The sequence below is a fragment of the Ensifer sp. 22521 genome, from assembly GCF_052044795.1.
GTDB lineage: Bacteria > Pseudomonadota > Alphaproteobacteria > Rhizobiales > Rhizobiaceae > Ensifer.
This window is the reverse complement of sequence record NZ_JBQENM010000010.1, coordinates 283,806-328,561: the sequence shown is the minus strand read 5'-3', so window position 1 is coordinate 328,561 and position 44,756 is coordinate 283,806. Positions and strand designations below refer to the sequence as shown.

The 44,756-nt window shown below is 63.7% G+C and carries 40 protein-coding genes and 1 pseudogene; 19 read left to right on the top strand and 22 right to left on the bottom strand.

Features of this window, described 5'->3' with window-relative positions:
• The 5 genes and pseudogenes from ACTJKE_RS18130 to ACTJKE_RS18110 all read left to right on the top strand — a co-directional run.
• Positions 1-810, top strand: a pseudogene (locus ACTJKE_RS18130) (nitrite reductase large subunit); the annotation flags it as partial.
• A gap of 4 nt (positions 811-814) precedes the next feature.
• Positions 815-1,150 (top strand): nitrite reductase small subunit NirD, encoded by a 336-nt coding sequence (gene nirD / locus ACTJKE_RS18125; RefSeq protein ID WP_110877868.1) that lies wholly within the window; start codon positions 815-817, stop codon positions 1,148-1,150.
• Positions 1,151-1,380: 230 nt separating this feature from the next.
• Positions 1,381-4,038, top strand: a complete 2,658-nt coding sequence (locus ACTJKE_RS18120) for a nitrate reductase (RefSeq protein WP_058329126.1) — start codon at positions 1,381-1,383, stop codon at positions 4,036-4,038.
• A complete protein-coding gene (gene cysG, locus ACTJKE_RS18115; RefSeq protein ID WP_058329125.1) occupies positions 4,010-5,512 on the top strand; it encodes a siroheme synthase CysG in 1,503 nt (500 codons plus the stop codon). Before ACTJKE_RS18120 ends, cysG begins: the two co-directional genes overlap by 29 nt.
• An 88-nt stretch (positions 5,513-5,600) precedes the next feature.
• Positions 5,601-6,296: a DUF2268 domain-containing putative Zn-dependent protease gene (locus ACTJKE_RS18110; RefSeq protein ID WP_058329124.1), complete on the top strand. Its 696-nt coding sequence runs from the start codon at positions 5,601-5,603 to the stop codon at positions 6,294-6,296.
• A 69-nt stretch (positions 6,297-6,365) separates the two neighbouring features.
• On the opposite strand, the gene ACTJKE_RS18105 is transcribed toward ACTJKE_RS18110, so the two are convergent.
• From ACTJKE_RS18105 to ACTJKE_RS18075, 7 genes are all read right to left on the bottom strand, one after another.
• Positions 6,366-6,785, bottom strand: coding sequence for a GFA family protein (locus tag ACTJKE_RS18105; RefSeq protein WP_057247955.1), 420 nt, complete (start codon positions 6,783-6,785; stop codon positions 6,366-6,368).
• Positions 6,786-6,943: 158 nt separating this feature from the next.
• Complete coding sequence (gene iolB, locus ACTJKE_RS18100; RefSeq protein ID WP_058323695.1) at positions 6,944-7,744, bottom strand: 5-deoxy-glucuronate isomerase; 801 nt, start codon at positions 7,742-7,744, stop codon at positions 6,944-6,946.
• 236 nt (positions 7,745-7,980) lie between these two features.
• Positions 7,981-8,880 (bottom strand): myo-inosose-2 dehydratase, encoded by a 900-nt coding sequence (iolE, locus tag ACTJKE_RS18095; RefSeq protein ID WP_058329123.1) that lies wholly within the window; start codon positions 8,878-8,880, stop codon positions 7,981-7,983.
• A 254-nt stretch (positions 8,881-9,134) separates the two neighbouring features.
• The gene (gene iolD / locus ACTJKE_RS18090; protein ID WP_058329122.1) at positions 9,135-10,988 is read right to left on the bottom strand and encodes a 3D-(3,5/4)-trihydroxycyclohexane-1,2-dione acylhydrolase (decyclizing); all 1,854 of its coding nucleotides are present in this window, start codon (positions 10,986-10,988) and stop codon (positions 9,135-9,137) included.
• A 75-nt stretch (positions 10,989-11,063) separates the two neighbouring features.
• Positions 11,064-13,001 (bottom strand): bifunctional 5-dehydro-2-deoxygluconokinase/5-dehydro-2-deoxyphosphogluconate aldolase, encoded by a 1,938-nt coding sequence (locus ACTJKE_RS18085; protein WP_058329121.1) that lies wholly within the window; start codon positions 12,999-13,001, stop codon positions 11,064-11,066.
• Positions 13,002-13,125: 124 nt separating this feature from the next.
• A complete protein-coding gene (locus tag ACTJKE_RS18080; RefSeq protein ID WP_058329120.1) occupies positions 13,126-13,980 on the bottom strand; it encodes a MurR/RpiR family transcriptional regulator in 855 nt (284 codons plus the stop codon).
• 185 nt (positions 13,981-14,165) lie between these two features.
• The gene (locus ACTJKE_RS18075) at positions 14,166-15,293 is read right to left on the bottom strand and encodes a Gfo/Idh/MocA family protein (RefSeq protein WP_058329119.1); all 1,128 of its coding nucleotides are present in this window, start codon (positions 15,291-15,293) and stop codon (positions 14,166-14,168) included.
• A 272-nt stretch (positions 15,294-15,565) separates the two neighbouring features.
• Between ACTJKE_RS18075 and ACTJKE_RS18070 the strand changes: the two genes are divergently transcribed.
• On the top strand, positions 15,566-16,372 hold the full coding sequence (locus ACTJKE_RS18070) for a class II glutamine amidotransferase (protein WP_057247962.1): 807 nt from the start codon (positions 15,566-15,568) through the stop codon (positions 16,370-16,372).
• Between the two features lie 200 nt (positions 16,373-16,572).
• On the opposite strand, the gene coaBC is transcribed toward ACTJKE_RS18070, so the two are convergent.
• Positions 16,573-17,793: a bifunctional phosphopantothenoylcysteine decarboxylase/phosphopantothenate--cysteine ligase CoaBC gene (gene coaBC, locus ACTJKE_RS18065; protein ID WP_113512225.1), complete on the bottom strand. Its 1,221-nt coding sequence runs from the start codon at positions 17,791-17,793 to the stop codon at positions 16,573-16,575.
• A 344-nt stretch (positions 17,794-18,137) separates the two neighbouring features.
• On the opposite strand from coaBC, the gene ACTJKE_RS18060 reads away from it, so the two are divergent.
• Together ACTJKE_RS18060 and ACTJKE_RS18055 are read left to right on the top strand one after the other, a co-directional pair.
• The gene (locus tag ACTJKE_RS18060) at positions 18,138-19,949 is read left to right on the top strand and encodes a sensor domain-containing diguanylate cyclase (RefSeq protein ID WP_058329117.1); all 1,812 of its coding nucleotides are present in this window, start codon (positions 18,138-18,140) and stop codon (positions 19,947-19,949) included.
• Between the two features lie 162 nt (positions 19,950-20,111).
• Positions 20,112-21,692, top strand: a complete 1,581-nt coding sequence (locus ACTJKE_RS18055; RefSeq protein ID WP_113512223.1) for an ABC-F family ATP-binding cassette domain-containing protein — start codon at positions 20,112-20,114, stop codon at positions 21,690-21,692.
• A gap of 47 nt (positions 21,693-21,739) precedes the next feature.
• Here the strand turns inward: ACTJKE_RS18055 and ACTJKE_RS18050 are convergent, their stop codons facing one another.
• The gene (locus ACTJKE_RS18050; protein WP_440692043.1) at positions 21,740-22,582 is read right to left on the bottom strand and encodes a cation diffusion facilitator family transporter; all 843 of its coding nucleotides are present in this window, start codon (positions 22,580-22,582) and stop codon (positions 21,740-21,742) included.
• Between the two features lie 197 nt (positions 22,583-22,779).
• Between ACTJKE_RS18050 and ACTJKE_RS18045 the strand changes: the two genes are divergently transcribed.
• Positions 22,780-23,562 carry a DUF4239 domain-containing protein gene (locus ACTJKE_RS18045; RefSeq protein WP_057247967.1) on the top strand — a complete coding sequence of 261 codons (783 nt, stop codon included), beginning with the start codon at positions 22,780-22,782 and terminating at the stop codon, positions 23,560-23,562.
• A 5-nt stretch (positions 23,563-23,567) separates the two neighbouring features.
• On the opposite strand, the gene ACTJKE_RS18040 is transcribed toward ACTJKE_RS18045, so the two are convergent.
• The 8 genes from ACTJKE_RS18040 to ubiE form a co-directional block, all read right to left on the bottom strand.
• Positions 23,568-24,836, bottom strand: coding sequence for an MFS transporter (locus ACTJKE_RS18040; protein WP_440635169.1), 1,269 nt, complete (start codon positions 24,834-24,836; stop codon positions 23,568-23,570).
• Between the two features lie 271 nt (positions 24,837-25,107).
• Positions 25,108-25,545: a nucleoside deaminase gene (locus ACTJKE_RS18035; RefSeq protein ID WP_058329113.1), complete on the bottom strand. Its 438-nt coding sequence runs from the start codon at positions 25,543-25,545 to the stop codon at positions 25,108-25,110.
• Between the two features lie 11 nt (positions 25,546-25,556).
• Entirely contained in the window at positions 25,557-26,150 is a 594-nt protein-coding gene (locus ACTJKE_RS18030; RefSeq protein WP_057248245.1) for an ankyrin repeat domain-containing protein, read from the bottom strand.
• A 551-nt stretch (positions 26,151-26,701) separates the two neighbouring features.
• Entirely contained in the window at positions 26,702-27,481 is a 780-nt protein-coding gene (locus ACTJKE_RS18025) for an SDR family oxidoreductase (protein WP_058329112.1), read from the bottom strand.
• Positions 27,482-27,650: 169 nt separating this feature from the next.
• Entirely contained in the window at positions 27,651-27,911 is a 261-nt protein-coding gene (locus ACTJKE_RS18020) for a hypothetical protein (protein WP_058323683.1), read from the bottom strand.
• A gap of 173 nt (positions 27,912-28,084) precedes the next feature.
• Positions 28,085-28,612: a GNAT family N-acetyltransferase gene (locus ACTJKE_RS18015; RefSeq protein WP_058329111.1), complete on the bottom strand. Its 528-nt coding sequence runs from the start codon at positions 28,610-28,612 to the stop codon at positions 28,085-28,087.
• A gap of 224 nt (positions 28,613-28,836) precedes the next feature.
• Positions 28,837-30,411, bottom strand: a complete 1,575-nt coding sequence (gene ubiB, locus ACTJKE_RS18010; protein WP_058323681.1) for a 2-polyprenylphenol 6-hydroxylase — start codon at positions 30,409-30,411, stop codon at positions 28,837-28,839.
• Positions 30,412-30,416: 5 nt separating this feature from the next.
• Positions 30,417-31,193: a bifunctional demethylmenaquinone methyltransferase/2-methoxy-6-polyprenyl-1,4-benzoquinol methylase UbiE gene (ubiE, locus tag ACTJKE_RS18005; RefSeq protein WP_058329110.1), complete on the bottom strand. Its 777-nt coding sequence runs from the start codon at positions 31,191-31,193 to the stop codon at positions 30,417-30,419.
• 173 nt (positions 31,194-31,366) lie between these two features.
• Between ubiE and mutM the strand changes: the two genes are divergently transcribed.
• The 4 genes from mutM (at position 31,367) to dnaA (ending at position 36,138) form a co-directional block, all read left to right on the top strand.
• Positions 31,367-32,257 carry a bifunctional DNA-formamidopyrimidine glycosylase/DNA-(apurinic or apyrimidinic site) lyase gene (gene mutM / locus ACTJKE_RS18000; protein WP_058329109.1) on the top strand — a complete coding sequence of 297 codons (891 nt, stop codon included), beginning with the start codon at positions 31,367-31,369 and terminating at the stop codon, positions 32,255-32,257.
• 52 nt (positions 32,258-32,309) lie between these two features.
• Entirely contained in the window at positions 32,310-33,083 is a 774-nt protein-coding gene (locus ACTJKE_RS17995; RefSeq protein WP_058329108.1) for an enoyl-CoA hydratase, read from the top strand.
• A 301-nt stretch (positions 33,084-33,384) separates the two neighbouring features.
• Complete coding sequence (gene rpsT, locus ACTJKE_RS17990; RefSeq protein WP_034797494.1) at positions 33,385-33,651, top strand: 30S ribosomal protein S20; 267 nt, start codon at positions 33,385-33,387, stop codon at positions 33,649-33,651.
• A 1,041-nt stretch (positions 33,652-34,692) separates the two neighbouring features.
• Complete coding sequence (gene dnaA, locus ACTJKE_RS17985; RefSeq protein WP_057248246.1) at positions 34,693-36,138, top strand: chromosomal replication initiator protein DnaA; 1,446 nt, start codon at positions 34,693-34,695, stop codon at positions 36,136-36,138.
• Between the two features lie 57 nt (positions 36,139-36,195).
• Here the strand turns inward: dnaA and gcvA are convergent, their stop codons facing one another.
• Positions 36,196-37,140 (bottom strand): transcriptional regulator GcvA, encoded by a 945-nt coding sequence (gene gcvA / locus ACTJKE_RS17980; protein WP_058329107.1) that lies wholly within the window; start codon positions 37,138-37,140, stop codon positions 36,196-36,198.
• A 161-nt stretch (positions 37,141-37,301) separates the two neighbouring features.
• Between gcvA and ACTJKE_RS17975 the strand changes: the two genes are divergently transcribed.
• From ACTJKE_RS17975 to ACTJKE_RS17950, 6 genes are all read left to right on the top strand, one after another.
• Positions 37,302-38,234, top strand: a complete 933-nt coding sequence (locus tag ACTJKE_RS17975) for a DMT family transporter (RefSeq protein ID WP_058329136.1) — start codon at positions 37,302-37,304, stop codon at positions 38,232-38,234.
• 122 nt (positions 38,235-38,356) lie between these two features.
• Positions 38,357-38,731: a YciI family protein gene (locus tag ACTJKE_RS17970; RefSeq protein ID WP_057247978.1), complete on the top strand. Its 375-nt coding sequence runs from the start codon at positions 38,357-38,359 to the stop codon at positions 38,729-38,731.
• Positions 38,728-40,002, top strand: coding sequence for an RNA polymerase sigma factor (locus ACTJKE_RS17965; RefSeq protein WP_058329106.1), 1,275 nt, complete (start codon positions 38,728-38,730; stop codon positions 40,000-40,002). Before ACTJKE_RS17970 ends, ACTJKE_RS17965 begins: the two co-directional genes overlap by 4 nt.
• Before the next feature lie 79 nt (positions 40,003-40,081).
• On the top strand, positions 40,082-40,495 hold the full coding sequence (locus ACTJKE_RS17960) for a DoxX family protein (protein ID WP_245296245.1): 414 nt from the start codon (positions 40,082-40,084) through the stop codon (positions 40,493-40,495).
• Positions 40,496-40,530: 35 nt separating this feature from the next.
• Positions 40,531-40,896 (top strand): DUF1801 domain-containing protein, encoded by a 366-nt coding sequence (locus tag ACTJKE_RS17955; RefSeq protein ID WP_058329105.1) that lies wholly within the window; start codon positions 40,531-40,533, stop codon positions 40,894-40,896.
• A gap of 113 nt (positions 40,897-41,009) precedes the next feature.
• Positions 41,010-41,624, top strand: coding sequence for a glutathione S-transferase family protein (locus ACTJKE_RS17950; RefSeq protein ID WP_058329104.1), 615 nt, complete (start codon positions 41,010-41,012; stop codon positions 41,622-41,624).
• A gap of 30 nt (positions 41,625-41,654) precedes the next feature.
• Here ACTJKE_RS17950 and hemW read toward each other — a convergent pair whose 3' ends face one another.
• The 4 genes from hemW to rph form a co-directional block, all read right to left on the bottom strand.
• The gene (hemW, locus tag ACTJKE_RS17945; RefSeq protein ID WP_058329103.1) at positions 41,655-42,839 is read right to left on the bottom strand and encodes a radical SAM family heme chaperone HemW; all 1,185 of its coding nucleotides are present in this window, start codon (positions 42,837-42,839) and stop codon (positions 41,655-41,657) included.
• Between the two features lie 82 nt (positions 42,840-42,921).
• Positions 42,922-43,566, bottom strand: coding sequence for an RdgB/HAM1 family non-canonical purine NTP pyrophosphatase (rdgB, locus tag ACTJKE_RS17940; protein ID WP_057247983.1), 645 nt, complete (start codon positions 43,564-43,566; stop codon positions 42,922-42,924).
• A 17-nt stretch (positions 43,567-43,583) separates the two neighbouring features.
• Entirely contained in the window at positions 43,584-44,003 is a 420-nt protein-coding gene (locus tag ACTJKE_RS17935) for a VOC family protein (protein WP_058329102.1), read from the bottom strand.
• Positions 44,004-44,017: 14 nt separating this feature from the next.
• A complete protein-coding gene (rph, locus tag ACTJKE_RS17930) occupies positions 44,018-44,737 on the bottom strand; it encodes a ribonuclease PH (RefSeq protein WP_057247985.1) in 720 nt (239 codons plus the stop codon).
• Between the last annotated feature and the right edge of the window lie 19 nt (positions 44,738-44,756).

Sequence of the window (44,756 nt, the reverse complement as noted above, 5' to 3'; positions counted from 1 at the left end):
TTCATCAACGAGCGCGTCCACGCCAATATCCAGAAGGACGGCACCTATTCGGTGGTGCCGCGCATGTGGGGCGGCGTCACCAATTCCGGGGAATTGCGGGCGATCGCCGACGTGGTCGACAAGTTCGATATCCCCCTGGTCAAGGTGACGGGAGGCCAGCGCATCGACCTGCTCGGCATCGAGAAGGAAGACCTGCCGGCGGTCTGGGCGGATCTCGGCAAGGCCGGCTTCGTCTCCGGCCAGGCCTATGCCAAGGGGCTGCGCACGGTGAAGACCTGCGTCGGCTCCGACTGGTGCCGCTTCGGTACCCAGGATTCGACGGGGCTCGGCATCCGCATCGAAAAGTTCATGTGGGGCTCGTGGACGCCGGCCAAGCTGAAGATGGCGGTCTCCGGCTGTCCGCGAAATTGTGCCGAAGCCACCTGCAAGGATATCGGCGTCGTCTGCGTCGACAGCGGCTTCGAGATCCATTTTGCCGGTGCCGCCGGGCTCGACATCAAGGGCACGGAAGTGCTCGGTCTGGTGAAGACCGAGGACGAGGCGCTGGAGCATATCGTGGCGCTGACGCAGATGTATCGCGAACAGGCCCGTTACCTCGAGCGCATCTACAAATGGGCGAAACGCATCGGCCTCGACGAAATCCGTCGCCAGATCATGGGTGATGCCGACAAGCGCAAGGCCTATTTCGACCGCTTCGTCTTCAGCCAGAAATTCGCCCAGGTCGATCCCTGGTCGGAGCGCGTCTCCGGCAAGGACAAGCACGAGTTCCGGCCGATGGCGACGGTCGGTTTTTCAGAAGCCGCGGAGTGAGGGCATGGATATGAACTGGATCTCAATCGGCGACATCTCCGACATTCCGCTGAGGGGCGCGCGCTGCGTGAAGACGCCCCAGGGCAAGATCGCCGTGTTCCGCACGGCCGAAAACGAGGTGTTCGCCATCGAGGATCATTGCCCGCACAAGGGCGGACCGCTGTCGCAAGGCATCGTGCACGGCACGGCCGTTACCTGCCCCTTGCACAATTGGGTAATCTCGCTCGAAACGGGCAAGGCGCTCGGCGCCGACGATGGCGCGGTGCGCACGATTGCCGTGCGCAATGACGGCGGCGCGCTGTTTATCGCCCTCGAAAGCCTGCTGATCGCGGCGGAGTAATCGCATGGATGATTGCGTCCCCCGTTCTGTTCTCTTGCGCGCTACCTCACGCTCTTCCTCATCCCTGTGCATGTCACAGGGATCCAGCAGCGCCGCGTCTACGGCGCGAAGGGGACCCATCACGCGAAAGATTTCGCGTGATTGGATTCCTGTCACAAGCACAGGAATGACGGAGGAAGGGCTTCAGGGCGCCGGTTCAACTGCGCCTCAACGCGGGAGGAGGACAGGCAATGCCCTCTGAGACGAGAACCACCTGTCCCTATTGCGGCGTCGGCTGCGGCGTGATCGCGACAGTGGCCGAGGACGGCGCCGTCTCCGTTCGCGGCGACGTCGAGCATCCTGCCAATTTCAGCAGGCTGTGCTCCAAGGGCTCGGCGTTGGCCGAGACCCTCGATCTAGACGGCAGGCTTCTTTACCCCGAGGTCGACGGCAAGCAGGCCGGCTGGGACGAGGCGCTCGATATCGTCGCCACACGTTTCGCTCAGGCGATCGCAGAACATGGGCCGGATTCGGTTGCCTTCTATGTCTCCGGGCAGTTGCTGACCGAAGACTATTACGTCGCCAACAAGCTGATGAAGGGTTTCATCGGCTCGGGCAACATCGACACCAACTCGCGGCTCTGCATGTCCTCCTCGGTCGCCGGCCATCGCCGCGCCTTCGGGTCGGACACGGTGCCGGGCTGCTACGAGGATCTGGAGCTTGCCGATCTCGTGGTGCTGACAGGCTCCAATCTCGCCTGGTGCCACCCGGTGCTCTATCAGCGCCTTGCCGCGGCAAAGGCGGCGCGGCCCGAGATGCGGGTGGTGGTGATCGATCCGCGCCGGACGATGACCGTCGATATCGCCGACATGCATCTTGCCATCCGGCCGGATGGTGACGTGGCGCTGTTCAACGGCCTTTTCGCCCATCTGGCCGCCAGCCCCACTAACGACCGGTCCTTTATCGCTGCCCATACCAGCGGCTTCGCCGAAGCCTTCGCAGCGGCGAGCGCGCTTGACGAGTCCGCCTTGGCACAATCGACCGGGCTCGAACCGTCGGAAATCACCGCCTTCTTCCGCCTGTTCGAAACGACGGAAAACGTCGTCACCTGCTACAGCCAGGGCGTCAACCAGTCCTCCTCGGGCACCGACAAGGTCAACGCCATCATCAACTGTCATCTCGTCACCGGCCGCATTGGCCGGCCGGGCATGGGGCCGTTTTCGCTGACCGGTCAGCCCAATGCCATGGGCGGCCGCGAGGTCGGCGGCCTCGCCAACATGCTTGCCGCCCATATGGACATCGAAAAGGCCGGGCACCGCGATCAGGTGCGCCGCTTCTGGGGCGCGCCATCGATCGCGACCAGGCCGGGGCTGAAGGCGGTCGACATGTTTCGTGCGGTTGCAGACGGCCGGATCAAGGCGATCTGGATCATGGCGACCAATCCCGCGGTCTCCATGCCGGATGCCGACGCCGTCGCGGCCGCACTCAAGTCCTGTCCCTTCGTCGTCGTCTCCGATGTGCTCCAGGAGACCGACACCACCCGTCACGCCCATGTGCTCCTGCCCTCGCTCGGCTGGGGCGAGAAGGACGGGACGGTCACCAATTCCGAGCGCCGTATCTCCCGCCAGCGCGGCTTTCTCGCGGCCCCGGGGGAGGCCCGCGCCGACTGGTGGCAGCTGAACGAAGTGGCGCGCCGTATGGGGTTCCAGGGTGCCTTCGCCTATACCTCACCCTCAGAAATCTTCGCCGAGCATGCCGGTCTTTCGGCGTTCGAGAATGACGGGCGGCGCGATTTCGACATCGGCGCCCATGCGGAGATCGATGCTGCGGCCTACGACGCGCTCGCGCCGTTCCAATGGCCGCAATCGCTGGGGAAGCCAGAGGGCGAGACCCGCTTCTTTGCCGATGGTGGCTTCTTCCACGCGGATGGGCGTGCCCGCTTCGTCGCGGTTGCGAGCGCCGTGCCGGCCCGCGTCAGCGGCGGCTTCCCTTTGACCTTGAACACCGGCCGCGTGCGCGACCACTGGCACACGATGACCCGCACCGGTAAGAGCGCGCGCCTCTCCGCCCACCTCGCCGAACCTTTCGTCGAGATCCACCCGCGTGACGCGATGGATCTTGGCATCGCCCCCGCCGATCTCGTTTCCCTTGAGAGCCCTTACGGCTCGGCGATCGTCCGCGCACTCATCACTGAGCGCCAGGCGCGTGGGAATCTCTTCGTGCCCATGCACTGGAACGACCAGTTTGCCGCCAAGGCGCGCATCGATGCGCTGGTCCCGCCGGTTACCGATCCGGTCTCGGGCCAGCCGGCCTCGAAAAATGCCGCCGTTGCGATCCGCCGTTTTTCCGCTTCGACCTACGGCTTTGCGGTCAGCGCGTCGAAACCCTCGGGTCTCGATCTCGGCTACTGGGCCGTCGCCAAGGCGAGGGGCGGTTGGCGTCTGGAACTTGCTGCAGAGACGACGCCGGAGGATTGGGTCGCCTGGTGCCGGAAGACCTTTGGCCTTACTGGGGACATCGAGCCGATCGGCTATGCGGATGGGCCCTCCGGCCAAAGACGGCTCGCCTTCTTCGACGGCGATCGCTTGCTGCTGGCGCTGTTTCTCGCACCTGAACCCGTCGCCGTAGCCCGCAACTGGGCGGTCGAACAGCTGAGCGCCTCGCATACGGACCTGCGCACGCGCTTTGCGCTCGTTGCCGGCCGGCCGGGCGCCGACCGGCCGGACCCCGGCGCGACCGTCTGCTCCTGTTTCAATGTCGGCGTCAATCAGATCGTCGCGGCTGTCCGCGGCGGCTGCCGTTCGGTTGAAGCTGTCGGGCGGGCGCTGAGCGCCGGAACCAATTGCGGCTCCTGCCGCGCCGAGATCAGGGGGATCGTCGATGGATGCCTTGCTGCCGCTGCGGAATGAAATTCAATCGCGCCGCGAGCCGGTGCGCATGGCCGCGCTTGCCAAGCTGCCGGTCTTCTGGTCGCTCGAAGCCAAGCGTGTCGTGGTGGCGGGCGGCAGCGATGCCGCGGCCTGGAAGGCGGAACTGCTGGCCGCCTGCGGCGCCGAGGTTCATATCTATGCGCCGGAGGAAGAGCTCGGCGAGGTCTGCGCGGCTTTGATCAGCCAGGGCGCCGCTCATCCCACTGGTCGTCTCGTCCATCACCGCGAGAGCTGGCAGGCGAATGTGCTTGCCGGTGCCGCGCTTGCGGTCGCCGATTGCGAGAGCGACGACGAAGCGCAAGCCTTTTTTGCGGCGGCGCAACAGGCCGGCGTACCGGTCAATGTCATCGACAAGCCCGCTTTCTGCCAGTTTCAGTTCGGTTCCATCGTCAACCGCTCGCCGGTCGTGGTGTCGATCTCGACCGATGGTGCGGCACCCATCCTCGCCCAGGCGATCCGCCGGCGCATCGAGACGCTGCTGCCGCCGGTGCTGAAGGATTGGGCAGCGCTGGCGCAGGCTTTGCGAGACAAGGTCAATGCCCGGCTCAAGCCCGGCGCGCCGCGCAGCGCCTTCTGGGAGCGGTTCGTCGATCTCGCTTTTCAAGCGACACCGGAGGAGGGTGTCGAGACGCGGCTGGTGGCGGAGATGGAGCGCTTGTCGGCGAACCATGCCGCCACCGGTCGCGTGACGCTTGTCGGCGCTGGCCCCGGCGACAGCGAGTATCTGACGCTGAAGGCGGTACGGGCCCTACAAGCCGCCGACGTCATCCTGTTCGACGATCTCGTTTCGAACGAGGTTCTGGAGCTCGCCCGGCGCGAGGCCAAGCGCATGCTGGTCGGCAAGCGCGGCGGGCGCGAGAGCTGCCGGCAGGAGGACATCAACGACATGATGGTGGCGCTGGCGCGCGCCGGCAAACGTGTCGTTCGCCTGAAGGCCGGCGATCCCATGATCTTCGGCCGTGCCGGCGAAGAGATCGCCCGTCTGGAGCAGGAAGGGATCCCGGTCGATGTCGTGCCCGGCATCACCGCCGCAAGCGCCATGGCGGCGCGTCTCGGCCTGTCGCTCACCCATCGCGACCATGCCCAGGCGGTGCGCTTCGTCACCGGCCACTCCCGTCATGGCGGTTTGCCGTCGGACATGGACTGGCGCGCTTTGGCCGATCCGAAGACCACGACGATCTTCTACATGGGCGGTCGCACTGCACCTGCTATCGCCGCGCGCCTCCAGGCGGAGGGATTATCCGGCGAGACCCCGGTCGTCATCTCGGCCAATGTCAGTCGCGACAACGAGCGGCGCTGGCAAGGCGCCTTGCGCGACCTTGCCACAGGCATCGCCGTGATCGGCTACGACGATCCGGTCCTGATCGGCATAGGTGCCGCTTTTGGCGTCAGGCGGGTGCCGAGGGCGGCCATCCGACCTGCGCCTTTTGCCGCAGGTTCGCTTGCAGGTTGAAACCTTCTCTCGCTCGGCGTTGCAATCACCGGCCGCATGCTTACCTTGCCGCGCGGTAGAGTGATGTCGATGACGGGAGATTCGCCAGATGCTGGACCTGCGTGTTCACTTCCTTGAGGCCTATGGATCGCTTGCCGCTTGGCGCGAACAGATTTTGCGCCAGGTGGACGAGACGGCCGAGCGGGTCGGCGCGCGTGTTCCTGCCGCCGACAGTGCCGCTCCCATCGATATCGTCGTCGAAAACAGGCCGGGAGAGACCATTCCCGAACTGGGTGTGGCCGGTAGCTGCTATCGCAGAGGATTGGTCTACCTGACGCTCGACCCCGACAACGAGAACTTCCATGCCAGCCTTGCCGCCGGCGAGTTGCGGAGAATGTTGACGCATGAGCTGCATCATTCCTTCCGCCACGCGACCTGCGGCTACGGCTCCAAGCTCGGCGAAGCTCTGGTCACCGAGGGCCTTGCGGATGCCTTCGATGTCGAGATCAATGGCGGCGACGGCCATCCTTGGAACCACGCGATTGCAGCGGGCGATTGGGCAGATTTGCTGGAGCGCGCCGAGCGGGAACTCTGGGCGGAGGGCTATGATCATGCCGGCTGGTTCTTTGGCTGCGATCGTGCGCTGCCGCGCTGGGCCGGCTATACGATCGGCTATCACCTTGTGAAAACTTATCTCGCAGCGAACCCCGATGCACACCCGTCGCAGATGACGGCGACACCTGCTTCCGTCGTCATCGGCGAAGACTGGGCGCCGTTGGAGCAAGGCCTGCTGGCCGCCGCTTGAGCGGCCAGAGCGGGATGAGGAAAAGTGTGTGCGGTTTTCCGCCCGCATCCCGCTCTAAACCATCGTGATCTAAGAGTAGGGCGCCTCATCGCGGTCGCGTCCGGGCAATTTCCTGACATCGCCGATCCAGGGCAGCGCCGAGGAGCACCAGATCTGCGACCGTGGCTTGAGCTCCCGGCGCTGGTTGATCGTGCCGACCCGGATGCCGACTTCCAACGCATCCTCGTCCGTGCCGGTCGTATAGATCGGCGAGCCGCAGTTCGGGCAGAAGAACTGCAGCCGCTGGCGACCGTTTTCAGCGACCTTCGTATAGAGCTTCGGTTCGCCGCCGGTCAGCCGGAAGTTCTCGCGGGCAGTACCTGCGGTCACGCGATAGGCGGATCCCGTCAGTTGCTGGCAATCGGTGCAATGGCAGATCGCGACGTCGCCCGGATCGATCTCGGCCTCATAGGTCACGTAGCCGCAGTGGCATTGCCCGTCGATGCGCATGGAGGCCTCCCTGAAAGCACAGAAGCTAGAGCGGAGCAGCAAAAAGTGTATGCCGCTTTCCGGGTTTGAGCTTGGATAGCTCACGCCTGACTATCGACGACAATCGCCACTGGCTGCAGCGGCTGGAGGCATGGGGCCACGATTGCGTAAGTAGAAACTTACACGCCGGTGAACAGCCACTCGTGTTCGCGGGCGTTGTGGAACTTCCAGATACGCTTCGGCCCGGCCATGACGTTGAGATAGTAGACGTCGTAGCCGTGTACTGCGGCAACGGGGTGATATCCCTTCGGCACCAGCGTCACGTCGCCGTCCTCGACCGCCATGGTCTCGTCCAGCGAGCGGTCGTCGGTATAGACGCGCTGCATGGCGAAACCCTGCGGCGGGTTCAGCCGGTGATAGTAGGTCTCTTCCAGATAGCTTTCGGCCGGCAGGTCGTCCTGGTCGTGCTTGTGCGGCGGGTAGGACGAGGTGTGGCCACCGGGCGTGATCACCTCGACGACAAGCAGCGACTGCGCCGAACCGTCGTCTTCCGGCATGATGTTGGTAACGTAGCGGGTGTTGGTGCCCTTGCCGCGGGTCGTCTGCGGATGCGTGCCCGGCGCGATGACCTTCGCCTTGAAGCCGTCGCCGCCCGGTGCGGAGCAGATGGCGAGGTCGAGGTCCGAGGTCGCCGTTGCCTGCCAGCGGCTGCCCTTCGGCACATAGACGGCGTATGGCTGGCCCTCGAACGGCGTCATGCGCTCGCCGAGTTCGCCGAAGCTTTCGCCGCCGACGGATACCTTCGCCTTACCGGAGACCAGCACCAGGCAGAATTCCTTGTCGCCGGTCTCGCCTTCTGTCGTCTCGCCTGCCTTCAGTCGTTCGAGCGCGAAGCCGACATAGGTCCAGCCGGCGCTCTCCGGCGTCACGTTTTGCATCAGGCCGGACTTGGCCTTCGGTTTGACGAGCAGCTTGGACATGTGACGGTCTCCCTGATTCCTTTCCCGGGGCGCTCCGAACGTGTGGCTTGCCCCTCACCCTAACCCTCTCCCCGCAGGCGGGAAGAGGGAATCTGGAGTTTGCCGCATGCTCTCCACCTTACGTCGCGAGGAATTGGGGAGCCAGCGGCATATCCCTTCTCCCCGCCAGCGGGAGAAGGTGGCGGCAGCCGGATGAGGGGCACGCCCCGTGAAGTCCGGCAACCGAAAGCATGGGCTTACTTGTCGAGCCCGGCTTCCTTGGCAAAGGCCTTCAGCGACTTCAGCCCGAGCGACTGGTATTCGAACGGGTTGCGCACGGCCGAATCCTGTTCGGCCTCGATCACCAGCCAGCCGGAATAGTCGTGCTCGGCGGCGATTTTCAGCACGGGCAGGAAGTCGACGCCGCCCTCGCTGTCGCCGGGCACGGTGAAGACGCCGCGGCGCACGCCTTCGAGAAAGGAGAGGCCTTCACCTTCGACGACTTTGCGGACGGCCGGCCGCACGTTCTTGCAATGGATGTGACGCACACGATGCATGTATTTCTTCGCGACCTCAGCCGGATCGGAGCCGCCGAACCAGGCGTGGCCGGTATCGAGCAGCAGCTTTGTGGCCGGGCCGGTGTTCTGCATCAGGAGGTCGATTTCCTCGCCGGTCTGGACGATCGTGCCCATGTGGTGGTGGTAGACGAGGTCGATGCCCTGGTCGGCGCAATACTCAGCGATCGCTTCGAGGTCGGCACCGAACTTCTTCCACTGGTCGGCCGGCAGCACCGGCTTATCGTTGGCAACCGACTTCGTGTCGTCGCCATGAATGGCGTTCGAGGTTTCGCAGACGATCGCCACCTTGCAACCATTGTGCTTCAGGAGGTCGAGATGTGGCTGGATCGCCTTCTTCTCGGCCTCGACGTCGTGGGTGAGCAAGTTGGTCGAATGCCAGCCGGAAACGAAGACGAGATCGTAGGAGGCGAGCTTCTGCTTCAGTGCCTCCGGATCGCTTGGCATCTTGTGCCCCTTCTCGATGCCGTCGAAGCCGATCTTCTGGCAATCGGAGAGGCAATCCTCGAGCGTCAGATGCGCGCCGATCGTATGATCGTCGTCGTTGCTCCAGGCGATCGGGTTGGTTCCGTAGCGGATCATGTTAGTCGTTTCCTATAGCATTGTCCGCGCAGGCGGATCGTTCGTGGTGCCTCATGGGTGCGCAGCGGGGACGGGGCGATTGCCCCCTCATCCGGCTGCCGCCACCTTCTCCCCGCAGGCGGGGAGAAGGGAAATGCCGCGCCCTCCGTGTTCCCTCTCCCCGCTCGCGGGGAGAGGGTTAGGGGCCGCTCTCGATGTCTCATCCTTCCGGACGTTGCCCGACAGGCAAAGACGCGGGCGCCGAAAGGGCAATCTTAGCCGAAGCGCTGGGAGGTGAGCGCCTTTACGTAGCCCTCGCGCGCCTCGTTGACTTGCTTGCGGCCCGAGACTTCGGGCACTGCCACATCCCACCAGTGGCCGCCGGCCTCGGTGGTGATCAGCGGGTCGGTGTCGATGACGATGACGGTCGTGCGCGCCTCGCCCGCCGTCTCCTTGAGGGCCGCTTCGAGCTCGGAGATCGAGCCGACCTTGCGGGTGACGGCGCCCATCGCGGCAGCGTGGGCCGCGAAGTCGATCTGCGGCAGCTCGACGTGATGGGTGTCCTTCAAGAGATTGTTGAAGTTGGCGCCGCCGGTGCCCATCTGCAGCCGGTTGATGCAGCCGTAGCCGGCATTGTCGAGCAGCACGATGGTGAACTTGGCGCCGAGCATGATCGAGGAGGCGATCTCCGAGTTCAGCATCATATAGCTGCCGTCGCCGACCATGACGATGACATCGCTCTCAGGCTTCGCAAGCTTGACGCCAAGGCCGCCGGCGACCTCGTAGCCCATGGTCGAGAAGCCGTATTCCATGTGGTAGCCGCCAGGCTCTTCCGCCTGCCAGAGCTTGTGCAACTCGCCGGGCAGACCGCCGGCGGCGCAGACGAGCGTCGTGTTCTTGCCGCCGCGGGCGCGCTGCACGGCGCCGATCACCTGGGCGTCGGAGGGAAGTGCCGAATTGGTCGTGGCGGTCGCCTTGTCGGCAGCGGCGAGCCATTCGGACTTGCCGGCCTTCGCCTTCGCGGTCCAGCTCGGATCGGCCTTGTAGCCGCCGAGGCCACCGGAGATGCGGTTGAGGCCGGCGCGTGCGTCGGCGATCAGCGGCAGGCCGTTGTGCTTGCCGGCATCGAACGGTTGGACGTTGAGGCCGATGATCTTCAAGGCATCATTCTTGAAGAGCGCCCAGGAACCGGTGGTGAAGTCCTGCAGGCGCGAGCCGACAGCAAGCACCACGTCGGCCTCTTCTGCGAGCGCGTTGGATGCGGAGGTTCCGGTCACGCCGACCGAGCCCATGTTGAGCGCGTGTGAGTGCGGCAGCGCCGACTTGCCGGCCTGGGTCTCGACGACGGGGATGCCGTGCTTTTCAGCGAAGTCGCCGAGTTCCTTGGTCGCTTCCGAATAGAGCACGCCGCCGCCAGCGACGATGATCGGCTTCTTCGCTTCCTTGAGCGCCGCAATCGCTGTCGCCAGCTCGTCGAGATCGGGCTCGATCCGGCGCGGCACCCAGACCTTCTCGTCGAAGAAGTTTTCCGGATAGTCGTAGGCCTCCGCCTGCACGTCCTGGCAGAGCGACAGCGTCACCGGACCGCAATCGGCCGGATCGGTCAGCACCTGCATGGCGCGGCGCAGCGCCGGGATGATCTGTTCAGGGCGGGTGATGCGGTCGAAGTAGCGCGATACCGGACGGAAGCAGTCATTGGCCGAGATCGTGCCGTCGCCGAAGCTCTCGACCTGCTGCAGCACCGGATCGGGGCGGCGGTTGGCAAAGACATCGCCCGGCAGGAAGAGCACGGGCAGGCGGTTGACGTGGGCAAGGGCAGCCGACGTCACCATGTTGAGCGCGCCGGGGCCGATCGAGGTCGTGCAGGCCATGAAGCGGCGGCGGAAGCTCGCCTTGGCAAAGGCAATCGCGGCATTGGCCATGCCCTGCTCGTTCTGGGCGCGATAGGTCGGCAGCGTGTCCTTGATCGCATGCAGCGCTTCGCCGACGCCGGCGACGTTGCCGTGGCCGAAAATGGCGAAGACGCCGCCGAAAATCGGCACCTTCTTGCCGTCGATGACGGTCATCTGGCGCGTCAGGAACCGCGCCACGGCCTGTGCCATGGTCAGGCGCACGGTCTTCTGGCTCATAATCTGTTTCCTCCTCGTGGCGGAATCGTCCGGTTCCGCCCTGCTTGCCGCATTGTCGACGGGTGCCCGTCGATCCTATGCCGCCTTTGTTTCACCCAGTTGCAGCCAGAGATCCACCAACGCCCCAAATTTTCCGGCCATATCGGCGATCGCCTGCTCGTCGCTCATCGTGCCGCCGAGCCAGGCCTTGCCGGCATCGGCGAAGATCGTGCGGCCGACGGCGAAGCCCTTGACCGTCTTCGAGGTGCGGGCGGCTGCAAATCCATCCTTGAGCTGCTCGTAGGGCGCTTCGAGGCCGAGCAGCACCACGCCGCGGCAGAGCGGATCGCGCGCCTCGATCACGGCGTCGATCGCCGCCCAGGCGCCGCGGCTTGCCTGCGGCTCGAGCTTCCACCAGTCCGGTTTGAGGCCGGCATCGTAGAGCTCGTTGAGCGCCCGTGGAATCGTCTGGTCGTCGAGCTTGCCATGCTTGCCGGCGATGATCTCGATCAGGATCTCGCGACCGACCTTGCGGGCCGCTTCGAAGGCCGAGCGGAGCTTCGCCACCTGCTGCGCCTTGAGGTCTGCCGGATCATCCGGGTGGTAGAAGGAGAGCACCTTGATGCAATGATCGACCGGCCAATCGATCAGGCGGCTGCCGAGGTCCTGGCTGAATTCGAACTGCAGCGGCCGCGAGCCCGGGAGCTCGATCGGCTTGCCGATCCAGAAATCGCGGTGTGCACCGGCGGCATAAAGCGCATCGCGGCCGTATTTGTCGTCGATCAGCATGCCGAAGCCCGAGCGTCCGGCCGCGACTTGCGCCGCTGCCTTGACCGCCAGCACCTTGAAGGCAGGAATGCGCGCGAGAAGCGCCTGGTCTCCGGCTGCCATGTCTTCGAGCTGGCTGCGATGGTCGATCGCAAGCGCCATCAGAAGCGGAATGTCGCGACGACGGGTGGTTGCCCAGTGAACGTGGTTGATCGCCTCGTCCTTGCGCAGCGCCCGCTCCTTGCTGCCGTTTTCGAGGAAGAACTGTAGTTCGGTCCAGGTCGGGATTTCAGGCGCACAGAGCAGGCGCGAGACGGCAAACGCGCCGCAGGCATTGGCCCAGGTGGCCGAGGTCGCGTGCGGTTCGTTCTTCAGCCAGCCGCGCAGGAAGCCGGACATGAAGGCGTCGCCGGCGCCGAGCACGTTGTAGACCTCGATCGGGAAGCCCTTGCCGACGATGCCGTCTTCGAGATTGTCGGAGATAGGGCCGTCATAGACGATGCAACCCATCGGTCCGCGCTTCAGAACGATCGTCGCCTTGGAAAGCGAGCGGATTGTCTTCAGCGCTTGCAAGAGGTCGCTTTCGCCGGACGCGATCAGCACTTCCTCTTCCGTGCCGACGATCAGGTCGCAATCGGCAAGAACGGTCTTCAGGTGCGCCGAAACCCGGTCGGAGGCGATGTAGCGGCTCTCGCCGGCATCATGGCCGGCAAGACCCCAGAGGTTCGGACGGTAGTCGATGTCGAAGACGATCCTGGCGCCGCTTTCCTTGGCAAGGCGCATGGCCTTGCGTTGGGCGGCGTCGGTGTTCGGCTTGGAGAAATGCGTGCCGGAGACGAGGATGGCGCGGGCCGAGCGGATGAAGTCTTCCGAAACGTCGTCTTCGCAGAGCGCGTTGTCGGCGCAGTTGTCGCGGTAGAAGAGCAGCGGGAAGGACTTGTCGTTTTCGACCGCGAGGATGGCGAGCGCCGTCAGCCGCTCCGGATCGGTGACGATGCCGCGCGTCTCGACGCCTTCACGGATGAGCTGCTCACGGATGAAGCGGCCCATCTGTTCGTCGCCGACGCGGGTCAGCAACGCCGACTTGAGGCCCAGGCGGGCCGTGCCGACCGAGATGTTGCACGGGCACCCGCCGACCGACTTGGCAAAGCTCGAAACGTCTTCAAGCCGCGTGCCGATCTGCTGGCCGTAGAGATCGACCGAGGCTCGGCCGATGGTGATCAGGTCGAGCGACTTTGCTCCCTGTGCCGAAACGTTCTGGCTCACTGCTTCCTCCCCGCGGACACCTTGGCGGGCCCGACCATTTTCGTACTGTGGGTGATGGCGCTATGAAACATAAATTCCGACGTTTCGTCAATATGGAATTTTCATTCTATCTGTTCCGTTTGGCCTAGCCACCTTCGGCAAGGCGCTGACGCTTCTCCGCAATGGCGACCGTAAGCGCCATGGCAAAGGCCATGCTGGCGGAAAGCGAACGGAACCCGGCATGGTCGGCCTCGACCAGTTCGAACCAGACCTTCGAGGATTCCGCGAGCGGCGAGAAGGCCGAATCCGTCAGCGACACGACCGGCACCTTGCGTTCGGCGAGAAGCCGCGCCTGGGCGGCGCTTTCGGAGGCATAGGGGGAGAAGCTGACGGCAAAGGCCGCATCGTTCTTCGTCGCCATGGCCAGCACATCCTCGTCGATGCCGGCGGCCGTGCCGACGAGCTGGTACTTCACCTTCAGCTTGCCGAAGGCATAGGCCATGTAGCTGGAGATCGGGTAGGAGCGGCGCTTGGCGATCAGGTAGATCGTGTCGGCCTTGGCGAGGATATCGACGGCGCGCTCGAAGGCTTCGGGATCGACCGAGGAGGCGATGTTGTCGAGCGAGCGGTGGGCGGCGGCGACGAAGCCGTTGAAGATCGAGCCGCTTTCGAGCTTGCTGTGATCGTTGGCGCTGAGCGCCTTCAGCCGATCCTCGTAACCGGGCGTGCGCTCGCGCAGCCGCGCGCGAAAGATCTGCTGCAGGCTGGAGAAGCCCTCGAAGCCGAAATGCTGGGCGAAGCGCACCAGAGTCGACGGCTGCACTTCGGCGGAGGTCGCGATGCTTGCCGCCGTGCCGAAGGCGATTTCGTCAGGGTTGTCGAGCGAGTAGGCGGCGACCTGGCGCAGCCGTTTCGGTAGCTGCGCCTTGCGTTCCAGAATGGCGGCCTTCAGCGCCTCGAAATCCTGCGGGACCTCCGTCGTCGTTTCCGGCATGGCCATGTCTTATTCGTCTCCTCGGTCTTCGGTGTCGTTTGCATCCTCACTCTAATCGATTAGTCGGGAACGGCATAGAACAGACGTTCCATTTTTCCGGGAGCACTTCCAGCAAAAGTGCGCAGCGGTTTCGCGTCCGGAATGCGCACCAGGATAGAGCGTCCCCAAGTGACCGCAGTCGTTGGAACGGTCTAGATATGCACCCATTCATTGGTCTTGGCCGACTGATAGGTCGCCGACAGCACCTTCTGTACCTCAAAGCCTTCGCGGAAATCGGTCGAGGGTGATTTGCCCCCGGCGATGGCGTCGAGGAATTCCTTGACCTCGATCGCCTTCAGGTCGTTGAAGCCGATCTGGTGGCCGGGAGCCACGCAGAAGGCGCCATAGGGCGGATGCTCCGGTCCCGCCCAGATGGTGCGGAAGCCGCGGGTGCGGATGTCGTCGCCGGTCTTGTAGAGGCGGATTTCGTTCAGCCGCTCCTGGGTGAAGACGATGCTGCCCTTGGAGCCGTAGATTTCGAAATCGTGCTGCATCTTGCGCCCCGTTGCGATCCAGCTGGCCTCGAAGCTGCCGGTGGCGCCGTTCTCGAACCGCACGAAGGCGCGCGTGATGTCGTCGACCTCGACGGCGCGTGTTTCGCTGGAGCCGGCGGCAACGGGGCGTTCCGGAATCTGGATGATGGTTTCGGCCAACACCGCTTTGATCGGGCCGACGAGGTGGCGCATGGAGGCGATGATGTGGCTGCCGATATCGGCAAGCGCGCCGCCGCCGCTGGCCGGGTTCAGGCGCCAGCCCCACGGCACGTTGGCATCGGCCATGAAATCTTCCGCATGGATGCCGCGCATCGAGCGGATCTCGCCGATCTCGCCGCTTTCGATGATGTCTTTGGCAAGGAAGATCAGCGGGTTCTTGAGATAGTTGAAGCCAACCTGGGTGACGACGCCGGCCTTCTCGGCGGCCTCGACCATCTCGCTGCATTCGGCGACGGTCGGCGCCAGCGGCTTTTCGCAATAGACATGCTTGCCATGGGCGATTGCCGCCAGCGCCATTTCCTTGTGCAGGAGGTTCGGCGTGGTGATGTCGATGATGTCGATATCCGGATCGGTCAAAAGTTCGCGCCAGTCGGCAGTCGCCTTGCGGAAGCCGAGTTGGCCGCGAGCCCGTTCAGCGCTCTCGGTGGTCACGTCGGCGACCGAAACGAGATCGAGCTCGAAGGGCAGGTCGAAGACCCGCGCGGCAATGGTGAAGCCGAGCGCATGGGCCTTGCCCATGAAGCCCGTGCCGATCAGGCCGATCCCGAGTTTGCGCTTGCTGGCCATGTTGAAGTCCTCCCGGTCGGCGCCGCTGCAATCGGTCCAAAATGAAATGAATTGTGCAAGTTTTGTCAATATGGAATATTTATTCGAAATGCGACGGTAATAGGGGAACGGTGTCCATCGAAACGGCCAAATCTGTGCGTTCCGGCCAGGCTCATCTTGACGAAGGGGGAATGTGTTAACGCATTTTTACCATGTTCCGTTGGAACATCGCACTTCGTCATGGTTAACGAATCGCTCCGGAGTCTACGGGGCGGAGCTGGAGTGAAATCAGCATGTGCCGCTGGGCAGCCTATCGCGGGGACCCGCTCTATCTCGAGGAACTGGTAACCTCTCCCGCGCACTCGCTGATCGAACAGTCCCATTGCGCGACGCGGGCGAAGACGGCCACCAATGGCGACGGCTTCGGCATCGCCTGGTATGGCGATCACCCGGAGCCGGGGCGCTACCGCGATATCCTGCCCGCCTGGTCGGACTGCAATCTCAAGAGCATTGCCCGCCAGATCCGCTCGCCGCTCTTTCTTGCCCATGTGCGCGCCGCGACCGGCGGTGGCACAAGGCGCGACAACTGTCATCCTTTCGTCTTCGGCCGCTGGTCGTTCATGCACAACGGCCAGATCGGCGACTTCGAGCATCTGCGCCGGCCGATGGAGAGCATGCTCGACAACGATCTCTATTCGGCGCGCACCGGCACGACCGATTCCGAGCTTCTGTTCCTGCTTGCCATGCAGTTCGGGCTCGACCGCGATCCGCTCGGCGCGATCGCCGAGGCACTCGCCTTCGTCGAGCAGCTTGCCGAACATCTCGAACGCCAGGTGCTGGTCCGCTTCACCGCCGCCTTCTCCGACGGCCAGGATCTCTACGCCGTGCGCTATGCCTCCGACTGGAAGGCGCCGACGCTCTACGCGGCACCCATGGGCCCGAGCGGCGGCTATTGCCTCGTTTCCGAGCCGCTCAACGACGACGATAGCGCCTGGGTGGAAATCCCGGACGGCACGGCGGTCATTGTCGGTGAGAATGGTGTCGATGTCCGGCTGTTCTCGACGCAGGGGACGCCGGTGAAGACACGTCAGATGGCTTGAGGCGCAGTATCTTGATGGTCGATGGCAGGTGGCCCCTCATCCGGCTGCCGCCACCTTTTCCCCGCAGGCGGGGAGAAGGGACATGCCGCACTCTCCCGAATCTATCTGCTTGCTGCGAACGCTTCGTTCACTCAGGGCACGTCCCCCCTCGCCCCGCTTGCGGGGAGAGGGCTAGGGTGAGGGGCATCGGTAATTCGGAGCTAGCCCTTGTCGATCCGCGCCAGTTGCTCGGCAATCATCACGGCCAGCTTTTCCGCAACCGCGTCCTTGTCCATCTCCGGCCAGTCGTCGTTGCCGGCAGGGGAGATCAGCTTCACCTTGTTGCGGTCGCCGCCCATGATGCCGGTTGCCGGCGAAACGTCGTTGGCGAGGATGAAGTCGGCGCCCTTGCGCTCGAGCTTGGCGCGGCCGTTGTCGGCGACGTTTTCGGTCTCGGCGGCAAAGCCGATCACGAGCTTCGGCCGCTTGGTATGATGGCCGACCGTCTTCAGGATATCGGGGTTTTCGGCAAGCTGCAGCGGCGGCGGGGCCTCGCCCGGCTTCTTCTTGATCTTGTTGCCGGCAGCGCTGGCTACCCGCCAGTCGGCAACGGCGGCAACCATCACGGCGACATCGGCGGGCAGGGCGGTTAGCACCGCGTCGCGCATTTCCTCGGCCCGCTCCACGTGCACGACCTTGACGCCGGCGGGATCCGGGATCGTCACCGGGCCGGAGACGAGTGTGACATTAGCGCCGAGCTTTGCCAGCGCGGCGGCGATCGCGTGGCCTTGCTTGCCGGAGGAACGGTTGGCGATGTAACGCACCGGGTCGATCGGCTCATGCGTCGGCCCTGATGTGACGATGGCTCTGCGTCCCGCGAGCGGCTTCTTCGTGCCGCCGAGAAGATCCTCGACGGCGGCAACGATTGAAAGCGGCTCGCTCATGCGGCCTTCCCCGGCCTCGCCGCTTTCCGCCATCTCGCCGGCTTCGGGGCCAATGAAGCGGATGCCGTCTTTGGCGAGCGTCGCCCGGTTGCGGCGCGTTGCCGGATGCGCCCACATCTTCGGGTTCATCGCGGGAGCGATCAGCACCGGCCGGTCGGTCGCGAGCAGGATGGTGGAGGCGAGGTCGTCCGCATGGCCGTTCGCCATCTTGGCCATCAGGTCGGCGGTCGCCGGCGCAACGACGATCAGGTCGCACTCGCGCGCCAGTCGGATATGGCCGACATCCTGCTCGTCCTCGCGCGAAAAGAGATCGATATAGACGTGCGAGGCGGACAGCGCGCCGACGGCAAGCGGGGTCACGAACTGCTGCGCGCCGGCCGTCATCACCGGCCGCACGCTCGCCCCGCGTTCCCGCAAACGTCGGATGAGATCGAGGCTCTTATAGGCCGCGATGCCGCCGGAGATGATCAGGAGAATACGCTTGCCCGACAGTGTCATTTGCACCCGGCCTTTCGGCCGTCCTCTTGCCCGGCATGGGCTGCCGGGTTCTACGCGATACCACAATATTCCAGCGGCTGGCCTCGCCAGTGCCTTCGAGATCGAACCTACTTGAGCGATCCGCTGGGCGCAACGTGCCCCACCGGAGGACGTTGCCTGTGCTGACGTCCGTGCGATACGGCGTTTCGCTACGCTAGCCCCCCGGGCATCACCACCGGTTGTTCCCGCCCGTGGCGCGCAATGGAACAAAAGCCGTGCCGCCCGCGTCAGCATGCTCCGGCTTGTTGCCGAAGCCCGGGAATGCGATTAATCCGCTCTCAATCCGCGCAGGGTAAGCTCTTCTCATGCGAATAAATGCGATCACCAACTGGGCCTACGGCGTCACCGTTTTTCTGACGGCACTTTCGGGCGCGGCCTTCATCCTGTCGACGAATAGCGCTCTCGAGGAGAGGCGGGCGGTCGAACAGCATCTTGCCCTCGATACGCTTGGCGAAGAACTTGCACTCGGAGCGGAAGTACGGACCGACGAGGCGCGCCTTTACGTCATGCGCGGCGACGAGCGTCACCTCGAAGCCTTCCATCGCGCGGAGGAAGAGGAGCGCAAGCGCGAAGAGGCGATCAAGACGGCCACGAGTTTCGGCGCGTCCCAGGGCGAGATCGCAGCCCTTCAGGAGACGATGCGCGAGGCAGAGGCACTCGACAAGATCGAGCTTGCCGCCATCGAGGCCTATCAGAAGGGCGATCGCGCGACCGCCCAGGAGAAGCTATTCGGCCCGGAGCACGAGCGCCTGCAGACAGCGCTTCTCAACACGGTCGCACGGTTTCGAGACTTGACCAATGCTCGCACAGGCGGGGCGCTCAACGAGGCACAGGCGCGCAGCGACTGGTTCGCCATCGCGGCCAAGACGATGCTTGGCATCACCGCCGCCCTGTTCCTGAGCGTGCTCTATTTCATTCTCAAGCGCCGCGTCGCCATGCCGCTCACCCGCATGAGCGGCATCGTCACGCGTCTCGCCGAGCAGGACTACGCTGTGGAGGTCCCGCTCGACCGGCGCAGCGACGAGATCGGCGAGATGAACAAGGCGATCCACATCTTTCGGGAAAACGGTATCGAGCGTGATCGGCTCGATGCGGAGCGGCGCCTGGATCAGCAGACCAAGGACCTTATCCTGCAGATGATGCACCGGCTGCAGGCCTGCCAGAGCCAGGACGAACTGGCGGAGGTCGTGGCCCGCTTTGCGCCGCAGGTCTTTCCCAATCTTGCCGGCCATCTCTACGTGCTGAACGACAGCCGGACGCTATTGACCCGCGTCGGCAGTTGGTTCGATCCGCAGCATTCTGCGCCATCCTTCCCGTCCAGCGCCTGCTGGGGACTTCGCCGCGGCCGGCCGCATGTCAGCAATCGCGGTCACAGCGACATCGCCTGCCAGCATCTCGACGACGATGGCGCGGTCGGTCTCTGCGTGCCGCTGACAGCCCAGGGCGATACCATTGGTCTCCTCTATTTCGAGGAGCGCTCTGACGAAACATTCGCAGTCGAAGCGTCGAGCCTCTATCTCGAATTGATCGCCGAAAACATCGGGCTCGCCGTCGCCAATCTTCAGCTGCGCGAGAAGCTCACCAATCTGGCGGTGCGCGACGCGCTGACGGGCCTGCTCAACCGGCGCTGCCTCGACGAGGCGCTGAACCGTGAACCGCGCGGGCAGGGCGGCAAGCCACTCACCTGCCTGATGATCGATATCGACCATTTCAAGCGCTTCAACGATGAGTTCGGCCACGATGCCGGCGACGTCGTCATGCAATATGTCGCGCAGATCATCGTCGATACGGTGGCCGACGCCGGCAGCGCCTATCGTTTCGGCGGCGAGGAATTTACGGTATTGCTGCCGGAAGCAGGCGAGGCGGCAGGTTTCGAGCTTGCCGAGCGGCTGAGGACCAGGATCGGCACCACCCCTCTGTCGCATCGCGGCCGGATTCTGGGCACGGTTTCAGTCTCGGTCGGCATTGCCTCGGCTCCGGACGACGGGCCCGTCGCTACCCTGCTGACGCGGGCTGACGCCGCTCTTCTCGACGCCAAGAACCACGGCCGAAACCGAAGCGTGCGCGCCTCCGGACTGACTTTCGGCGATGACCAGGCGCGGCGCAGTCTCGCCTGATCCTCCGCTTACCGCCGCGCCGCAATCAAATGTCCCGCCTTGAAACGGGCGCATTCGATGCTATCTATTGCCGCGATAGAAATTTGAACAGGATACACGCATCGATGGATTTCACCCTGACCGCCAAGCCGAACCGTCTTGCCATCAGGGAAAACCGTATCCATGCCTGCTTCGATTTCACTCTCCCAACTTTCGTGGTCCACGCCTGAGGGCCGAAGCCTCTTTTCCAATCTCGACCTGGGCTTTGGTGCTTTGCGCACCGGTCTCGTCGGCCGCAACGGCGCCGGCAAGTCGACGCTCCTGCAGCTGATCGAAGGTTCACTCGTGCCGCAGGCCGGCAAGGTCACCGTCGTGGGCAGCCTCGGCATGCTCAGCCAGACCGTTCAGGTCGCGGACGATGAAACCGTCGCCGACCTGTTTGGCATCCGCGATGCGCTTGGCGTCCTCAAGCGTGCGGAAGAAGGGCTGGCCAGCATGGACGAGCTTGCCGCCGCCGACTGGACGCTCGAATCCCGCCTTGAAACAACACTCGCGCGCGTCGGTCTCAATGCATCGGCGAAAACGCCCCTTGCCGCGCTTTCCGGCGGGCAGATGACCCGCGTGAAGCTTGCCGCCCTCGTCTTCCAGGAACCGGATTTCATCCTTCTCGACGAACCCACCAACAATCTCGACCGCGAGGGGCGGGCTGCCGTTGCCGCGTTGATGGCGGGCTGGCGCGGCGGCGCCATCGTCGTCAGCCATGACCGCGAACTCCTGGAGACGATGGACGCGATCGTCGAGCTGACGTCGCTCGGCGCCACGACCTATGGCGGTAACTGGAGCCACTACCGCGAGCGCAAGGCAATCGAGCTCGCCTCGGCCCGCCACGATCTCGCCGATGCCGAGCGGCGTCTCGCCGAGGTCGAGCGCAAGACCCAGGAGGTCGCCGAACGCAAGGCGCGCAAGGATGCCGCCGGCCGCCGCAAGCGTGCCAAGGGCGACGAACCGCTGCTGCTGCTGGACGCCAGGAAGGAACGCAGCGAGAAGACCGGCGGCGACAATGCCCGTCTTGCCGAGCGCCGACGCGATTCTGCGATCGGCGATCTGGCCGAAGCGCGCGAACGTATCGAGATCCTGCAGCCTCTGACCGTCCGCCTGCCTTCAACCGGTCTGCCCGCCGGCCGCAGTGTGCTGCAGGTCGATGATGCCAGCGTTGGCTATCAGCCGGGAATGCCGGTGATCGACCGGTTGTCGCTCTCGATCGTCGGCCCGGAGCGCGTGGCACTGACCGGCCGCAACGGCTCGGGCAAGACGACGCTGCTGTCGTTGCTGATCGGTGATCTCCAGCCCTGGTCCGGCAGCGTGCGCGTCCTGGTCGAATACGCCATGCTCGACCAGCAGGTGAGCCTGATCGATCCTCGTCTTTCGATCCGTGAAAATTTCCGGCAACTTAATCCTGACGCCAGCGAGAACGACTGCCGTGCGGCGCTCGCCCGTTTCATGTTCCGGGCGGACGCGGCCTTGCAGGTCGTTTCGAGCCTCAGTGGCGGCCAGATGCTGCGTGCCGGGCTTGCCTGCGTGCTCGGCGGCCGCCGCCCGCCGCAGTTTCTGATCCTCGACGAGCCGACCAACCATCTGGACATCGATTCCATCGAGGCGGTCGAGGCAGGCCTCAGAGCCTATGACGGCGCGCTGCTCGTCGTCAGCCACGACCGCGCCTTCCTGGAGGCGATCGGCATCAACAGGCGGATCGAGCTTTCCTGACGGGAGAAATTACTCCGCCCAGCGCGCTTCGCCGGTAAAGGCGATCGTCAGCCAGCGGTCGTGGCCGGGATCGCCGATCTCCTCGCCGACCTCGGCGCGGATCCGGTCGAGGTCGGCGAGGGTGCCGACCTTGGTTTCCGGCGTTCCGATAAGATAGACCTCGATCGTCTTGGAGCGCCCGACCTTGGCGACATAGGTGCGATAGTCGGCTTTGCCGCCGCCTGACGCACGCGCTCGTCGAGTTCGGCAGGCGCAACCAGGAAGATCTCCTTCAATGCCTGGAAGACCGTGCGGATCGGCAGCGGGATAAGGCAGAGCGTCAGCACGATCAGGATCGCCGGGTCGACATAGGGCGTCCAATGTTCGTAAGCCGTACCCTTCAACGCCGCGGCGATCACGAAGGCGACGAGCAGGGCCGAGGTGATCGCACCGGACATCGCCCAGGCACGCACGTCGAGCGCCAGGAACTCCGAGCCGATCGGCCGGTTTGCCCGGCGAATGTAGAAAAACATGACGAGGCAGATCACCACGACGACGGCGGCATAGGCAATCGCCCAGTCGAAGGCGAGATGGTTGCCACCCGACAAGAGCGACCCGACGGCGTTGACCATCGCGTAGAAGGAAAGCAGCGTCAGCAGCCCGGCATTGAAGAGCAGCACCATGGGCTCGATGTGCCAGAAGCCCATCTGGAACCGCTTGCTCTGCTTCGGGATCAGTTGGGTCACGCCGAGTGCAAGCACGGTCATGGAGGCATCGACGGCCGAGAAGACGCCGTCGAAGACGATGGAAACCGAGCCCGAAAGCAGACCGAAGATCACGCCCGTCACCCCGACGACGACGGTGGCCGCGATCGATTGCTTGAGGACTGTCTGTTCGCTTGGGGCGGTCATGATGTTGTTTTTACTCCTGTTTCGGCGCGGTGCTTACGGGTTGGCAATGTCGAAATGGTGGCGGCGGCTGCAAACATAGCGGTTTGCCTGCAGGCAAGACAGCTGTTGCGTGCATTTGCTAATAAAGCGAGGCGTTGTGTTTCCAGGCCTCGACGCTCAGAATTGCCGATGTTTATCGGCGGCCGGCGGAGGGGAAAATGATCGTCGAGATGTTGCTCGGTGCCTTATTCGTCTTCGGCACGGTCGCCCTGACGCTCGCGTCCTACTTTGCAATGCGGCTGATCATGGGCGGCGAGGCGGAGGGGCACGAAAAGGAACTTGCCAGTTTGGTCATCTTTCGCATTTCGGCGCTCCATGGCTTGATCCTCGCGCTGGTCTTTGCGCAGGAGATGGTCGAGTACCAGCAGCTCAAATACGAGATGGCTACCGAAGCCGGGGCGACCGCTGACATCTTCTACGACGCCGAACGTTACGGTGAAGCCGTCAAGGCGCCGATCCAGCAGGCGATCTCCGCCTATGCGGCCGAGGTGATCGATGGTGAATGGCAGTCACTGGCGGACAAGGGACGTCTTTCACCACAGGCTTGGGTGCACTGGGATCGCGCCTATCAGCACGTGCTGAACCTGGTCCCGGCCGACAAGCGCCAGGAGAGCCTGCGCAGCCAGATGCTGGAGCGGCTGCACGACATCTCGCAAAGCCGGACCAAGCGGGAAAGCAATGTCGCGGACTCGATCGACAGTATCTTCTGGTTCGCGGCACTCTCCGGCGTCATCTTCATCGCGCTCGCCTATTATTCCTTCCCGCCAATGCGGCGCAATCTGCTGCTGCTCTGTCTCTTCGGCGCCTATACCGGCATCATCCTGTTTCTGATCTATGCCTTCTCCAATCCGTATCAGCCGCCAGCGGCGTTGGCGCCGGGGCCACTCGAACGGGTGCAACAGCAGATCAACGCCTCGTCGGCGCCTGCGACGGGAGGATAACGGCGCTAGGCGAATTGACCCAGCCGTAGGAGATCTCCGTTGAGGGCGCCACTGCCGAGCCTATCGGCGCGTGCGGTCTCAGGGCGCGGCGGCGGCATGGAGTGGCCGATCGCAAAGAGAAGCGCGCTGGCCGCCGAAAGCAGCGCGAACAGCAGGAACATGCCGGCGCCGCCGACAGTGCCGAGTGCCAGGCCGCCGATCAGCGGCCCGAGGAAGTTCCCGACCGTCGAGAGCGAATGGGCGCCGAAATAGGTGCCGCGATTGCCGGCATTCGAAATGCCGTCGACCAGCACATATTCCGAGGGCACGATGAGCACCTCGCCGATGGTGAAGAGGATCATCGAGGCGACGAGCATTTCCATTCCGGAGGAGGCTGCGAAACCGATTTCGCCGAGCAGGAAAAGCAGGCAGCCGAGCGACAGCGCCGGCAGTGCACCGATCCGTTCGATGACGAAGCGGGCAGGCGTGCTGGCGATCAGCACCGTTGCGGCATTGGTCGAAACCAGGAGCGCGAAGAGGGTGACGCCATCCGCAAAGCCGGTGTTGAGATACTGCGACAAGGTCACCGACCATTGACCATGAACGGCCAAGAGCAGCGTGCCGCCGATGACGAAGAATACGAGCCTTCGGTCGCGCAGGGCGGCAACAAGCCCGCGCCAGCCACCGGCAGCCTGTGTTGCCCCTTTGGTTTGGATCATCTGCCTGTTGCCGGCTTCGGGCACGTTCAAGAAGAGCACCAGGCCGAAGGCTGCGTGCATGACGCCGGCGCTGACGAACAGCGTCGAATAGGCAGCACCGACCCAGACGCCGATCAGCGGCCCGATGGCCCAGCCGGCATTGATGGCGAGATAACGCCAGGAGAAGACTTTAAGGCGCAGATGCTCAGGCGCTGCATCGCTCATGAAGGCACGCGCAACCGGTTCGTAGACGGCGGCTGCGACGGCAGACACGATGTGCGCCAGCGCGAAGGCGGCGATCGATTGCGCCAGTCCGAGCCCCGCCAGCGCCAGCCCGGCCATGAAAAGCGCTGCGGTCAGCACCCCTTTTCGGCCGATGCGATCGGACAGCGTGCCGGCAAAGGGGCTGACGATTGCGCCGAGCAGCGGGCCGGCGCCGATGAGAGCGCCGATGCCTGCGGGGCTGAGGCCAAAATCACGCTGCAGGCGGATCGCGAGGAAGGTCAGGCTCATGCCCTTGGCGATCGTCACCACGCCGGAACCCGCGATGAGAAGCAGCGCAACACGGCGACCCGCTTTTTCGGAATAGGCATTCATCACGGGCACCTGCAGGCTGGGAGCGCTCGGTTTCCGTGGGAATGTCGAGCGACGGGCGTAGGGAAGAAGACTCCCTTTGCGATTACATCCGTCGCGTGTACTCGGCAAGTGGGACAGCTATCCAGCGGCAATCTGTCCCTGTCGGCTGAGGGCGTCGGTTTCCCACTCGGCCGTGGTCTGAACGAAAATGCAAGGCGGCCACCGGCCGTGGCCGCCTCAGGGCTGTTTCACCTGCCGGCTATTCGTTCCCCTGCCGCTCCTGCCAGGTCACTTAGAGCGGTGTTGTGTCGGAATCGTCGACCGGTACATGGCGGAAGCGCATGGCCTGCTCGGCAAGCGGTTTTGCCAGTTCCGCGTAGATCGCCGCTGTCGACAGGCCGAAAGATTCGGCATCGGCGTTCGAGTTCGCATAGGCGATCTCGGTGATCCCTGCCATGCGCATGGCCGCAAGGCACATCGGGCAGGGCTGTCCACTGGCATAGACGGCAGCACCTTCGAGCCGTGGGGAGCGAAGATTTTGGGCGGCGGCACGCAATGCGTTGAGTTCCGCATGCGAAGTCGGGTCCCCGGTCGACAGCATCTCGTTGACGCCGCGGCCGACGATCTCGCCGTCCTTGACGACGACAGCGCCGAAGGGCCGTCCGCCATCCTCGATGTTGCGGCGGGCAAGCGTTACCGCCTCGGCCAGATAGGTCTGTTCCTGGTTCATGGGAGTTCTTTCTAACGCGCGCCGGCGTCGACCAGCAGCGTTTCAATGCTGCCGTAGCCGCGCTGGCGCGCGTGGCTCAGCGGGCTGACGCCTTCGCCATCGGCGAGGTTGACGTCGGCGCCGGCCTTGATCAGCAGCCGCACGATCTCGGTGTGCTTTTCGCCGCCGGTGCCAAGGATGATCGCCTCAAGCAGCGCTGTCCAGCCGAGGCGATTGACGTGGTTGATATCGACGCCGGCTTCGATCAGCGCCTTGACGGTCTCGACATGGCCGCGCTCGGCGGCCGGAATGAGCGCCGTGCCGCCATAGCGGTTCGTGCTCTTGAGGTCGGCGCCATGGGCCAGCGTCAGCTTCATGATTTCGAGATGGCCACGTGCGCCGGCGTAGAGGTAAGGACTGTCCTGGATCTTGTCCTTGGCGTTGACGTCGGCGCCGGCCTCGATCAGCGCGCGTGCCGCATCGACGCGGTTTTCGTGGGTGGCGACGAGAAGGGCCGTGGCGCCGCTGGCATCACGGGTCTCGATGCTTGCGCCCTGTTGCAGCAGCGATTTGACCTTGTCCGTATCACCGGCCTCGGCAGCAGAAATCAGTTGGGTTTCGAGCATGGAGGCCCCCACGGCTGCGGGTGAAAGGCTGAAGGCGGCGATCGATGCGCCGACCAGCGAGCCGAATAGTCTTGGTCGCATTTTGGTCTTTCCGATCATGCCGACCGGTCGAACAGGCCGACCGATCGCAGTGGTTCCGGTTGAGGGCGAGACGTGGAAGCCCGAATTGGCCGCGCTTTCGTGCCGCTCTCGCTCTTTGCGATCTCGTGCTTACTTGAGCCGGCCCGTGACCTTTTCAAGGGCGCAAGATGCGCGTCTTGCCGAACCTGTCCCGCGCCCGGCATGGCGCCCTCGACGCCGACCGTAGGTGGCGGGTCGTCCATTTGGAAATTAAATGTATGAATGATGAAAAGTGGAAATATGAATGCGTTGCCGTTCGACCCGGATCTGCTTTCGCGACCGTGGTCGATTGCGGAGGCTTCACGGCCTCGGTTGATCGCCGCGCATTCCACGCAGTCGAGCGTCAGCCAGGAGGTTATGGCAGCCCAGAAGCGGGGTGTGATCTGCTGAACGGTCACACCATCCGTGGACGGACACTGTCCTGAACGGCCCTAGAGCATCGAGCGGCTGAGGCCACCGTCGACGGGCAACGCGACGCCGGTGATGTAGCTTGCCTGGCGGCTGGCGAGGAAGGCTGCGGCCGCGCCGAATTCCGCCGGCGTGCCGTAGCGCCCGAGCGGGATCTCCTGCTGGCTGCGTGCCGCGACCGTCGCGATGTCGACGCCTTCGCTTTCGGCATCCATCCGGTCGAAGCTGAGCGTGCGGTCGGTGGCAAGCCGCCCCGGTAGAAGCAGGTTGACGGTCACGCCCTCGGCTGCGACCTCGCCGGCAAGTGTCTTCAGCCAGCCTGCGACAGCGCTTCTGAGCGCATTCGAAGCGGTGAGCCCGACGATCGGCTCGCGGATGCTGGTGGAGGCGACGGCGATGATGCGTCCGAACCGGCGCTCGCGCATGCCGGGCAGCAGCCGTCCGGTGATGCGCATGCCGGCCAGCACCATGGTTTCGAATTGCGCCCGCCAGAAATCGGGCTCGATCGCCGAGGCCGGCGAGGGCGGCGGTCCGCCGCCATTCAGCACCAGAATGTCGATCGCGCCGAAATCGGCGTCGAGCCGATCCAGCAGGCCGTCGAGCATATCGGGTTTCGAGAGGTCGAGCGCGTAGCCCCGCGCCGACGGGCCGATGTCGCTTGCGACCTTGGCCGCCGATGCGGCATCGCGACTGGTCAGCGCAACGATGACGCCTTCGCTTGCCAGCGCCTCGGCGATGCCGCGGCCCAATCCCTTGCTGCCGCCGAGCACCAGCGCGCGCTTTCCAGCAATACCAAGATCCATGACCGGTTCTCCTCGATGTGGAATTCAGAATGACCAGGAATTGGAGCTACTACAGTTTTGTTCCAAGCGGAATCGAATTGACCGTCGGCGAATGACGAAGGTAGGCCGAACAGAAAAGCCCGGCCGGAAGACCGGCCGGGCCTTTGCCCCCTCGCCCTTCTTGAGTGCATCAGCGGCAGATGCGAATTTTCTTGAAGTAGACGTTGCCGTAGTGGTCGTAGCGCTTGACCTTCTTGATGAAGCAGTACGGTTCGTCTTCGTAATAATAGGGGCCGCCGTAGTAGTCGCCGACATAGCCGACATGCCCACCCCAGCCATGACCGTAGTGGCCATTGCTGAAACCGATCGAGAAACCGCCGGCCTGCGACGGTGCGGCAAAGGAGACGGCGGCGGTAACGGCAACAACGGCTGCGATGATGATCTTGCGCATGATGTTCTCTCCTCTGGATTGGTTGGGATGAGCCTTCGTCATCCATGAGGAGAAGATCGCATGGGGCCGATATATTCGCAGTTCCGGATGGAACACGGTGTAGCCGGCGGTTGCGGGGGATCGCGATCCGCCGGCTTTAGCGGTTGCCCAATGCCAAAGCTCGAGACCTTCCGCTAGGCGCGCAGTGCGGCTGGAGCGCGAATGCGCGCCATGGCGAAAACGTCTGCAAGCACGCCGTTCCTGAGCGCATAGGCCCTGTGTGTGCCCTCCATCTCGAAACCCGCCTTGCGGTAGAGCGCGATCGCAGGCTCATTGTCGGTGAAGACCGTGAGCTCGATGCGGCTAATGCCCAGCCAGTTGTCGGCGGCATCGATCAAAGCCGTAAGCAATGCCTTACCGATGCCCTCGCCACGGTGATTGTCGTCGACGCTGATGCCAAGGGCGGCCGAATGCTGACGACGTCCCTTGCTGCGGTGCAGACCGGCCATGCCGACTATATGCCCGTCGCGTTCGGCAACGATGACCGTGTCGTCATCCGATCTCGTCTCCATCCACTTGCGTGTCTGTTCCGGGGTGGAAAAGGGCAATCGGAGTGTTCCAGATCGGATGCCGGGCTGGCTCATCAGGGCGGCGACCGCCTCCCAGTCGACGATGCGCGCCGCGCGGATCTTGGTTTCAGGAGGAGCGTGTGTTTCGGTCATTGTTTCCTCTCTTTGCTCCGAGGAAACAGGACCCAACCCTGCTCGCCTCGGCAGGGTTGGTGGGGGACATTTCGCTTAAATCAGCGCAACAGGTCTCCCGCACACCCCTGGGGTATGCGTGCAAAGCACCATTGCGATCGTCGAGTGATTGTCCATCGCGGAAGAATAACAAGCGCAAGTGGAAAGGCAAGTCCGCAGAACGCGCCGAACGCTGCGCGCCGCGATCAGGTGACCTGCCAGGCGATATAGACGAGCGTGGCGGCGATCAGCCAGAGGGCGACGCGGCCTGAACGGGTATGCCGGGCCTCCGCCTTGCCGATCGCGTGCGCCGTCTCGGCGTCGAAGCGCAGGCCGTTCTCGCTCATCGCCATGATCTCGCTGGAGAATTTTTCCGTGCGGGCGGCGATCTCGGGGGCGGCCTCGGCGAGCCGGAGCGCCGCGTGCAGGCCGTCGCGCAGATCCGTGACGATGCGCTTCGGTCCGAGATTGTCGCGAATCCATTTGCCGACGACCGGTTCCGAAGCCTTCCACATGTTGAAGCGCGGATTGAGCGTGCGGGCCACACCTTCGACGACCACCATGGTCTTCTGCAGCATCACGAGCTCGGGGCGCGTCTGCATGTCGAAGAGCTCGGTGACCTCGAAGAGCAGCGTCAAGAGCTTCGCCATCGAGATGGTTTCGGCCGGCTGGCCGTGGATCGGCTCGCCGATCGCACGGATTGCCTGGGCGAAGCTCGCGGCGTCGTGATGCGAAGGCACGTAGCCCGCCTCGAAGTGCACGTCGGCGACGCGCTGGTAGTCGCGGGTAATGAAGCCGAAGAGGATCTCCGCCAGGAACCGGCGCTCCTTCTTGCCGAGACGGCCGACAATCCCCATGTCGACGGCGACGATATGGCCGGCGTCGTCGACGAAGAGATTGCCCTGGTGCATGTCGGCATGGAAGAAGCCATCGCGCAGCGTGTGGCGCAGGAAGGACTGGATCAGCGTCTCGGCAAGCTGGTTGAGGTCGTGCCCGGCGGCCTTCAACCCCTCGATATCCGACATCTTGACGCCGTCGATCCATTCCATGGTGACGACATCGCGTCCGGTCCGTTCCCAATCGACTTTCGGCACGCGGAAGCCGGAATCGTCCTTGGTGTTTTCGCCAAGCTCGGAAAGGGCGGCGGCCTCCAGCCGAAGGTCCATTTCGATCTTCGTCGTCTGCTCCAGCGTCTTGGTGACCTCGACCGGCTTCAGCCGGCGCGTATAGGGCAGGAACCGCTCCTGCATATGGCTGACGAGATACATCGCCTCGATATCGGAGGCGAAACGCTGGCGCACGCCGGGGCGGATGACCTTGACCGCGACCTTTTCGGGCTTGCCGTCGCGAAGCACGATGGCCGGATGCACCTGCGCGATCGAGGCGGCCGCCATCGGTTCGGAGAGCTCGGCGTAGAGGTCCTCGACCTTGCGGCCGAGCGAACCTTCGATTGCGGCCTTCGCCTCGCTCTGCGGGAAGGTCGCCATGCTGTCCTGCAAGAGCGACAGGTCGGCCGCGAACTCTGCGCCGACGACATCCGGGCGCGTCGCCAGGAACTGACCGATCTTGACATAGGAGGGCCCGAGGCGGGCGACCGCGCGTGACAAGCGGTCGCTGCGCTCCTCGCCCGGCACCCTGCGGCGTGCCAGAAGTCCCGCCGCCTTCTGGGCGAAACGGGCAAACGGCGGCAGATGCTCGGTTGGGACGGCTGAGACGACGCCTTCGCGCACGAGAACCCACCCGATCCGCGCAAGGCGGACATATGTTCCAGGCGTGCTCATAGGGTTCAGATTTTCCAGCCGGAATGCAGCGCTGCGATGCCGCCGGTGTAATTGGTGAAGGCGACGCGGGAGAAGCCGGCCTCCTTGATCATGGTCGCGAAGTCGCGCTGGTTCGGGAACTTGCGGATCGATTCCACCAGATACTGGTAGGGCGCCTCGTCGCCGGTGATCAGCTTGCCGAATTTCGGGATCGCGTTGAACGACCAGGCATCATAGAAGCGATCGAGCAGCGGCATCTCCACTTCGGAGAATTCCAGTACCAGCAGGCGACCGCCGCGCTTCAGCACCCGGTGCGCCTCTTTCAGCGCCACGTCGATGCGCGGCACGTTGCGAATGCCGAAGGCGATCGTATAGGCGTCGAAGGAATTGGCCTCGAAGGGCAGTTCCTCGGCATTGGCCTCGACGAATTCGAGATTGGCGGAAAGCTTCCTCTTCTCCGCCCGTTCGGCGCCGACGGCGAGCATCGAGCCGTTGATGTCGAGCACGGTCGCATGCGCCTTGCGGTCGGAGGCCTCGATGATGCGGAAGGCGATATCGCCGGTGCCGCCGGCAACGTCCAGAACCTTGTAGTCTTCGCGGCGCGGCGGGTTGAGGGCGGCGATCATCGCGTCCTTCCAGGCGCGGTGTAGGCCGGCCGACATCACGTCGTTCATGATGTCGTAGCGCTTCGCCACCTTATGGAAGACGTCGTTGACGAGCGGCTGCTTTTCGCCGGCGTCGACATTGCGGAAACCGAAGGATGTTTCCATGCCGCCATCGGCCGATACGCGCTGATCCGTCATACGAAGAACTCCACCTGAACCAATTTTTCCGGCACCATAGCGAAAAGGCCCCATCCGCGCTATCTCGTGGACGGGACCGCGCCTGCGGCATAGCGCACTCCCTATAGGATAAGAAGGCCGCCAAGGAAATGCCAACCACCGCATCCGGTGGCTGAGATCGTAGGAGTGCATTTATGCCGGAGTTGCCCGAGGTCGAAACCGTCAAGCGCGGCCTGGCGCCGACCATGGAGGGCGCGCGGATCGTCAATGCGGAATTGCGCCGTCCGGACCTGCGCTTCCCGTTTCCGGAGAATTTTTCTTCGACCGTTGCCGGCCAGCGCATTGTCTCGCTGTCACGACGGGCGAAGTACCTGATGATCGATCTGGAAGCCGGCGACGTGATCATCGCCCATCTCGGTATGTCCGGTTCCTTCCGCATCGAGGCAGGGCCGGCTGCAGCGACGCCGGGCGAGTTTCACCATCCGCGCGGCAAGGACGAGAAGCACGATCACGTCATCTTTCATCTCGACGGCGCCGAAGGCCCGGTGCGGGTGATCTACAACGACCCGCGTCGTTTCGGTTTCATGGATCTTGCCCGCCGCGACACGGTGTCAAGCCACGCCTATTTTCGCGCGCTTGGCGAGGAGCCGACCGGAAACGCGCTCGATGCCGCCTATCTCGCTGTACGCTTTTCCGGCAAGGCGCAGCCGCTGAAGGCGGCCTTGCTCGATCAGAAGAACATCGCCGGTCTCGGCAATATCTATGTCTGCGAGGCGCTCTGGCGCTCGAGTCTGTCGCCGGTGAAGCCCGCCGGCGAACTCGTCGACAAGCGTGGCAAGCCCAAAGATGGCCTGGTGCGCCTGACGGACGCGATCCGCGAGGTCATCGCCGATGCCATTGCGGCCGGCGGCTCGTCGCTGAAGGACCACATCCAGGCCGACGGCTCGCTCGGTTACTTCCAGCACTCCTTCTCCGTCTACGACCGCGAAGGAGAGGCTTGCCGCACGCCAGGCTGCGACGGTACGGTCGCCCGTATCGTGCAGGCGGGCCGGTCGACCTTCTATTGCCCGCATTGCCAGAAATGAACGCCGGGCTGTCCGCGGCCTGGCGTCGGAGATGAACCGGAGGAAAACAGGAATGACTTACGAAACGCTGCTGGTCGAAACGCGCGGCCGCGTCGGCCTCGTGACGCTCAACCGTCCGCAGGCGCTGAATGCGCTGAATTCGACCGTCATGCGCGAGCTTGCCGCAGCGCTGAGGGCCTTCGATGCCGACAGGGAGATCGGCGCCGTCGTCGTCACCGGCTCCGAGAAGGCCTTTGCCGCCGGCGCCGACATCAAGGAGATGCAGACGCTCGATTTCGTCGACAGCTATCTCGGCGATTTCATTGGCGGCTGGGACCAGGTGGCTGCGGCCCGCAAGCCAGTGATCGCCGCTGTTTCCGGTTATGCGCTCGGTGGCGGCTGCGAGCTGGCGATGATGTGCGACTTCATCATCGCCTCCGAGACCGCGAAGTTCGGCCAACCCGAAATCACCCTCGGCGTCATTCCCGGCATGGGTGGCTCGCAGCGCCTGACGCGCGCCGTCGGCAAGGCGAAGGCGATGGACCTGGTTCTGACCGGCCGCATGATGGACGCGGCGGAGGCGGAACGCGCAGGACTCGTTTCGCGTGTGGTGGCGCCGGAGAAATTGATGGAGGAAGCGCTGGCTGCCGCCGAGAAGATCGCATCCTTCTCGCTGCCGGCGGTCATGATGGCGAAGGAGGCGGTGAACCGTTCTCTCGAGCTGACGCTCGCCGAAGGCCTTCGTTTCGAGCGGCGTCTGTTCCACTCGCTGTTTGCGACCGAGGACCAGAAAGAAGGCATGGCCGCCTTCGTCGCCAAGCGTAAGCCGGAGTTCAAGCATCGCTAGAGCGGGATGAGGAATAGTGTTTACGGTTTTCCGCCCGCATCCCGCTCAAGCCTGTTAGAAACGATCACGTTTATGGTTTTGGGTCGATCAGACCCAAGACCATCGTGATCTAAGCCAGAGCACGGCGCAGATTCTAGAAAATGCGCGTTGACGGGGCGGCTGTTTCCCGCTATACGCCGCCCTCAGTTTGGAACGCCATTTTGGGCTTTCCGGAAATATTCCCGAATTGCTTTGATGACAGGTCGCAGTGACCCGGCACGGCGAGGGCGGAGTTCATGTCAGTTTTCGAAGAGAGGCACCAATGGCCAATACAACTTCGGCGAAAAAGGCGACCCGCAAGATCGCACGCCGCACCGCAGTGAACAAGGCCCGTCGTTCGCGCGTTCGCAACTTCATCCGCAAGGTCGAAGAAGCGATCGCTACCGGCGATCAGGCAGTTGCAGCCGCAGCGCTCAAGGCAGCTCAGCCCGAGCTGATGCGCGCAGCCACCAAGGGCGTCCTGCACGCCAACACTGCATCGCGCAAGGTTTCGCGCCTCGCGCAGCGCGTGAAGTCGCTTTCGGCCTAATCCGGCTAAGAAAAATCTGTTGACGAAAAGCCCGGCCCTTGCGCCGGGCTTTTCGGATTCATACTTCTGTCATCGCGATGGTTAATCCGACGGTATTACGTTGTGTCAATGCGATGACAAAATTTATGAAATAAATTCAATGACATACGGGAGGTCCTTATCAAAAGGATGTCTCTGGCCGGGGCTCTCCTGACCCCGTAATGAGTCAAGCGATTTTTTATTTTTTTTCTTTTTCGCCAGCTAAGCAAAGGGCGAAAAATCAAAACCCTTGATTCAAAAGCGATTCTTCACGGACTCGGAATGCGGCAAGCAAAAGGCAGGCTGAGAGTCAACGGTCAGTGCCTAAGGTTGCTTAAAAATCGCGATTGATCTTGCCCATCGATCCTGCCTAAATGCCCTCCACAGGGGACACGGACCACATCTGTAAAGGAAGCAGAAGACGCCATTTCGAAGAAATGGTTTCGATGTTTCTGTCCTTTGTATCAGGGCGGCTCCGCGTCGTTCAATCAGACAAGTCGAAGGTGAAAAAACCGGATGGTTCGTTCCACTCCGGGTGAGGAGCTTTCGTCCTATGGTTGTGTGGCGGGGCTTGGCTCGTGACGGCGGGTGCAAGCGGCGCCTGCCGGCAGACAAAGGTCCAACGCGCGGCTCATCGCTTCGTACGAGGGTGCGAAGAGCTGTTGACGAGGAGGAGGATCCGAGGCGGTGCGGAAGCGCACCGGAGGATTGTTGACAAGAGGCGCGAGGGGACATCTCCGGCCACAGGTGGGCTGGTGGATGCGCGTAGCGCGCAGCGAGGCGGGAGATGAGGAGCCCGGCGTCGACTGCGACTGTGACGTTCGGCGAGTGCGGCATGGCCTTTCCGGGCGCCGCGGGCGACGGACATACGAGATGACGCCGGCAGTGATGACGGCATCTGAACATGAACTGGAAGGCGGCAAAATGCAGATGAATTTGGTGACGGCGGGCGCACTTCAGAAAGAAGGAGACGCATTCCAAGCCGGAAGCAATCTATCTCAGGCGGCGGGGGAAAAAGTCGACATGAGGCACGACGCACTGTTCGAGCGAGTAAGTGCGCGTCTCAAGGCTCAGGTCGGTCCGGATGTCTTTGCGAGCTGGTTTGGGCGTCTGAAGCTCCATTCCGTATCCAAGAGCGTCGTGCGCCTCTCGGTGCCGACCACGTTCCTGAAGTCCTGGATCAACAATCGTTATCTCGATCTCATCACGTCGCTCTTCCAGCAGGAAGACGGCGAGATTCTGAAGGTCGAAATCCTGGTGCGCACCGCGACCCGTGGCGCCCGGCCGACGACACAGGAAGACGTGTTGCCGCAGGCGACCGAAGCGGCTCCAACCGCACCGGCGCGCCGTCCGGCAGCAGCCCAGCCGGTCGCAACCGTTGCCGCAGCGGCGATTGCGAGCGTACAGAGGCCTGTCCAGGCGCCGCTTTTCGGCTCGCCGCTCGACCAGCGCTATAATTTCGAAAGCTTCGTCGAGGGTTCCTCGAACCGCGTGGCGCTTGCCGCTGCCCGGACGATCGCGGAAGCCGGCGCCGGTGCCGTGCGGTTCAACCCGCTCTTCATCCATTCGAGCGTCGGTCTCGGCAAGACGCACCTCCTGCAGGCCATCGCCATCCAGGCGCTGCAGAGCGCGCGTGCACCGCGTGTCGTTTATCTGACGGCCGAATATTTCATGTGGCGTTTCGCCACCGCCATTCGCGACAACGATGCGCTGTCGCTCAAGGAGTCGCTGCGCAACATCGATCTGCTGATCATCGACGACATGCAGTTCCTGCAGGGTAAGTCGATCCAGCACGAGTTCTGCCATCTCTTGAACATGCTGCTCGACTCCGCCAAGCAGGTCGTCGTCGCCGCCGACCGCGCTCCGTGGGAACTGGAATCGCTCGACAGCCGCGTTCGCTCGCGTCTCCAGGGCGGTGTCGCCATCGAGATGGACGGCCCCGACTACGACATGCGCCTCGAAATGCTGAAGCGTCGGCTGGACGTCGCCCGCCAGGACGATGGATCGCTCGACATTCCCGGCGATATCCTGAGCCATGTCGCCCGCAATGTGACGGCGAGCGGCCGCGAGCTGGAAGGCGCGTTCAACCAGCTTCTGTTCCGTCGTTCCTTCGAGCCGCAGCTTTCGATCGAGCGCGTCGATGAACTGCTCGGCCACCTCGTCAATGCCGGCGAACCACGCCGCGTGAGGATCGAGGACATCCAGCGCGTCGTCGCCAAGCATTATAACGTCTCGCGCCAGGAGCTCGTCTCCAACCGTCGCACCCGCGTCATCGTCAAGCCGCGCCAGATCGCCATGTATCTGTCGAAGACGCTGACGCCGCGCTCCTTCCCGGAGATCGGCCGTCGCTTCGGCGGACGTGACCACACGACGGTGCTGCATGCCGTGCGCAAGATCGAAGAGCTGATTTCGGGCGATACCAAACTCAGCCACGAGATCGAGCTTCTGAAGCGTCTGATCAACGAATAGTCGCAGCTGACCGTTTCAAAGAAAAGGCCCGGTTTTCCGGGCCTTTTTTCGTTTGGGCTAACGCACCGCCTTCAACGTCGGTCGCTGAGACGGCCTGATCGGCTGGTCCTCGACGACCTGCGATGTGCGGGCCTCCGCGATGATCCAGCTGCGAAAGGCGACGACAGGCGGTCGGTCGAGAGCGGCCGGCGGATAGACGAGGTGATAGGCAAGGCCGGTCATCACTCCCTCCGGGAAGGGGGCAACCAGCAGGCCTTCCGCAAGCTCCCGCGCCACGAGCGACAGGCGCACCAGGGCGACCCCGTCGCCGGCCTTGGCCGCCTCGATGGCGCCGTTGCTGTTGACGAAGACCGGCCCGCGCCCGGGATCCACCCCTTCGGCCCCTGCCGCATCCAGCCACAGCCGCCAGTCCTGGCGGTGCACGTCGTGCAACAGCGCATGGCGGGCGAGGTCGCTGGGCGTGTCGAGCGGCAGTTTGGCCCGAAGCGCCGGATGGATGACCGGAACCGGGTCGTCGTCGATCAGCCGTTCGCTGACCAGGCCGTCATACCGGCCGAGCCCATGCCGGATGGCGACGTCGACGCCGTCACTGTTAAAATCCGTCAGCCGGTTCGTGGTGCTGATGCGGACGTCGATGCCAGGCACCTTCTGTTCGAAGGCGCCGATGCGCGGCACCAGCCATTGCGCGGCGAAGGTCGGCGTGCAGCTCACCGTCAGCACCGGCGCACGTTTGCGCGCCGTCAGCTCCTCGGTTGCCTCCCGCATCATGCGGAAGGCACGTCGGAGCGTTGCGAAATAGAGGCTGCCGTCTTCCGTCAGAACCAGTTGCCTGGGCCTTCGTTCGAAGAGCGTTACACCCAGCGTCTGCTCCAACTCCCGCACCTGCAGGCTGACGGCGCCCGGCGTGACGTTGAGTTCGTGCGCGGCCTTGGTGACGCTTGAATGACGCGCCGTCGCCTCGAAGGCGCGAAGCGATGCAAGGGAGGGAAGGGATGTGGCCATGGTTTAACCAAACTCAATCATACAGCGAGAAATGATCGTTTGTCCGAAGCGTAATATGCTGAGAATAATGGCATAAATTCACGACGGTCAACACCGTTTCGATTTAGTCAGATAAACAAATGAGGGTTTTCGCGATGGTGCAGCCGGTTCAGGCCAAGGTCATGGGAGCGCAGGAATGGGGCATGTTGATCATGCTCTCTCTCCTCTGGGGCGGCTCCTTCTTCTTCATCGGTATCGCCGTCAAGGCGCTGCCGCCATTTACGATCGTGGCGCTGAGGGTCAGCCTCGCGGCGGTCGCACTGCTCGTTTTCCTGCGCCTTGCGGGACTGTCGATGCCGCGGGACCCGCGTGTGTGGCTGGCGTTCTTCGGCATGGGGCTGCTCAACAATCTCATCCCCTTTTCGCTCATCGTCTGGGGGCAGACGCATATCGCCAGCGGCCTCGCCTCGATCCTCAACGCCACCACGCCGCTTTTCGGCGTGATCGTCGCGCATCTGCTGACCGATGACGAGAAGCTGACCGTCAACCGCTTCGCCGGCGTGGTCGTCGGTTTCCTGGGCGTTGCCATGATGATCGGTCCGGCGGCACTCGGCGGGCTCGGCTCGAACCTTGTTGCTCAGCTTGCCGTTCTCGGTGCGGCGCTCTCCTATTCGCTCGCCGGTGTCTTTGCCCGCCGCTTCAAGCGCATGGGCGTGGCACCGATCGTGACGGCCACCGGCCAGGTCTCTGCTGCCAGCATCATGCTGGTGCCGCTGTCGCTGCTCGTCGATCATCCCTGGACGCTTACGATGCCCGGCCTCGACGTCTGGGCCGCGATCGTCGGCATTGCTCTGGTCTCCACGGCGCTCGCTTATGTCCTGTTCTTCCGCATCCTGGAAACGGCTGGAGTCACCAACCTGATGCTCGTCACCTTCCTGATCCCGGTCAGCGCCATCCTGCTTGGCGCGATGTTCCTGGGCGAAACGCTGGAACCCAAGCATTTCCTCGGCATGACCTTGATCGCAGCCGGTCTGGCAGCAATCGACGGGCGACTTCTTCGCCTCTTTTCTCGGCCGGCCGCCGACCCCAAGTTAGAGTGCCGCGAGAACGTCTGAGCGTTCCCTTCTTACACGCATTGCGGGCCGGTGGGTGAAAGCACCACCGGCTCTGTTTTTTTCAGCTGGGTTGTCGGCTATTCCTTGCCGCCACCGTCTTTGTTTCAGGAGCAGGAGTTCCGATGCTTTACGCCGTGTTTTGCTACAACAACGAAAATGTCACCAGTGAGTGGAGCAAGGAGCAGGATGATAAGGTCATGCGTGACTTGGCGGCCGTACAGAGCAAATATGCTGAAGCCGGAAAACTTGGGCCGGTGGCCCGCCTGATGCCAACGACAACGGCGACGACGCTTCGGCACACTCACAGCGAGACGATCGTCACCGACGGCCCTTTCGCCGAAACCAAGGAACAGTTGCTCGGCTTCTATGTCGTCGACTGCGCGTCTATGGACGAAGCACTCGAATTTGCTCGTGATCTGAGTTCTGCCAATCCGGCGGCCGGCTCCTACGAAATCCGACCCCTTGCCATCTACAAACCCAGTGAGCTTGCTTCATGACAGACACAGCCTGGATAGACCTCGCACTCGTTTCAGCCCGGCCGCAGGCAGTGGGCGCATTGCTGCGCTACTTCCGCAATCTCGATACGGCCGAGGAAGCGTTCCAGGAGGCTTGCATCCGGGCTTTGAAGACCTGGCCGAAGAGTGGCCCGCCGCGCGATCCTGCGGCGTGGCTGATCTTCGTCGGCCGCAACAGCGGCATCGACAAGGTCCGGCGCCAGTCCCGCGAGACTGCACTGCCGCCGGAGGAAATGCTCTCCGATCTGGAGGATCAGGAGAGCAATCTCGCCGACCGGCTGGATGGCTCGCAATATCGCGACGACATTCTTCGGCTGCTGTTCGTCTGCAGCAACCCGGCTCTGCCGGCAACCCAGCAGATCGCGCTGGCTCTGCGCATCGTCTCGGGCCTTTCGGTCAAGCAGATTGCCCGCGCCTTTCTCGTCAGCGAAGCGGCGATGGAGCAGCGCATCACCCGCGCCAAGTCCCGCGTCGCGGCGGCCGGCCTTGCTTTCGAGACGCCCGATGCGGCCGATCGCGCCGACCGGCTCGCCGCCGTCGCAACGATGATCTATCTCGTCTTCAACGAAGGCTATTCGGCGATGAACGGCCCGGACAGCGTCTCGGCCGATCTCTGCGAGGAGGCGATCCGGCTCGGGCGTCTGCTGCTGGAGCTTTTTCCCGCGGAACCGGAGATCATGGGGCTGACGGCGCTGATGATGATACAGCATTCCCGCGCGCGCGCCCGTTTCGATGCCGATGGCGCCGTCATCCTGCTCGAAGACCAGGATCGCGGATTGTGGAACCGGCCGCTGATCAACGAGGCGCTGGCGCTGATCGACAGGGCGATGCGCCATCGCCAGCCCGGCGCCTATCAGATCCAGGCCGCGATCGCTGCCCTGCATGCGCGGGCGGAACGCCCTGAAGACACCGACTGGGCGCAGATCGATCTGCTGTACCAAGCGCTGGAACGGCTGCAGCCCTCGCCGGTGATTACCCTCAACCGGGCCGTTGCCGTCTCGAAGCGTGACGGTCCGGAGGCGGCACTCGCCATGATCGAGCCGCTGGCCGGCAAACTGTCTGGCTACTTCTATTTCCACGGCCTCAGCGGCCACCTCCTGAAGCAGCTCGGCAAGGTCCGCGAGGCACGCGTCGCTTTTGATCATGCCATCGCGCTTGCGACCAACGCCGCCGAATGCGCCTATATCCGCATGCAACTCGACAAGCTCGACGAGGAGCCGGGCGTCGAAGACACCGTCGTCAAAAAAAGATGAAAAAGCCACGAGGCGGCTGTCGGGGCGGGCCGCCTTGCTTCGTCCTTGGACTGAAAACGAGATCCAAGGAGAAATCCCAGTGAATACCAGCCTTGCCATTTCCGCCCCGACTGCCAAGTCCGTCATCCTCGGCCGCGTCCTCAGTGGCGTGCTCGTCGCCTTCCTGGTCTTCGATGCCGTCATCAAGCTCGTGCCGCTTCAGGTCGTTACCGAAACCATGGTGGCGCTTGGTTACTCCGCAGATCAGAACCTGGCGCGTCTGCTCGGGGTGCTCACACTGCTCTGCACCGTGCTTTACGTGATCCCGCGGACCTCGATCCTCGGTGCCATCCTGCTGACCGGCTATCTCGGCGGCGCGATGGCGACGCATCTGCGCGCCGGCAGCCCACTCTTTTCCCACCTGCTCTTTGGCTTCTATCTCGGCGTCATCGCCTGGGGCGGCCTGTGGCTCCGAGATTCGCGCCTGCGCAGCCTGATCCCATTCAAGAACTGAAAACTGCCTTCCAACCGAACAAGTGAAAGTCGATCATGACCAGGACTGTCGAAGATTACATTGCCGGCCTTTCCGGGGTTCCGGGAGACGTGGCAAAACGTCTGCACGCAGCGCTCATTGCCGCAGGCGGGCTCACCGATATCGTGAAGTGGGGCCACCCCATCTACGAGGCCGGCGGCGCAGTCTGCCTCCTGAAGGGAGCAAAGGATCACGTGACCTTCGGCTTCTGGCGTGGGGCGGAGATGCTCGATCTCGATCCACGCCTGGAAAAGGGCGGCGGCAAGGGTGACATGGCCTATATCCGCCTGCGCGCCACGGACGACGTCGACGACGCCCAGGTGGCCCGCTTGGTCGCAAAGGGCATTGAACTTAACCGGCTGAAAGGCGATCCGATGAAGTAGCGGTTCGCGAAACAAACTTGCAACGCGGCCGGCAAAACAGAGCGCCTTTATCGGCTGCGATGCAATATCTCTTCACGGGAACAGGAATTCACGCCAGATCCCGCGAGGCAAACATGATCCTCTACTATCAGACCCATTCCCCCTTCGCCCGCAAGGCGCTCGTCTTCGCTCACGAGATCGGCCTTGCCGAACGGCTCAAGGTCGTCCACCACGAGACTAGCCCGACTCGGCGCAACGACGAAGTCTATGCCGAAAATCCGCTCGGCAAGGTTCCGGTGCTATTGCGCGAGGGGCAGGAGCCGATCTTCGACAGCGACGTCATCTGCGCCTATCTCGACACGCTGCATGACGGACGCAAGCTGATCCCGGAAAGCGGCGAACCGCGCTGGCGGGCGCTGCGCATGCAGTCGGTGGCGCAGGTCCTTGCCCAGACCGGGATCGGTTTGCGCTGGGAGTGGGAGAGGCGCCCGGAACATCTGCGTTATCCGGAACTCGCCAAGGGGTATGAAGAGAAGATCGAGGAAACATATGATTGGCTGGAGCGCACGCTGGAGCCCGAGGCGGCCGTTGATATCGGCCAGATCGCGCTGGCGACGGCGCTCTCCTGGATGGCATTTCGCAACCTGCCATCGTTCCGTAACCGCCCAACGCTGACACGCTGGTTTGACGTGTTCGAGGAGCGCGCCTCGATGCGGGCGACGCCGCTCTCCGGTGAAACGTTCGATTGAGTCTGTAGCCGGCGAAGACCGCCTGCTGCCTCAGGGGCAAGCGAGGTCGGCCACCACGGCGTCGAGGATCATCATGCCGGCCGGCGTGCAGCGCAGGCGCGAATTTCCGAGCCGCTCGATGAAGCCGTTGTCGATCAGGAACTGTTCGCGCTCCGGGTCCGGATCGCGGCCGGAAAGGGTCTGCCAGCGGGCAAGGTCGACGCCTTCCTTGAGGCGCAGGCCCATCAGCAGCAGTTCATCCGACTGCGCTTCGAGATCGAGCGCCTCGCGCTCGACCATGCCGTGGCCGTAGGTCTCGACGAGGCGCAGCCATTCCTCGGGCTTGCGTTCGGTGGCCGTGGCGATCTTCCCGCTGCCGATGCCGAGGCGCCCGTGTGCGCCGGGGCCAATACCCGCATAGTCGCCATAGCGCCAGTAGGTCAGGTTGTGCCGGCTTTCAGCACCCGGACGGGCGTGGTTGGAGACCTCGTAGGCCGGCATGCCGATCGATGCCGTGATCTCCTGCGTTGCCTCGTAGAGCACGGCCGATTGTTCGCCGTCCGGAACGATGAGCTTTCCGGCCTTGTGCAGGCCGTAGAAGGGCGTGCCCTCTTCGATTGTCAGCTGGTAGAGCGACAGGTGATCGACCGCGTAGGAGACGGCCTCCTTCAACTCGCGCTCCCACTCTTCGACCGTCTGGTTCGGGCGGGCGTAGATCAGGTCGAAGGACATGCGCGGGAAGATCTCGCGCGCCAGCCGGATCGCCTTCAGCGCGTCTTCGACATTGTGCAGCCGCCCCAGGAATTTGAGGTCGCGGTCGTTCAGCGCCTGGACGCCGAGCGAGACGCGGTTGACGCCAGCAGCACGATAGCCGTGGAAGCGCGTCGCCTCGACACTCGAAGGGTTGGCTTCCATGGTGATCTCGATGCCGTCGGGCACGTGCCAATGGCGAGCGATACCCTGGAGGATCGCGTCCACCGTCGAGGGCTCCATCAGCGACGGCGTGCCGCCGCCCATGAAGATGCTGGTGACGGTGCGCGGACCTGAGAGCTCACGCACCTCTTCCATCTCCTTCAGAAACGCGGCAACGAAACGCGGCTGGTCCACGGGCTGGTGGCGCACATGGCTGTTGAAGTCGCAATAGGGGCATTTGGCCGCGCAGAACGGCCAGTGTACATAGACCCCGAAACCGGGGTCCATGCCGTCACCAATCGCCGATAGCGTGGCCGTCTGCATCGTTGCGTCTCTCATGGTCACTTTCAGTAGGGAGCGGGATGCGGGCGGGAAACCGCACACACTTTTCCTCATCCCGCTCAGATCAGGCTCCGAGGCAGGTCTCGGCAAAAATCTTGAAGGCGCGGGCGCGGTGCGACAGGGCCTGCGCATCGCCCGGCTTCCAACCGTGTTTCTCGTCGGCGCTCATTTCGCCGAAAGTGGTCTCGTAGCCCTTCGGCTGGAAGACCGGATCGTAGCCAAAACCCTGGCTGCCGCGCGGCGGCCAGACCACGAAGCCTTCGACCTCGCCACGGAAGAGCTCGACATGGCCGTCCGGCCAGGCAAGGCAGAGCACCGAGACGAAGCGGGCGGCGCGCTCGGAGGGCGTCGTTGCGCCCTTTTCCTGCAGTGCGTTTTCGACCTTCTCCATCGCCATAGCGAAATCACGGCTGCCGTCCTCGCGCTCGGCCCAGTTGGCGGTATAGACGCCGGGCGCACCGTCGAGTGCGTCGATTGAAAGACCGGAATCGTCCGAAAGCGCCGGCAGACCCGAGGCCTTGGCGGAGGCGAGCGCCTTGATGGTGGCGTTCTCCTCGAAGGTGGTGCCGGTTTCGTCGGGCTCGATGAAATTGAGGTCCGCCGCCGACTTCGCCTCGAAGCCGAGCGGGCCGATGAGATCGCGGATTTCGCGGATCTTGCCGGCATTGTGGCTGGCGACGATCAGCGTCTTGTTGTCGAGTTTGCGCATGGTATCTCGTTTCATATTCATTCGATGGACCAGAGGCCCGGCTCCGCACATTCAAGGCTGTTGCCGGCCGGATCGCGGAAGTAGAAGGATCGCGCCCCGTTCGGCCAGCGAAGATCGCTTTCGATCTTGATACCGGCCGCTACCAGTTTCGCTTTCCAGGCGTCGAGCGCCTCGGCGCGCACGCGAAAGCACATGTGTCCCCGGCCGGTCGTGCCATGCGGTGGCACCGGCAGGGTGGCGTCCGGCGCCGGCGGTTTCACCGTCTCGGCCGGATTGAAGATCAAAAGCACGCCTTGGCCGCAGCGGAAGAACACGTGCCGGTTTCCAGCGCGGGTGATCTTCTCAAGGCCGAGAACGCCGCCGTAGAAGGCCTCGGCGGCATCGAGATCGGTCGCGTAGAGCGCAGTCTCGAGTATGCCTTCCAGTGCCGGGGCCATCTTTTCTCCTGTGGTCAGCCTGCAATCGCCTGCTTCTGCAGCGCGACCAGTTCGGCAATGCCGTTCTTTGCCAAGCCCATCAGGCTTGCGAATTCCTCTTCCGAGAACGGCTTGCCTTCGGCCGTGCCCTGGATTTCAACGATGCCGCCGGAGCCGGTCATGACGAAGTTGGCGTCGGTCTCGGCGGCGGAATCTTCGAGGTAATCGAGGTCGATCACGGACTGGTTGGCGAAGATGCCGCAGGAGATGGCGGCGACATGGTCCTTCAGGACCTTCTCGACCTTGACCATGTTGCGCGCTTCCATCCACTTCAGGCAATCGTAGAGAGCGATCCAGGCACCGGTGATCGAGGCCGTGCGCGTGCCGCCATCGGCCTGAATGACGTCGCAGTCGATCGAGATCTGGCGCTCGCCGAGCGCCGGAAGGTCGACGACGGCGCGCAGCGACCGGCCGATCAGGCGCTGGATTTCCTGGGTGCGGCCGCTCTGCTTGCCGTTTGCCGCCTCACGCTTCATGCGCTCGCCGGTGGCGCGCGGCAGCATGCCGTATTCCGCCGTCACCCAACCCTTGCCGCCGTTGCGCAGCCAGGCCGGAACCTTTTCCTCAAGGCTGGCGGTGCACAGCACGTGCGTGTCGCCGAACCGCACCAGACAGGAGCCTTCCGCGTGCTTGGAAAAATTGCGCTCGAAAGAAACCTTGCGCATTTGGTCGGTTTTTCTGCCGGATGGCCGCATCGTCAACTCCTATCGTATC

Coding starts and splice junctions, on each gene's coding strand:
- ACTJKE_RS18070 (WP_057247962.1), top strand. CDS start 15,566: ATGTGCCGCTGGGCAGCCTATCGCGGGGACCCGCTCTATCTCGAGGAA.
- hemW (WP_058329103.1), bottom strand. CDS start 42,839: ATGCAGACGGCCACGCTATCGGCGATTGGTGACGGCATGGACCCCGGT.
- iolE (WP_058329123.1), bottom strand. CDS start 8,880: ATGATCCGCTACGGAACCAACCCGATCGCCTGGAGCAACGACGACGAT.
- ACTJKE_RS18110 (WP_058329124.1), top strand. CDS start 5,601: ATGCTGGACCTGCGTGTTCACTTCCTTGAGGCCTATGGATCGCTTGCC.
- ACTJKE_RS18060 (WP_058329117.1), top strand. CDS start 18,138: ATGCGAATAAATGCGATCACCAACTGGGCCTACGGCGTCACCGTTTTT.
- ACTJKE_RS18080 (WP_058329120.1), bottom strand. CDS start 13,980: ATGGCCATGCCGGAAACGACGACGGAGGTCCCGCAGGATTTCGAGGCG.
- ACTJKE_RS17950 (WP_058329104.1), top strand. CDS start 41,010: ATGATCCTCTACTATCAGACCCATTCCCCCTTCGCCCGCAAGGCGCTC.
- ACTJKE_RS18120 (WP_058329126.1), top strand. CDS start 1,381: ATGCCCTCTGAGACGAGAACCACCTGTCCCTATTGCGGCGTCGGCTGC.
- rph (WP_057247985.1), bottom strand. CDS start 44,737: ATGCGGCCATCCGGCAGAAAAACCGACCAAATGCGCAAGGTTTCTTTC.
- ACTJKE_RS18040 (WP_440635169.1), bottom strand. CDS start 24,836: ATGAATGCCTATTCCGAAAAAGCGGGTCGCCGTGTTGCGCTGCTTCTC.
- ACTJKE_RS17995 (WP_058329108.1), top strand. CDS start 32,310: ATGACTTACGAAACGCTGCTGGTCGAAACGCGCGGCCGCGTCGGCCTC.
- iolD (WP_058329122.1), bottom strand. CDS start 10,988: ATGAGCCAGAAGACCGTGCGCCTGACCATGGCACAGGCCGTGGCGCGG.
- ACTJKE_RS18050 (WP_440692043.1), bottom strand. CDS start 22,582: ATGACCGCCCCAAGCGAACAGACAGTCCTCAAGCAATCGATCGCGGCC.
- ACTJKE_RS18075 (WP_058329119.1), bottom strand. CDS start 15,293: ATGGCCAGCAAGCGCAAACTCGGGATCGGCCTGATCGGCACGGGCTTC.
- ACTJKE_RS18035 (WP_058329113.1), bottom strand. CDS start 25,545: ATGAACCAGGAACAGACCTATCTGGCCGAGGCGGTAACGCTTGCCCGC.
- ACTJKE_RS18030 (WP_057248245.1), bottom strand. CDS start 26,150: ATGCTCGAAACCCAACTGATTTCTGCTGCCGAGGCCGGTGATACGGAC.
- ACTJKE_RS18020 (WP_058323683.1), bottom strand. CDS start 27,911: ATGCGCAAGATCATCATCGCAGCCGTTGTTGCCGTTACCGCCGCCGTC.
- ACTJKE_RS17955 (WP_058329105.1), top strand. CDS start 40,531: ATGACCAGGACTGTCGAAGATTACATTGCCGGCCTTTCCGGGGTTCCG.
- iolB (WP_058323695.1), bottom strand. CDS start 7,744: ATGTCCAAGCTGCTCGTCAAACCGAAGGCCAAGTCCGGCCTGATGCAA.
- dnaA (WP_057248246.1), top strand. CDS start 34,693: ATGAGGCACGACGCACTGTTCGAGCGAGTAAGTGCGCGTCTCAAGGCT.
- ACTJKE_RS18045 (WP_057247967.1), top strand. CDS start 22,780: ATGATCGTCGAGATGTTGCTCGGTGCCTTATTCGTCTTCGGCACGGTC.
- ACTJKE_RS17975 (WP_058329136.1), top strand. CDS start 37,302: ATGGGAGCGCAGGAATGGGGCATGTTGATCATGCTCTCTCTCCTCTGG.
- ACTJKE_RS17965 (WP_058329106.1), top strand. CDS start 38,728: ATGACAGACACAGCCTGGATAGACCTCGCACTCGTTTCAGCCCGGCCG.
- ACTJKE_RS18015 (WP_058329111.1), bottom strand. CDS start 28,612: ATGACCGAAACACACGCTCCTCCTGAAACCAAGATCCGCGCGGCGCGC.
- ubiB (WP_058323681.1), bottom strand. CDS start 30,411: ATGAGCACGCCTGGAACATATGTCCGCCTTGCGCGGATCGGGTGGGTT.
- ACTJKE_RS17970 (WP_057247978.1), top strand. CDS start 38,357: ATGCTTTACGCCGTGTTTTGCTACAACAACGAAAATGTCACCAGTGAG.
- ACTJKE_RS17935 (WP_058329102.1), bottom strand. CDS start 44,003: ATGGCCCCGGCACTGGAAGGCATACTCGAGACTGCGCTCTACGCGACC.
- coaBC (WP_113512225.1), bottom strand. CDS start 17,793: ATGACACTGTCGGGCAAGCGTATTCTCCTGATCATCTCCGGCGGCATC.
- ubiE (WP_058329110.1), bottom strand. CDS start 31,193: ATGACGGATCAGCGCGTATCGGCCGATGGCGGCATGGAAACATCCTTC.
- ACTJKE_RS18055 (WP_113512223.1), top strand. CDS start 20,112: ATGCCTGCTTCGATTTCACTCTCCCAACTTTCGTGGTCCACGCCTGAG.
- rdgB (WP_057247983.1), bottom strand. CDS start 43,566: ATGCGCAAACTCGACAACAAGACGCTGATCGTCGCCAGCCACAATGCC.
- rpsT (WP_034797494.1), top strand. CDS start 33,385: ATGGCCAATACAACTTCGGCGAAAAAGGCGACCCGCAAGATCGCACGC.
- gcvA (WP_058329107.1), bottom strand. CDS start 37,140: ATGGCCACATCCCTTCCCTCCCTTGCATCGCTTCGCGCCTTCGAGGCG.
- nirD (WP_110877868.1), top strand. CDS start 815: ATGGATATGAACTGGATCTCAATCGGCGACATCTCCGACATTCCGCTG.
- ACTJKE_RS18025 (WP_058329112.1), bottom strand. CDS start 27,481: ATGGATCTTGGTATTGCTGGAAAGCGCGCGCTGGTGCTCGGCGGCAGC.
- ACTJKE_RS18105 (WP_057247955.1), bottom strand. CDS start 6,785: ATGCGCATCGACGGGCAATGCCACTGCGGCTACGTGACCTATGAGGCC.
- mutM (WP_058329109.1), top strand. CDS start 31,367: ATGCCGGAGTTGCCCGAGGTCGAAACCGTCAAGCGCGGCCTGGCGCCG.
- cysG (WP_058329125.1), top strand. CDS start 4,010: ATGGATGCCTTGCTGCCGCTGCGGAATGAAATTCAATCGCGCCGCGAG.